This window comes from Saccharopolyspora indica, assembly GCF_027853965.1.
Classification (GTDB): domain Bacteria; phylum Actinomycetota; class Actinomycetes; order Mycobacteriales; family Pseudonocardiaceae; genus Saccharopolyspora; species Saccharopolyspora indica.
In genome coordinates this window covers 115,344-171,398 of the sequence record NZ_JAQGLB010000003.1, presented here as the reverse complement: position 1 = coordinate 171,398, position 56,055 = coordinate 115,344, and the positions used below count along the sequence as shown (strand labels likewise).

General features: G+C 71.4%; 54 protein-coding genes (2 of these 54 running past the window's edge). 27 read left to right on the top strand and 27 right to left on the bottom strand.

Annotation, left to right across the window (positions count from 1 at the left end; genetic code table 11):
* Positions 1-250, top strand: the end of a protein-coding gene (locus OU416_RS08175) for an NmrA family NAD(P)-binding protein (RefSeq protein WP_270926239.1). The gene continues 617 nt to the left of window position 1, outside the view; 250 of the gene's 867 nt are visible here — the last part of the coding sequence; its start codon lies beyond the left edge, outside the window; the stop codon is at positions 248-250.
* Here OU416_RS08175 and OU416_RS08170 read toward each other — a convergent pair.
* Both OU416_RS08170 and OU416_RS08165 read right to left on the bottom strand, forming a co-directional pair.
* Positions 236-1,150, bottom strand: coding sequence for an alpha/beta fold hydrolase (locus tag OU416_RS08170; protein WP_270926238.1), 915 nt, complete (start codon positions 1,148-1,150; stop codon positions 236-238). The two genes, OU416_RS08175 and OU416_RS08170, sit on opposite strands and share 15 nt — an antisense overlap.
* A gap of 162 nt (positions 1,151-1,312) precedes the next feature.
* A complete protein-coding gene (locus tag OU416_RS08165; RefSeq protein WP_270926237.1) occupies positions 1,313-1,894 on the bottom strand; it encodes a TetR/AcrR family transcriptional regulator in 582 nt (193 codons plus the stop codon).
* A gap of 231 nt (positions 1,895-2,125) precedes the next feature.
* Here OU416_RS08165 and OU416_RS08160 point away from each other — a divergent pair, with 231 nt between their 5' ends.
* From OU416_RS08160 to OU416_RS08125, 8 genes are all read left to right on the top strand, one after another.
* Positions 2,126-2,617 carry a VOC family protein gene (locus OU416_RS08160; protein ID WP_270926236.1) on the top strand — a complete coding sequence of 164 codons (492 nt, stop codon included), beginning with the start codon at positions 2,126-2,128 and terminating at the stop codon, positions 2,615-2,617.
* A 45-nt stretch (positions 2,618-2,662) separates the two neighbouring features.
* On the top strand, positions 2,663-3,463 hold the full coding sequence (locus tag OU416_RS08155) for a mycofactocin-coupled SDR family oxidoreductase (RefSeq protein WP_270926235.1): 801 nt from the start codon (positions 2,663-2,665) through the stop codon (positions 3,461-3,463).
* A gap of 24 nt (positions 3,464-3,487) precedes the next feature.
* Positions 3,488-4,717: a DegT/DnrJ/EryC1/StrS family aminotransferase gene (locus OU416_RS08150; protein ID WP_270926234.1), complete on the top strand. Its 1,230-nt coding sequence runs from the start codon at positions 3,488-3,490 to the stop codon at positions 4,715-4,717.
* A gap of 6 nt (positions 4,718-4,723) precedes the next feature.
* Positions 4,724-5,689: a TIGR03621 family F420-dependent LLM class oxidoreductase gene (locus OU416_RS08145; RefSeq protein WP_270926233.1), complete on the top strand. Its 966-nt coding sequence runs from the start codon at positions 4,724-4,726 to the stop codon at positions 5,687-5,689.
* A gap of 287 nt (positions 5,690-5,976) precedes the next feature.
* The gene (locus tag OU416_RS08140; RefSeq protein ID WP_270926232.1) at positions 5,977-7,305 is read left to right on the top strand and encodes an MFS transporter; all 1,329 of its coding nucleotides are present in this window, start codon (positions 5,977-5,979) and stop codon (positions 7,303-7,305) included.
* 139 nt (positions 7,306-7,444) lie between these two features.
* Positions 7,445-8,383, top strand: a complete 939-nt coding sequence (locus tag OU416_RS08135; protein WP_270926231.1) for an alpha/beta hydrolase — start codon at positions 7,445-7,447, stop codon at positions 8,381-8,383.
* Complete coding sequence (locus OU416_RS08130; RefSeq protein WP_270926230.1) at positions 8,380-9,990, top strand: flavin-containing monooxygenase; 1,611 nt, start codon at positions 8,380-8,382, stop codon at positions 9,988-9,990. The genes OU416_RS08135 and OU416_RS08130 overlap by 4 nt, the downstream gene beginning before the upstream one ends.
* A gap of 58 nt (positions 9,991-10,048) precedes the next feature.
* Positions 10,049-10,861 (top strand): 2-keto-4-pentenoate hydratase, encoded by an 813-nt coding sequence (locus OU416_RS08125; protein ID WP_270926229.1) that lies wholly within the window; start codon positions 10,049-10,051, stop codon positions 10,859-10,861.
* 21 nt (positions 10,862-10,882) lie between these two features.
* On the opposite strand, the gene OU416_RS08120 is transcribed toward OU416_RS08125, so the two are convergent.
* From OU416_RS08120 to OU416_RS08110, 3 genes are all read right to left on the bottom strand, one after another.
* The gene (locus tag OU416_RS08120; RefSeq protein ID WP_270926228.1) at positions 10,883-11,449 is read right to left on the bottom strand and encodes a TetR/AcrR family transcriptional regulator; all 567 of its coding nucleotides are present in this window, start codon (positions 11,447-11,449) and stop codon (positions 10,883-10,885) included.
* 253 nt (positions 11,450-11,702) lie between these two features.
* Positions 11,703-12,569, bottom strand: a complete 867-nt coding sequence (locus OU416_RS08115; RefSeq protein WP_270926227.1) for an alpha/beta fold hydrolase — start codon at positions 12,567-12,569, stop codon at positions 11,703-11,705.
* Between the two features lie 99 nt (positions 12,570-12,668).
* Complete coding sequence (locus OU416_RS08110; protein ID WP_270926226.1) at positions 12,669-13,535, bottom strand: IclR family transcriptional regulator; 867 nt, start codon at positions 13,533-13,535, stop codon at positions 12,669-12,671.
* A gap of 324 nt (positions 13,536-13,859) precedes the next feature.
* Between OU416_RS08110 and OU416_RS08105 the strand changes: the two genes are divergently transcribed.
* The 10 genes from OU416_RS08105 to OU416_RS08060 all read left to right on the top strand — a co-directional run bounded on the left by OU416_RS08105 (position 13,860) and on the right by OU416_RS08060 (position 24,015).
* Complete coding sequence (locus tag OU416_RS08105) at positions 13,860-14,708, top strand: SDR family NAD(P)-dependent oxidoreductase (RefSeq protein WP_270926225.1); 849 nt, start codon at positions 13,860-13,862, stop codon at positions 14,706-14,708.
* 99 nt (positions 14,709-14,807) lie between these two features.
* Positions 14,808-16,502 carry a 3-ketosteroid-delta-1-dehydrogenase gene (locus OU416_RS08100; protein WP_270926224.1) on the top strand — a complete coding sequence of 565 codons (1,695 nt, stop codon included), beginning with the start codon at positions 14,808-14,810 and terminating at the stop codon, positions 16,500-16,502.
* Positions 16,503-16,576: 74 nt separating this feature from the next.
* Positions 16,577-18,109, top strand: coding sequence for an FAD-binding protein (locus OU416_RS08095; protein WP_270926223.1), 1,533 nt, complete (start codon positions 16,577-16,579; stop codon positions 18,107-18,109).
* Between the two features lie 14 nt (positions 18,110-18,123).
* On the top strand, positions 18,124-18,897 hold the full coding sequence (locus OU416_RS08090) for an SDR family NAD(P)-dependent oxidoreductase (RefSeq protein ID WP_270926222.1): 774 nt from the start codon (positions 18,124-18,126) through the stop codon (positions 18,895-18,897).
* Between the two features lie 180 nt (positions 18,898-19,077).
* Positions 19,078-20,244: a Rieske 2Fe-2S domain-containing protein gene (locus OU416_RS08085; RefSeq protein ID WP_270926221.1), complete on the top strand. Its 1,167-nt coding sequence runs from the start codon at positions 19,078-19,080 to the stop codon at positions 20,242-20,244.
* A gap of 13 nt (positions 20,245-20,257) precedes the next feature.
* Positions 20,258-20,476, top strand: coding sequence for a hypothetical protein (locus OU416_RS08080; RefSeq protein WP_270926220.1), 219 nt, complete (start codon positions 20,258-20,260; stop codon positions 20,474-20,476).
* Between the two features lie 14 nt (positions 20,477-20,490).
* Positions 20,491-20,865, top strand: a complete 375-nt coding sequence (locus OU416_RS08075; protein ID WP_270926219.1) for an SgcJ/EcaC family oxidoreductase — start codon at positions 20,491-20,493, stop codon at positions 20,863-20,865.
* A 189-nt stretch (positions 20,866-21,054) separates the two neighbouring features.
* Positions 21,055-22,239, top strand: coding sequence for an acyl-CoA dehydrogenase family protein (locus OU416_RS08070; RefSeq protein ID WP_270926218.1), 1,185 nt, complete (start codon positions 21,055-21,057; stop codon positions 22,237-22,239).
* A gap of 29 nt (positions 22,240-22,268) precedes the next feature.
* Positions 22,269-23,159: a VOC family protein gene (locus OU416_RS08065; RefSeq protein ID WP_270926217.1), complete on the top strand. Its 891-nt coding sequence runs from the start codon at positions 22,269-22,271 to the stop codon at positions 23,157-23,159.
* Positions 23,160-23,229: 70 nt separating this feature from the next.
* Entirely contained in the window at positions 23,230-24,015 is a 786-nt protein-coding gene (locus tag OU416_RS08060; RefSeq protein WP_270926216.1) for an SDR family NAD(P)-dependent oxidoreductase, read from the top strand.
* 55 nt (positions 24,016-24,070) lie between these two features.
* Here the strand turns inward: OU416_RS08060 and OU416_RS08055 are convergent, their stop codons facing one another.
* The 7 genes from OU416_RS08055 to OU416_RS08025 form a co-directional block, all read right to left on the bottom strand.
* Positions 24,071-24,880 carry a right-handed parallel beta-helix repeat-containing protein gene (locus tag OU416_RS08055; protein WP_270926215.1) on the bottom strand — a complete coding sequence of 270 codons (810 nt, stop codon included), beginning with the start codon at positions 24,878-24,880 and terminating at the stop codon, positions 24,071-24,073.
* Positions 24,881-24,951: 71 nt separating this feature from the next.
* The gene (locus OU416_RS08050; protein ID WP_270926214.1) at positions 24,952-25,668 is read right to left on the bottom strand and encodes a Mut7-C RNAse domain-containing protein; all 717 of its coding nucleotides are present in this window, start codon (positions 25,666-25,668) and stop codon (positions 24,952-24,954) included.
* A gap of 32 nt (positions 25,669-25,700) precedes the next feature.
* A complete protein-coding gene (gene helR, locus OU416_RS08045; RefSeq protein WP_270926213.1) occupies positions 25,701-27,878 on the bottom strand; it encodes an RNA polymerase recycling motor ATPase HelR in 2,178 nt (725 codons plus the stop codon).
* Between the two features lie 153 nt (positions 27,879-28,031).
* A complete protein-coding gene (locus OU416_RS08040; RefSeq protein ID WP_270926212.1) occupies positions 28,032-29,483 on the bottom strand; it encodes an amino acid permease in 1,452 nt (483 codons plus the stop codon).
* Positions 29,484-29,741: 258 nt separating this feature from the next.
* On the bottom strand, positions 29,742-30,890 hold the full coding sequence (locus OU416_RS08035; protein WP_270926211.1) for a cation:proton antiporter: 1,149 nt from the start codon (positions 30,888-30,890) through the stop codon (positions 29,742-29,744).
* Positions 30,891-30,896: 6 nt separating this feature from the next.
* The gene (locus OU416_RS08030; protein WP_270926210.1) at positions 30,897-31,376 is read right to left on the bottom strand and encodes a cation:proton antiporter regulatory subunit; all 480 of its coding nucleotides are present in this window, start codon (positions 31,374-31,376) and stop codon (positions 30,897-30,899) included.
* 49 nt (positions 31,377-31,425) lie between these two features.
* Entirely contained in the window at positions 31,426-32,016 is a 591-nt protein-coding gene (locus OU416_RS08025) for a TetR/AcrR family transcriptional regulator (RefSeq protein ID WP_270926209.1), read from the bottom strand.
* An 81-nt stretch (positions 32,017-32,097) separates the two neighbouring features.
* Here OU416_RS08025 and OU416_RS08020 point away from each other — a divergent pair, with 81 nt between their 5' ends.
* Together OU416_RS08020 and OU416_RS08015 are read left to right on the top strand one after the other, a co-directional pair.
* On the top strand, positions 32,098-32,508 hold the full coding sequence (locus OU416_RS08020; RefSeq protein ID WP_270926208.1) for a VOC family protein: 411 nt from the start codon (positions 32,098-32,100) through the stop codon (positions 32,506-32,508).
* A 109-nt stretch (positions 32,509-32,617) separates the two neighbouring features.
* Positions 32,618-33,868, top strand: coding sequence for an RNA polymerase sigma factor (locus tag OU416_RS08015; protein WP_270926709.1), 1,251 nt, complete (start codon positions 32,618-32,620; stop codon positions 33,866-33,868).
* Here the strand turns inward: OU416_RS08015 and OU416_RS08010 are convergent.
* The gene (locus OU416_RS08010; RefSeq protein ID WP_270926207.1) at positions 33,865-35,478 is read right to left on the bottom strand and encodes an MFS transporter; all 1,614 of its coding nucleotides are present in this window, start codon (positions 35,476-35,478) and stop codon (positions 33,865-33,867) included. The two genes, OU416_RS08015 and OU416_RS08010, sit on opposite strands and share 4 nt — an antisense overlap.
* 224 nt (positions 35,479-35,702) lie before the next feature.
* Here OU416_RS08010 and OU416_RS08005 point away from each other — a divergent pair, with 224 nt between their 5' ends.
* The 3 genes from OU416_RS08005 to OU416_RS07995 all read left to right on the top strand — a co-directional run bounded on the left by OU416_RS08005 (position 35,703) and on the right by OU416_RS07995 (position 38,036).
* Positions 35,703-36,080, top strand: coding sequence for a VOC family protein (locus OU416_RS08005; RefSeq protein WP_270926206.1), 378 nt, complete (start codon positions 35,703-35,705; stop codon positions 36,078-36,080).
* Positions 36,081-36,099: 19 nt separating this feature from the next.
* Positions 36,100-36,495 carry a YciI family protein gene (locus OU416_RS08000; RefSeq protein ID WP_270926205.1) on the top strand — a complete coding sequence of 132 codons (396 nt, stop codon included), beginning with the start codon at positions 36,100-36,102 and terminating at the stop codon, positions 36,493-36,495.
* A gap of 452 nt (positions 36,496-36,947) precedes the next feature.
* Complete coding sequence (locus tag OU416_RS07995) at positions 36,948-38,036, top strand: J domain-containing protein (RefSeq protein ID WP_270926204.1); 1,089 nt, start codon at positions 36,948-36,950, stop codon at positions 38,034-38,036.
* 6 nt (positions 38,037-38,042) lie between these two features.
* On the opposite strand, the gene OU416_RS07990 is transcribed toward OU416_RS07995, so the two are convergent.
* Genes OU416_RS07990 through OU416_RS07980 form a run of 3 tightly spaced genes read right to left on the bottom strand, consistent with a single transcriptional unit; the run spans position 38,043 to position 41,012 of the window.
* On the bottom strand, positions 38,043-38,672 hold the full coding sequence (locus OU416_RS07990; protein WP_270926203.1) for a response regulator: 630 nt from the start codon (positions 38,670-38,672) through the stop codon (positions 38,043-38,045).
* On the bottom strand, positions 38,669-39,865 hold the full coding sequence (locus OU416_RS07985) for a sensor histidine kinase (RefSeq protein WP_270926202.1): 1,197 nt from the start codon (positions 39,863-39,865) through the stop codon (positions 38,669-38,671). Before OU416_RS07985 ends, OU416_RS07990 begins: the two co-directional genes overlap by 4 nt.
* A gap of 13 nt (positions 39,866-39,878) precedes the next feature.
* Positions 39,879-41,012: a DUF418 domain-containing protein gene (locus tag OU416_RS07980; RefSeq protein ID WP_270926201.1), complete on the bottom strand. Its 1,134-nt coding sequence runs from the start codon at positions 41,010-41,012 to the stop codon at positions 39,879-39,881.
* A gap of 220 nt (positions 41,013-41,232) precedes the next feature.
* Here OU416_RS07980 and OU416_RS07975 point away from each other — a divergent pair, with 220 nt between their 5' ends.
* Positions 41,233-41,919: a dienelactone hydrolase family protein gene (locus OU416_RS07975; protein WP_270926200.1), complete on the top strand. Its 687-nt coding sequence runs from the start codon at positions 41,233-41,235 to the stop codon at positions 41,917-41,919.
* A gap of 83 nt (positions 41,920-42,002) precedes the next feature.
* On the opposite strand, the gene OU416_RS07970 is transcribed toward OU416_RS07975, so the two are convergent.
* From OU416_RS07970 to OU416_RS07950, 5 genes are all read right to left on the bottom strand, one after another.
* Positions 42,003-42,872, bottom strand: coding sequence for an aminoglycoside phosphotransferase family protein (locus OU416_RS07970; protein ID WP_270926199.1), 870 nt, complete (start codon positions 42,870-42,872; stop codon positions 42,003-42,005).
* A gap of 129 nt (positions 42,873-43,001) precedes the next feature.
* The gene (locus tag OU416_RS07965) at positions 43,002-44,159 is read right to left on the bottom strand and encodes an NAD(P)/FAD-dependent oxidoreductase (RefSeq protein WP_270926198.1); all 1,158 of its coding nucleotides are present in this window, start codon (positions 44,157-44,159) and stop codon (positions 43,002-43,004) included.
* Positions 44,156-45,595, bottom strand: a complete 1,440-nt coding sequence (locus OU416_RS07960) for a sodium:solute symporter family protein (protein ID WP_270926197.1) — start codon at positions 45,593-45,595, stop codon at positions 44,156-44,158. The genes OU416_RS07965 and OU416_RS07960 overlap by 4 nt, the downstream gene beginning before the upstream one ends.
* Before the next feature lie 16 nt (positions 45,596-45,611).
* Entirely contained in the window at positions 45,612-46,748 is a 1,137-nt protein-coding gene (gene solA / locus OU416_RS07955; protein WP_270926196.1) for an N-methyl-L-tryptophan oxidase, read from the bottom strand.
* Between the two features lie 97 nt (positions 46,749-46,845).
* Complete coding sequence (locus OU416_RS07950; RefSeq protein WP_270926195.1) at positions 46,846-47,568, bottom strand: GntR family transcriptional regulator; 723 nt, start codon at positions 47,566-47,568, stop codon at positions 46,846-46,848.
* Positions 47,569-47,746: 178 nt separating this feature from the next.
* On the opposite strand from OU416_RS07950, the gene OU416_RS07945 reads away from it, so the two are divergent.
* Entirely contained in the window at positions 47,747-48,898 is a 1,152-nt protein-coding gene (locus OU416_RS07945; protein ID WP_270926194.1) for a CaiB/BaiF CoA transferase family protein, read from the top strand.
* Position 48,899: 1 nt separating this feature from the next.
* Here OU416_RS07945 and OU416_RS07940 read toward each other — a convergent pair whose 3' ends face one another.
* Entirely contained in the window at positions 48,900-49,442 is a 543-nt protein-coding gene (locus OU416_RS07940) for a MarR family winged helix-turn-helix transcriptional regulator (protein ID WP_270926193.1), read from the bottom strand.
* Between the two features lie 100 nt (positions 49,443-49,542).
* On the opposite strand from OU416_RS07940, the gene OU416_RS07935 reads away from it, so the two are divergent.
* The gene (locus OU416_RS07935) at positions 49,543-50,982 is read left to right on the top strand and encodes an MFS transporter (RefSeq protein ID WP_270926192.1); all 1,440 of its coding nucleotides are present in this window, start codon (positions 49,543-49,545) and stop codon (positions 50,980-50,982) included.
* Positions 50,983-51,027: 45 nt separating this feature from the next.
* Here OU416_RS07935 and fabG read toward each other — a convergent pair whose 3' ends face one another.
* The 5 genes from fabG to OU416_RS07910 all read right to left on the bottom strand — a co-directional run.
* Positions 51,028-51,756, bottom strand: coding sequence for a 3-oxoacyl-ACP reductase FabG (gene fabG, locus OU416_RS07930; RefSeq protein ID WP_270926191.1), 729 nt, complete (start codon positions 51,754-51,756; stop codon positions 51,028-51,030).
* 17 nt (positions 51,757-51,773) lie between these two features.
* On the bottom strand, positions 51,774-52,922 hold the full coding sequence (locus OU416_RS07925; RefSeq protein ID WP_270926190.1) for a thiolase: 1,149 nt from the start codon (positions 52,920-52,922) through the stop codon (positions 51,774-51,776).
* A 136-nt stretch (positions 52,923-53,058) separates the two neighbouring features.
* On the bottom strand, positions 53,059-53,421 hold the full coding sequence (locus OU416_RS07920) for a Zn-ribbon domain-containing OB-fold protein (RefSeq protein ID WP_270926189.1): 363 nt from the start codon (positions 53,419-53,421) through the stop codon (positions 53,059-53,061).
* Complete coding sequence (locus OU416_RS07915) at positions 53,418-55,553, bottom strand: acetate--CoA ligase family protein (protein ID WP_270926188.1); 2,136 nt, start codon at positions 55,551-55,553, stop codon at positions 53,418-53,420. Before OU416_RS07915 ends, OU416_RS07920 begins: the two co-directional genes overlap by 4 nt.
* Before the next feature lie 11 nt (positions 55,554-55,564).
* On the bottom strand, positions 55,565-56,055 hold the 3' end of the coding sequence (locus OU416_RS07910) for an acyl-CoA dehydrogenase family protein (protein WP_270926187.1). It continues 649 nt past the right edge of the window; only the last 491 of its 1,140 coding nucleotides appear in the window; the start codon falls outside the window, past its right edge; the stop codon is at positions 55,565-55,567.

The window sequence follows — 56,055 nt, the reverse complement described above, 5'->3', positions numbered from 1 at the left end:
CGCCCGCGCAGCGGCTGCGAGATCGCGGCCGGTGTCGGTGCGTCAGATCTCCGTCGACGAGTGGAAAGCGCGGCACGGCGCGGCGATGCCGGATGACGCCGTCGCGCGTTTGGCGGCGATGTTCGACTTCTACGACAAGCACGGATTCCTCGCGAGCAGCGCACATCTGGAACACCTGCTGGGCCGCTCACCCGCGTCGGTCGACGACCTCTGCCGCGCGGCAGCAACTCGATCGTCAGGCGGGCCATGAAGACGTGTCGCGGATTGCCCGGATCACGGCGTCCGGGCGGAGCCAGGCGATGCCCGAGTGGCCGACGTCGTCCAGGCGGCGGAGCTCCGCGCGGGGGAGTGCCGCGGCCAGGTCGGTGTAGAGCCGGTGCTTGGCCTGGTTGGACTCGGCCGCCGATTCGCGGGCTTCGGGCGGCACCAGCTCGTCGGCGAAGGTGTCGGTGCCCATGGCGGAGACGATGATCAGCGGTAGGTCGGGGTCGGGACCGGCGTCGCGGACTTCGGCGAACAGGTGCGGCAGGTTCATCGGCTCCCGCAGGGACTGCCGGTAGCCGGTGCTGCTGAACCCCTGGTCGAGCAGTGGTTCGCGGATCTCGGCGGGGAAGTCGGCGAGGGCCCGCGCGAACGTCGTCCGGTACGCGGTCCGCATCGCCTCCACCTGCTCGGCCGGGAACAGGTCGTCGGGGCTCAGGTTCCTCAGCCGCTGCGCGGCCTCCTCCGGGAGGTAGTCGACGACGTCCTCGTGAGTCGGGTCGAGCAGGACCAGACCGGCCACCTCGCCGGGGAACCGCTTCGCGTACAGCCGTGCGTACAGGCCACCCAGCGAGTGCCCGACCAGCAAGTACGGGCCGGGGACAGCCGCGACGCGGAGCAGCTCGTGCAGGTCGTCGGTCACCTGCGCGCCACTGCGCGGGAGCTCCACCACATCGCTCCAGCCCGTGCCGAGCCGGTCGTAGATGACGCTCGTGCTGAACTCCGCGACCAGTTCGTGCAAGTTCCAGTAGTACAGCCCGAACATCCCGCCACCGGCCAGGAACACCACCGTCGGCCCACCGGACCCGGCCTGGTGCAGCAACATCGCTCCACCCGAAACCCGGTACCGCACCCCCAGCGGCGCTGCGTTCGCGATGTCCTCCACCATGCCTGGCTCTCCTCCCGCCGGAAACCTGCTCAGCACACCGGAAACCGCGAGCCTACCGAGCGAACGTCGGGCTGAGCTCGGACGGTTGCTGTTTGCTCAGGTCAACGGCCCGCGTGAGGATGGGGTCGGTGCGAGCGCGCTCCGCGGAGGGAGGAACCCCGGTCAGGTGGCGAAGCCGTCGAGGAAGATCTTCAGGCAGTCCCTGGTGAGGTCTTCGGCGGTGTAGGCGTCTTCCGGGTGGCGCCACTTGATGGAGAGCCAGACCGCGTCCCGGATGAAGCGGTGGAAGACCTTGGTGGGGACGTCCTCGCGGAAGATCCCGGCCCGCTTGCCGTCGTCGATCGTCTCCAGCCAGACCTGCTGCGCCTCGTCGGCCAGCCGCTTGGCGTCCCGGTAGTCGGGATCATCGCGGAGGTTGGGCAGTTCGTTCTGGTAGACGATGGTGGCGTGCGGGTTCTCCTCCGCGGTGCGCAGCGACACCTCCACGATGGCGCGCAGTCGCGCGCGCGGGTCGAGCCCGCGGGGCGCGGCCTCGTCGTAGCGGGCCTTCAGCTGCTCCAGGTAGTTGGTGACGACCTCGCGCACGATGGCGTTCTTCGACGGGAAGTAGTGGTACAGCGCGCCGGACTGCATCCCGACCCGGGCGGCGATCTGGCGCACGGTGGTCGATGCGACGCCCTTGTCCGCGAACAGCTCGGCGGAGGCGTGCAGGATGTCGGTCCGGCGGAGCTCGACAGCAGTCATCCGCTTCCTCCGGGCGTTGAGCGCTTGCTCAATCGAGCCTAGGGTGCCGATCGCGCCGCGGTCAATCGGGCCGCCGCGGTTGAGTCCAAAGTGACTGGGGAGTAACCCTTTTTGCTTCTGAATCAAGGCGTGCGCGACGAGGAACCAATGTATTGACCAAGCGCTCGTTAGGGAGTAATACTGCCTCCCGTCGGTCCGTCGGAGGGCCGGGACGGAAGGCCGGTGGTGTCGGTGACGGGCCGGAGCGAATCCCCGGACCAGCGCTTGTCGCTGGCCGATCTGCACCACGTCGGAGTCGTCGTGCCCGACCTCGAGCGGGCCGCTGCCGAGGTGGAGCGGATCTACGGCACGCCGGTGGTGCTCTTCGACGAAACCCGGTTCACCTGCCGGATTCGAGGAGTCGAGCAGACCGTGGTGCAGCGCATCGGGCTCACCGCGGGTCCGCCGCACCTCGAGCTGCTCCGAGCGGTGCGCGGGTCGGAGATCTGGGCACCTGTTCCGGGAATCCACCACCTGGGATTCGTGGTCGACGACCTGGCGGGCGCGGCGAGCGAGTGGGAGCAGGCGGGTGCGCCGGTGTGGATGGCCGGAGTGCGGCGCGGGATCTGCCCGGCCGGTGCCACCTACCACCGCGATCCGCTGGGGCAGGTGTTCGAACTGCTCGACCGCGCGCTCGCCGACTCGATGGCCAGCAGGCTCGACCACAGTGGACCGATCGGCTGAAGGTGCCGCAACAGGGCGGAATCCGTGCGAAAGGGAGGCAACAGGGTGAAACTCGCGGGCAAGGTCGCGTTCATCACGGGAGCTGCGCAGGGGCAGGGCCGGAGCCACGCCGTGCAGCTGGCCGCCGATGGTGCCGACATCATCGCGCTCGACATCTGCGAACAGCTCGACTGCGTCGCCTACGGGATGGGCGACGAGGCCGGGCTCGCGGAGACGGTCCGGCAGGTCGAAGCCCAGGGGCGGCGGATCCACGCGGCGAAGGCCGACGTTCGCGACCGGGAGGTCGTGGAAGCCGTGGTCGCCGAAGGCGTGCGGAAGTTCGGGCGGCTGGACGTCGTCGCCGCCAACGCCTCGATCTGCACGGTGCAACCGCACGAGGAGCTGACCGGCGAGGTCTGGCGGACGACGCTCGACGTCAACCTCACCGGTGTGTGGCACACCTGCGCCGCGGCCATCCCGCACCTGGTCGCCGCCGGTGGCGGCAGCATCGTCATCACCGGATCCACCGGCAGCGTCGTCGGCCTGCCGTTCTACCTGCCCTACGTGGCCACCAAGCACGCGCTGATCGGCGTGTGCCGGTCGCTCGCGCTGGAGCTGGCCGACCGCAACGTCCGGGTGAACGTCGTCCTGCCGACCGGGGTGGACACCGCGCAGGGGCACTCCGAGGTCCTGCCCGAGCTGCTGGCCGGACGGCCGGACCTCGGGCCGGTGTTCATGAACAGCCTGCCGGTCACCCGCATCGAGTCCGCCGACGTCAGCCACGTCCTGTCGTTCCTCGCCTCGGACGAGGCCCGTTACATCACCGGCATCGCGATGCCCGTCGACGCCGGCTCCACCATCCGCTGAAGCGCGAGCAGAGGAGAAGAGCTCATGAGCCCCCGTGTTGTCTACGCCCGCAGCGTGCACGACGACGCCGAGATCGACGCTTGCGTCGAGGTCCTGCGCGGCGGCCCGTTCGGGCTGAAGATCGGCAAGAACGTCGCCGAGATGGAGCGCACCGTCGCCGAGCTGTACGGCAAGCGGCTCGGCGTGATGTGCAATTCCGGATCGTCGGCGATCTACCTGGCGCTGGAGCTGCTCGACCTGCCCAGGGGCGCGGAGGTGATCACCTCGCCGCTGACCTTCTCCACCGACGTCGCGCCCATCGTGCGCGGCGGCTGGATCCCGGTGTTCGCCGACGTGGAGCCGGACACCTACAACGTGGACGCGGTCAAGCTCGAAGAGCTGGTCACCGATCGGACGAAGGCGATCCTGATCCCCAACCTGGCGGGCAACGCGCCGGACTGGGACGTCATCCGGGACATCGCCGACCGCCACGGCCTGAAGGTGATCGAGGACTCCTGCGACTGCATCGGCACGACGTTGCGCGGCACTGCGACCGGCAGCCGGTCGGACATCACGGTCACCAGCTTCGCGATGGCGCACATCGTGACCTGCGCGGGCAACGGCGGCATGGTGTGCCTGGACGACGAGCAACTGCGGGACAAGGCGCTGATGCTGCGGCGGTGGGGACGGCGCTCGGAGCCGCACCTGTTCGGCTCGGCCGACACCGGGCGGGTGTTCCGCGAGGACCTCGACGGGGTGGCCTACGACAACGACTTCATCTTCGACGTGCTGCCGTGGAACTTCGAGCCGTCCGAGCTCGGGGCGGCGTTCGGCCTGCAGCAGCTGAAGAAGCTCGATGCGAACTTCGCCCGCCGCGCGGAGATCTTCACCGCCTTCAACGAGGCCTTCGGCAGCTATCCCGCGTTGTTCTCGCTGCCCCGCCAGCTGCCGGACTGGCGCACCGCCTGGTTGTGCTACCCGGTGATGGTCCGCCCCGATGCCGGGTTCGCGCGCAGCGACCTGCAGGAATCGCTCGAAGCGGCAGGCATCGACACCCGCACGGTGTGGAGCGGCAACATCACCCGGCACCCGATGATGCGGGGCGTCGAGCACCGGGTTCCCGATGGCGGGCTGCCCCACGCCGACGCCGTGTTCGAGCGCGGCATGTCGCTGGGCATGAGCCACGGCACCACGGCCGAGGAACTCGACCACGTGGTGGCCAGCATCCACGCCTTCGCATCGCGCTTCGCACCCGCGGTCGGCCCGCTGAGCTGACCGACGATGCCGAGGAAGCCGATCAAGACCGCGCTCTACGCCCCGGCGCCGGGGCGTGATGTGGCGGCGTGGCGGGAAGAGCTGCGCCGCCTGGACGACAGCGGGCTGTCCGCGGTGTCGGTGTCCGACCACTTCATGGTCGGGCGGGTGGACCCGGTCGCCGCGCTGACCGCCATCGCGATGAGCACCCGGCGGCTGCGGGTCATGGCGCTGGTGCTGTGCAACGACTACCGGCATCCGGTGATCACCCACCACGCCGCGGCCAGCGTCGACGTGCTCTCCGGCGGGCGGCTGGACCTCGGCCTGGGCGCCGGCTACCTGGCGGCCGAGTACGCCGCGGCCGGTCTGCCCTACGACCCTCCGGGGCGGCGCGTCGACCGGCTGGCGGAGTCGGTCGAGGTCATCAAGGCGCTGTTCACCGGCGATCCGGTGCACCACGAGGGCGCGGCCTACTCGGTGGCCGGGCTGACCGGGACCCCGGCTCCGGTGCAGACCCCGCACCCGCCGCTGCTGATCGGTGGCGGCGGGAAGCGGATGCTCGGACTGGCCGGAAAGCACGCGCAGATCGCCGGGATCCACTCGAACCTGCGCCACGGATCCGCCTACGACGCGGCCGTCATCGAGGACATGCTGCCGGACCGGATGGCGCGCAAGATCGCCTGGGTCCGGGAGGCCGCGGAGCGCGCCGGTCGCGACCCCGACCAGCTGGACTACCTGTCGATCACCTGGACCTGCCGGGTGGTGGACAGCCCGCGGCGGACCGACGCCGCGCTCGCCGAGGTGTGCCGGACCTACGCGGTCGATCCGGCAGTGGGGCGGCGGTCCGCGGGCCTGCTGGTCGGGACCGTCGAGCAGTGCGTCGAACAGCTCCTGCAGCGGCAGGACGAACTGGGGCTGAACTACGTCGACTTCGGGGCGGCGAACGCCGCAGAGGTCGCACCGCTGGTCGCAGCACTGTCCGCTTTGGACTGAGGTTTTTTCCAATCTCGTTTTGCGTGGCGGTGCGGGTGGCGGAACCTCAGAGGTCGCCTGGCTGCGGGATCCCGTTCTTATGTATGTCCGATACACGGCGAACGGGCTGTCCTCGCCAGGCGACCTCTGAGAACCCGCGGCGGTGCGGGTTGCGAGGGTGGGTTATGCGCCTGGCGGCGCATGCGGCACCCCGCCGACATGCGGCTTCCAGCCTCGCGGCTGCGGAACCACCGAGATGAAACACGCTCACTGAAACATTCCACTGCCCTGTGACAACGGAGCCGAAGATGCCCGAACCCGTCGTGCGACGATCTCCCGACCCGGCCGTGCTGCGCAAGGTCGCGCTGTCCGGCCTGCTCGGCACCGTCATCGAGTACTACGACTTCCTGCTGTACGGAACGCTGGCCGCCATCGTGTTCGGCCAGCTGTTCTTCCCGGGATCCGACCCGGTGGTCGGCACCATCGCCTCGTTCGGGACGCTGGCCGTCGGCTACGTCGCCCGGCCCGTCGGCGGGATCGTCTTCGGGCACTTCGGCGACCGGATGGGCCGCAAGTCGATGCTCGTGCTCACCATGGTCATGATGGGCCTGGCGAGCGTGCTGATCGGCCTGCTGCCGACCTACGACGTGATCGGCGTGTGGGCGCCGGTCCTGCTGGTGCTGTGCCGGATCGTGCAGGGCGTGGCCATCGGCGGCGAGTGGGCCGGTGCGACGCTGATGGTCGTCGAGCACGCCGACGCCGAGCGCCGGGGACTGTGGAACGGTCTGCTGCAGATGGGTTCGCCGCTGGGCTCGGTGCTCTCGACGATCGCGGTCGCGCTGGTGACCAGGCTGCCCGAGGAGCAGCTGATGTCCTGGGGTTGGCGGGTGCCATTCCTGTTCAGCGCGGTGCTGCTCGGCATCGGGCTGTACGTGCGGATCAGCATCACCGAGAGCCCGCTGTTCGAGCAGTCGCGCACCGCCGCGGACAAGCCGAAGGTTCCGCTGGTGGAGGTGCTGCGCAACCCCGGCACCTTCGTCCTCGCCAGCGCCGTCGGCATCGGCCCGTTCGCGCTGACCGCGCTGATCAGCACCTTCATGATCACCTACGGCAGGTCCATCGGGTACGACACCGCCGACGTGGTGACCGGCGTGCTGATCACCGCCGTGCTGGGGCTGGTGGCCATCCCGCTGTTCTCCGTGCTGTCGGACCACCTCGGCCGCCGGACCGTGGTGGTGGGCGGCGCGGCGGGGATCGTGCTGCTGGCCTTCCCGATGTACGCCCTGGTCAACACGAAGGTGGTGGCCCTGCTGTTCGCCGGCATGGCGCTGGGGCAGTTGATCCAGAACGCGATGTACGCGCCGCTCGGCCCGCTGCTGTCGGAGATGTTCGGCACCGGCGTCCGCTACACCGGAGTCTCGCTCGGCTACCAGATGGGGGCGCTCATCGGCGGAGGCTTCACACCGCTGCTCGCCAGCAGCGTGTTCACCGTCTCGGGCGCACCGTCGAGCACTCCGCTGGCGGTGCTGGCCGGTGCTTGCGGCCTCGTGACGCTGCTGGCCATCTGGCGCACCGGTGAGACCCGCGGGCGCGATCTGGCGCGCGAGGCCGAGACGCGCACCGGTGCCTCGACCTGAGGAGCCCGGGCCCACTGACCGGGAGCGGATCTCGCTCCGCCGGTCCGCCGGTGTGTACGGTCCACCGCACCAAGCGCTTGTAAGTCGTTGCGCGGTATGGAATTTCGCAGCTTGGGCGGGGCTGTCGAGGAGGGCGATCGTGTTCGACGAAGAGGTCGCGGCGGTCATCCGGTCGCTCGACGCGGGTTTTCCGCGGGTCGAGGAGATGACCGGACCCGAAGCGCGCGCCGCGATCGCGGCGCGGCGGCAACCGGTGACCGACCTGGACGCCGTGGCGAAGACCGAGGACCGCAGGATCCCCGGGCCCGGCGGTGAGATTCCGGTCCGCCTGTACTTCCCGCACCACGCGGACGAACCGCTACCGGTGGTCGTCTTCTGCCACGGCGGCGGCTTCGTGTTCTGCGACGTCGAGTCGCACGACGGCTTCTGCCGCGAGCTGTCGGCGCGGACGGAATCGGTGGTGATCTCGGTGGACTACCGGCTGGCGCCCGAGCACAAGGCACCCGCCGCGGCCCACGACGCCTACGCCGCGCTGACCTGGGCCGCCGAGAACGCCCGCGACCTCGGGGGAGACCCGGACCGGCTGCTGATCGCCGGTGACAGCGCCGGCGGCAACCTCGCGGCCAGCGCCTGCCTGATGGCCAGGGACGCCGGAGGGCCCGGAGTGGCGGCTCAAGTGCTGATCTACCCCGCCCTCGACCCCTCTTGCGACACCGAGAGCTACCGCGAGCGCGGCACCGGTTACGGCAACACCAAGGCCGCCATGGAGTGGTACTGGCGCCAGTACCTGCCCGCCGACGGTGCGGTCGAGCCCCGCTACCAGGTCGAACCGCTGACCGCGGACACCCTCCGCGGTCTGCCGCCGGCCATCGTCGTGACCGCCGGTCTGGACCCGCTGTCCGATGACGGCCGGGCCTACGCGGCGGCTCTGGCGCGGGACGGGGTGGCGGTGACGCATCGGCACTACCCGGGCCTGTTCCACGGATTCCTGACCATCATGCCGCTGCGTGCCGGGCGATCGGCCCGCGACCTGCTGTGGCACGACCTGCGCAAAGCCGCGAAGCGAGGAGCACCATGACCACCGGAGCTCACAGGGTGCGCGATGTCCTGGTAGTCGGGGCCGGATTCGCCGGTCTCTACGCCGTGCACGCCTTCCGCGAAGCCGGACTCGACGTCGGCTGCCTCGAAGCCGGTGCGGCCATCGGGGGCACCTGGTTCTTCAACCGGTACCCGGGCGCCCGTTGCGACGTGGAGAGCATCGACTACTCGTACTCGTTCGACGACGACCTGCAGAACGACTGGGTGTGGAGCGAGCGCTACGCGACCCAGCCGGAGATCCTCGCCTACATCGACCACGTGGCCGACCGCTTCGGCCTGCGCCAGCACGTCCAGCTGGAGAAGCGGGTCACGGCGGCGCACTTCGACGAGCGGACGTCGCGCTGGACCGCGCGCACCGAGGACGGCGACGAGCACATCGCGCGCTACCTCGTGTTCGCCACCGGATCCCTGTCGGCGCCGAACAAGCCGGACATCCCCGGTGCCGACTCCTTCGCCGGCGAAACGCTGTTCACCGCGCGCTGGCCGGAACCGGGCCCATCGCTGGAGGGCAAGCGCGTCGGCATCATCGGCACCGGTTCGTCGGCGATCCAGTCGGTGCCGATCCTGGCCGAGCAGGCCCGCTCGCTCACCGTCTTCCAGCGCACGCCGAACTACAGCGTGCCCGCGCTGAACCGGAAGCTCACCGACGAGGAGCAGCGCCGGATCCGCGCGGAGTACCCGGAGCGGCGGCGGAAATCGCGGCTGAGCGGCGGTGGTTCGACGCACGAGCCGTACCCGAAGCCCGCGCAGGAGTGCACCCCGGAGGAGCGCGAGGCCGCGCTGGAGTCGGGCTGGCGCAGCGGTGGTGTGCTGTTCGGCAAGACCTTCCCCGACCAGTTCACCGACCTCGCGTCCAACGACTTCGCGCGCGAGTTCGCCGCGCGCAAGATCCGGGAGATCGTCCAGGACCCGCGGACCGCCGAGGACCTGATCCCCACCGATCACCCCATCGGCACCAAGCGGATCTGCACCGATTCCGGCTACTTCGAGACGTTCAACCGGGACGAGGTCTCGCTGGTCAACCTGCGCCGGGACCCGATCGTGCGGATCACCGCCGCGGGCGTCGAGACCAGCGCCGGGTGCCACGAGCTGGACGTGCTGGTCTACGCCACCGGGTTCGACGCGATGACCGGCGCGCTGACGCGGGTCGACATCACCGGGCCGCTCGGCGACCGGATCCGGGACGCGTGGGCGGAGGGGCCGGTGACCTACCTCGGCGTGCAGATCCCGGGATTCCCGAACCTCTTCACCGTCAACGGCCCCGGTTCGCCGTCGGTGCTGGCCAACATGGTGCTGACCGCGGAGCAGCAGGTCGACTGGCTCGCCGGGCTGATCCGGCACGCCGACGACACCGGGGCCGCCCAGGTGGAGGTGCGCCGCGACGCGGCGATCAAGTGGACCGAGCACGTCCAGCAGGCCGCGGACGCCACGCTGTTCCCCCGCGCGAACTCGTGGTACCTGGGCGCGAACATCGAGGGCAAGCCGCGCCGGTTCATGCCCTACGTGGCCGGGCTGGGCGCCTACCGCAGGCGCTGCGACGCGATCCGGGACGACGGCTACGAGGGGTTCGTGTTCACCTCCCGCTGAGTCCTGAACAGCGGGACTCGCGCTGGGGTCGCCGGGAGAAGCGTGCGAACGTGGTGGCGTGCTTGCATCGACAGCCGGTTCCGGGAATTCCGAAGACCTCTCGATCGCGGACGCGGTCGCCCGCCTCAGCGGAGCCGAACGGACGGCAACGCCCGCGGCACCGGTGCGGGACGTGCTCGGCGACACCGACATCGCCCTCGCCTACGCCGTGCAGCAGGAGCTCGCGCGGCGGCGGGAGAGCGGGGGAGCGGTGCCGGTGGGCCGCAAGATCGGGCTGACCTCGCCCGCCGTCCAGCGGCAGATGGGCGTCGACCAGCCCGATTTCGGGGTGCTCTTCGCCGACATGGACGTCTCCGGCCGGGCCGAGATCCCGTCCGGCCGCCTGCTTCAGCCGCGGGTCGAAGCCGAGATCGCCTTCGTGCTGGCCGAAGACCTCGCCGACGGTGAGCTGGACGTGGCGCGCGTGCGCACCGCGGTGGACCACGCGGTGCCCGCGCTGGAGATCGTCGACAGCCGGATCGCCGGGTGGGACATCGCGATCACCGACACCATCGCCGACAACGCCTCCAGCGGGCTGTTCGTGCTGGCCGACCGGCGGTTCTCGCTCGACGAGTTCGAGCCGCGGGAGGCCACCATGCGGCTCTACGCCGACGGAGAACTGGTCTCGGAGGGCGACGGGACCGCGTGCTTGGGCGATCCGCTCGCCGCGCTCGCCTGGCTGGCCCGCACCGCGCGGTCCTTCGGCGACCCGCTGCGAGCCGGGCAGATCGTGCTCTCCGGGGCGCTGGGCCCGTTGGTCCCGGCGAGCCCGGGGATGAGCTTCCGCGCTGAGATCGACCCGCTCGGCGAGGTCACCGCCACGTTCTCCTGATCCGCGCTCGACCGGCGTCCGTCAGAGGGACAGCAACGGCCCGACCAACCGCTGCGCAGCCAGCCGGATGTCGGCTTCGGCCTGCCCGGCGGTGGTCTTGCCGCTGAGCCGGGAGATGAGCACGCCCCACCAGCTGAACACCAGCAGGCGGACGGTGCTCTCGACCTCTCCGCCGGGCGCGGACCGGGTGAGGGTGTCCAGGATCGCGTGGAAGAGCGCCGAATCGCGTTCCGCGGACCCGAACGGGCCCGAGGTGTAGTTGGTGGCGGCGCTCTGCACCATCGCCGCGCACAGCCGGGGGCGCCGGAGCAGCTCCTGGCTCAGCGATACGAGGACCTCGCCGATGTCGCTGACGAGGTCCTCGCTCTCGGTCGGCCACAACCGTCCGAGGAACGCGCCGAGCTGGGCCTCGAACACCGCGGCGAACAGGTGCGTCTTGGACGGGAAGTAGCGGTAGAGCGTCCCGATCGCGACCCCGGCGTCCTTGGCCACGTCGTTCATCTGCACGTGGTCGAGGTCGGCCCGGGCGCCGAGCTCGGTGGCGGCGTCGAGGATGCGGTCCCGGCGCGCGGCCTGCTCCTCGGACATCGGAGATGCGGGCGGCCGCGCCTCGGCGATTCTGGCCACTGTTCCCCCGTTCCGGTCGCGCCTGGTCCGAGCCCCAGGATAGAGGCGGGAGCGGATCGCACCTCGTATCGGTTTCGGTCTTCTCTTCGGTCCTTGTCTGTGAAACGCCGGAGGCGTTTAGCCCACCCTCGCAGCTGGCACCGCCGCGGGTTCTCAGACGGCGTCTGAGGTTCCGCTACCTGCACCGCTACGCAAATCGGGTAACAACAGTTCTTCAGCCGGTGGGTTGGCCGTCCGGTCGGGTGAGGAAGGCCAGGACAGCGCTCTCCCAGGCCGCCTTCTGCTCGATCATCGCCCAGTGCCCGCAGTCGGGGAGCACGTGCACTTCGGCGCGGGGGATGGTCCGCATCGGCAGCAGCGCCATGTCGACCGGGCTGACCCGGTCGTCGCGCCCCCAGGTGATCAGCGTCGGTGCCGTGATCTTGTGCAGCATCGCCCAGTACGGCGCCTGGTCGGAGGCGGCAGCGGCGGCCGCCATCGCTTCGCGGCTGTACATGCGGCGCGCGGATTCGAGGGTCTTCGGATCGGTGGCCTGCTGCCAGCGCTCCTCGATCATCTCCTCGGTCACCACCGCCGGGTCGAAGACCATCGAGTGCAGCCAGCGGACCAGCTTCTCCCGGGTCGGGTCCTCGGTGAAGTCCACGAGCAGCTTGATGCCCTCGCCGGGTGAGGGGCTGAAGATGTTGCGGCCGACCCCGCCGATGGTCACGATGCGCCGGAACAGGCCGGGCCGGGCGATCGCGAGGTTGGCCGCCACGATGCCGCCCATCGAGTTGCCGATGACGTCCACCTGGTCGAGGCCCAGCCCGCGCAGGAACCGCAGCACCGCGCCCGGCGCGGCGACCATCGGGTGCTCGTCGGTCGGGTCGCTGACGCCGAACCCCGGGAACTCCAGCACGAGGCAGCGGAAGTGCTCGGCGAACACCGCGAGGTTGCCGCGGTAGTTGCGCCAGCCGGTCACGCCGGGGCCCGAACCGTGCAGCATCAGCAGCGGCGGTCCCTGCCCGGCTTCGTGGTAGCGCAGCACGCCTTCGTCGGTGCGCAGCTCCCGCGAGGTGCTCTCGTACGTCGTTTCGATCATGGTGTGCAGGACCCTCCGGTCAGGACGCTGTTGGCGATTCCGGACCGTAGGAGCAGGCGGGCTCGCGCGGGCGGGCCCATCTCGCACAGCGGGACCTGGTCACAACCAGTCACCACCGACGGCCAGCAGCTGGGCCACCGGCTCGTTCGGCCACGACTGCTGGGTGATCGCGAAGTCCGGTCGCGGCTGCTTCGGCACGCCCGCGACGTCGGCGAGTTCGGTCGAGACGGCGTGGGCGGCCTTGATGAGCAGCGGAGCGACCCGCTCCAGGGGCGACTGCGCGTCGCCCACCAGCGAGATCGCGGCCACCGGGCCGTCCCGGCCGCGCAGCGCGATGCCGACGCAGCCGACCTTCGGGAAGCACTCACCACGTTCGAAGGCCAACCCGCGGCGGCGCCGGATCCGGTCCAGTTCCTGGTGCAGGACACCGGGATCGGCGATGCTGCGCGCGGTGCGGCGCGCCGCGTTGCCGTACTCGGCCTCGACCCGTTCCGGCGGCAGCCAGGCGAGCATCGCCTTGCCGAGCGCCGTGCAGTGCGCCGGGGCGCGGCCGCCGACGCGCGAGGGCACTTCGACGGCGGAGCGGCCGCCCACCTTGTCCAGGTAGTACACCTCGGTGTCGACGAGGACCGCCAGGTGCACGACCAGTTCGGTGCGGATCGCCAGGTCGTGGAGCACCGGCGCCGCCGCGCTGCGCAGGGCGTTCTGCCCGATCTCGCGGCCGCCGAGCCCGAGCGCGCGCTTGCCCAGCCGGTACCCGGCCGTCGTGTGGTCGAGCCACCGCAGGCGGACGAGCTGGTCCAGGATCCGGTGGGCCGTGGAGCGGGGGAGGCGGGTCCGCCGGGTCACGTCCTCCAACGTCTGGTGGGTGTGCGGGCGTTCGAACAGGTCCAGGATCAGCGTCAGCCGCTCCACCATGGACGGCGGGACGCGCTGCTCGGCACTCGTCCTCAACGTTGAGGTCATGCCACACCTCTCGATCGGCTCGATCGGCGGAATGAAATTGATTCTAACGGCATGCTAGCAGCGGCGAGCGCGGCCGGAAAGCGTCCGAGCGGTGAAATCCGTTGTGCGGAAGCAGGAAACCGGACGTTGGTGATGCGGGTGATCAATGCTCGGTCGCGTCCCGCACAGCGGGAGTGCCCGTTGAACCGCCGCCTCCGGTCGTCTTCGCTCCTGCCGGGCGAGGATCTGCGGGCGGGTGGATCCCGTGGCAGGCTGATCCGGGCCCACTGTGGACCGACCGGGTTCCGGTGGTTCCCTCTGGAACGGTTCCGTTGGAGGAATTCCATGTCCGCAGCACGAGAGGTCTTCGGCGGCGGTCTCGCCGTGGTGACCGGGGCCGGGGCCGGTATCGGTGCCGGGCTGACCAGGCACCTCGCCGGTGATCTCGGCATGACCGTGATCGCCGCCGACGTCGACGCGCGAGCCGCGCACCGCATCGCCGACGAGCTGGGGGAGCGCGTGGTGCCGCGCGTCGTCGACGTCCGGGACCCCGATGCGGTGGACCGGCTGGCCCGCCAGGTGGCGGCGGAGTTCGGCCCGGTCCGGCTGCTGATCAACAACGCCGGCGTCGAGCAGTTCGGCTACCTGTGGGACGTCTCGCCGGCGAACTGGCGACGCGTCGTGGACGTCAACATCAGCGGGGTCTTCCACGGCATCAGGGCCTTCCTGCCCGGCATGATCGCCGCTGGTCGGCGCGGTCACGTGCTCGCGCTCGCCTCGCTCGGCGCGGTCACCTCGCTGCCCCTGCAGGCGCCGTACATCATGAGCAAGCACGCGGTGCTGGCCTTGACCGAGTGCCTGCACCAGGAGATCGCCGAGATCGGCGCCGACATCGTCGTCTCGGCGGTGCTGCCGGGACTGGTGGAGTCCGACATCTTCCGTTCCGCGGGCGGCGTCGAGTCCGGCGACGTCGCGGCCGCCGAGGAGCACCGCAAGACCATGCTGGCCATCGGCGAGCAGGCCATCAGCGCCGACGAAGCGGCGGAGACCATCGTGGCGCAGGCGGCGCGCGGCGAGTTCTACATCGTCACCCACCCCGAGCTCGTGCACGCGGCCATGGCGGCGCGCGCCGACCAGCTGGTGAACCGCCGTGCACCGGTGCCGCACCGGAGCCGGTTCGCCGCGGCGGAGTAGCCAACGGGCCAGTCCCGTTGAGCGGGAGGAACACTTCACCGCAGGTCGCGGCGGTGGTGCGATGCCGCGCAGCACCAGCACCACGGCGAGGAGACGTCGATGCCCACGAGCACACCGCCCGCTCCCACTCCCGCGCGTGATACGACGGTCGACCTCGTCGTGATCGGTTCCGGCACCGGGATGGCCGCCGCGCTCGCCGCGCACGAGCGGGGCCTCGACGTCCTGATCGTCGAGAAGACCGACTACGTCGGCGGCTCGACGGCGTTGTCCGGTGGCGCGTTCTGGATCCCGGCGAGCTCGCTGCTGGCGGAGGAGGGCGCGGTCGACTCGCCCGAGCGCGCCGAGGAGTACTTGCGCTCCGTCGTCCGCGGCACCTCGCCGGACGAGCGGTGGGAGAGCTTCCTGCGCCACGGCGACGAGACGATCCGGATGCTGCGGCGGACCACGTCGATGCGCTTCATGTGGAGCAAGGGCTACTCCGACTACCACCCGGAGCTGCCCGGCGGTGTCGCGGCCGGCCGCAGCTGCGAGTGCAGGCCCTTCGACGTCGCGACGCTGGGTGCCGAACGCGCCCGGCTGCGCTCGTCGGCGCTGAAGTCGCCGGTGCCGATGCCGATCACCGGCTACGACTACAAGTGGATGAACCTCATGGCCCGGGTGCCGGGCCGCGGCGTGCCGCGGGTGGCGCTGCGGATGGCGCAGGGCATCGGCGGGAAGCTGCTCGGCCGCGAGTACGTCGCGGGCGGCCAGGCGCTCGCCGCGGGCCTGTACGGGGGCGTGCTCCGGGCCGGGATCCCGGTGTGGACGCGAACCTCCTTGCAGCGGCTGACCACCGACGGCGGCCGGGTGACGGGCGTTGTGCTCGAGCAGGGCGAACGTGAGGTGGCGGTGCGGTCCCGGCGCGGCGTCGTGCTCGCGGCCGGTGGCTTCGACCACGACATCGCGTGGCGCAAGGAGTTCCAGTCGGAGGCGCTCGAACCCGGCTGGAGCCTCGGGAACAAGGGCAACACCGGCGATGCCATCAGGATCGGCCAGGAGGCCGGGGCCGACATCGCTCTGATGGACCAGGCGTGGTGGTTCCCGGCCGTGGCTCCGCTGCCCGGCGGGGCACCGTCGGTGCTGCTCGCGGAACGGTCGCTGCCGGGATCGTTCATCGTCGACCGGCACGGGCGCCGGTTCGTCAACGAGTCCACCGACTACATGAGCTTCGGCCAGCGAGTGCTGGAGCGGGAGCGCTCCGGCGACGCCGTCGGAGCGATGTGGATGGTGTTCGACCAGCGCTACCGCAACAGCTACGTCTACGCGGGCGGGCTGTTCCCGCGGATGGCGCTGCCGGAGCGCTGGTACGAAGCAGGCATCGCGCACCGGTCGCCCGACCCGGCGGACCTGGCGCACCGAGCGGGGCTGCCGGCAGACGCGTTCGTCGCATCCCTGCGCCGGTTCAACGAGCTGGCCGCAGCGGGCGTGGACGACGACTTCCACCGCGGAGCCAGCGCGTACGACCGCTACTACGGCGACCCGACCGTCGTGCCGAACCCGAACCTGCGCCCCCTCGACGGCCCGCTGCACGCGGTGCGGATCGTCCTCGGCGACCTCGGCACCTGCGGTGGCCTGCGCGCGGACGGTCACGGGCGCGTGCTGCGGCCGGACGAGTCCCCGATCGACGGGCTCTACGCGATCGGGAACACCGCGGCGAACGCCTTCGGCGCCACCTACCCGGGTGCTGGAGCCACCATCGGCCAGGGCCTCGTCTACGGCACCGCGGTGGCCGAGCACGCCGCGAGCCGAGGCTGACGACGGCGGGAAGCCCCTCCCGGTCAGTGGGACCGGTCCGCCGCGGCGGGGCGCCCGACGAGCATCGTGCTCCCATGGCGATCTGGGACGATGAGTGCGACGTGCTGGTGGTCGGTTCCGGCGGCGGCGCGCTGACCGGGGCGTACACCGCGTCCCGCGAGGGGCTTTCGGTGCTGGTGGTCGAGGCGACCGACAAGTTCGGCGGCACCACGGCGTATTCCGGCGGCGGGCTGTGGTTCCCGGGCAACGCGGTGCTCGCGCGGGCCGGCGACCAGGACACCCCGGAGGAGGCGAAGACCTACTTCCGCGCGGTGGTGGGCGACCGCACGCCCCGCGAGCTGCAGGACGCGTTCCTGGACAACGGCGCCCGGCTGGTCGACTACCTGGAGGGCGACGACGACTTCGAGTTCATCGTCTACCCCTGGCCCGACTACTTCGGGTCGGCGCCGGGGGCCAGCGCGACCGGACGGCACATCATGCCGATGCCGATGCCGCCGGAGCGGATCGGCTCGCTGCGGGAGCAGCTCCGGCCACCGGTGGACGTCGAGCGCGCGGGTGCACCGCTGCCGAACCTGCTCATCGGTGGTCAGGCGCTGATCGGCAGGCTGCTGCTCGCACTGTCCAAGAAGGACTCCGTCGGGCTGCGGCGCGAATCGGTGTGCGACGAGCTGGTGATCTCGGACGGCGAGGTGATCGGCGCGGTGGTCGCCGAACGCGGCGAGCGGCGGCGGATCCGCGCGCGGCGCGGCGTGCTGATCGCCTCCGGCGGGTTCGAGCGGAACCAGGAGATGCGGAGCGAGCACGGCGTGCCGGGCGCGGCGCGCGACACGATGGGACCGGCGGAGAACCTGGGCAAGGCGATCCGGGCCGGGATCGACGTCGGCGCGGGCACCGACCTGATGTCGGAGGCCTGGTGGTCGCCGGGCATCACCCACCCGGACGGCACGTCGACGTTCTCGCTGTGGTTCACCGGCGGCATCTTCGTCGACGGCCGGGGCGAGCGCTTCGTCAACGAGTCCTGGCCGTACGACCGGATCGGCCGCGTCGTCCTCGACCGCCTCGGCGAGGACCGGATGGCGCTGCCGTTCTGGATGATCTACGACGACCGCGAGGGCGAGCGGCCGCCGGTGCGCTCGACGAGCGTCCCGATGGGGGAGACCGGCGACTACGTCGACGCCGGGCTGTGGTTCAGCGCGGGCACGCTGGCCGAGCTCGCGGAGAAGATCGGCGTTCCCGCCGAGAACCTGGAGCGGACCGTGACGCGGTTCAACGGCTTCGCGGCCGCCGGGGCGGACGAGGACTTCCACCGGGGCGACGAGCCGTACGACCGGTCGTTCGCGGACGGGGGATCCCCGCTGGTGCCGATCGAGCACGGCCCGTTCCACGCCGCCGCCTTCGGCGTCTCCGACCTCGGCACCAAGGGCGGCCTGCGCACCGATGCGAGCGCCCGGGTGCTCACCACCTCGGGCGAGGTGATCCCCGGTCTGTACGCCGCGGGCAACTCGATGGCCGCGGTCAGCGGGACCACTTACCCGGGCGGGGGCAACCCGATCGGGGCCTGCATGGTGTTCAGCCACCTCGCCGCACTGGACATGCTCACCCGCTGACCACGAGGAGCACGATGTCTTCGCCGAACACACCGGTGCTGATCACCGGCGCCGCCTCCGGGATCGGTGCCGCCTGCGCTCGCGCGCTGGCCGCCGCCGGGCGGCCGACGGTCCTGTGGGACCGCGACGAACGCGGTGTGGCCGCCGTCGCGGCGCGGATCGAGCAGGACGACGGCGTGCCGGCCGTCGCGACCGGGATCGACGTCGCCGACGTGTCCCGGTACGACGACGCGCTCGCGGCGGCCCGGCGGATCGTCGGCAGGATGGGCGGTTTCGTGCACTGCGCCGGGATCGTCGACTCGACGCCGATGACGGAGGTCCCGCTGGAGGCGTGGCAGCGCGTGTTCGACGTCAACCTCACCGCCTTCGCCTACGGGACCGCCGCGCTCGCCGACGACCTGACCGCGCTGCCGGGCTCGGCCGTGGTGGCGATCTCGTCCATCAACGCGACGCTCGGGCAGGCGAACATCCCGTCCTACAGCGCCTCCAAGGCCGGAGTCCTCGGGCTGACGCGATCGCTGGCCGCGCAGCTCGGCCGCGCAGGGGTCCGGGTGAACGCGGTCTGCCCGGGCTACATCGAGACTCCGATGCTCCGCCGCAGCCTCGCCGACGCCCGGCGCGGGCCCCGGATGCGCGGCGACGCGATGCTGGGCCGGGTCGGGCAGCCGGACGAGGTCGGTTCCGTCGTCCGCTTCCTGCTCAGCGACGAAGCCAGTTTCGTCACGGGCAGCACGGTCTTCGTCGACGGCGGAGTCACGGCCAGCGATCGCCTCGGCTCGCTCGACTGATCCGACGTCCACCCGCTCGTCGACCTCGCTCCCCGCGGGGTACCTGATCAAACTTCCATTGAAATCGCGGGATCCGGACGCCGAAAGCCGGTCTCGTTGAGCGGGAGGAGGTCTGTTGCCGGTGGCCCGGAGTTCCCACCATGGGGGCGGATCCACGAGACGGAGTCGGAGGAGTTCCTCATGGCATCACCGCGGACGGCCGATGAGCACGAGGTGCGGGTGATCGAGGCGGAGGCTCCGCCGACCCGCTACGCGCGAGGCTGGCACTGCCTCGGCCTCGCCGAGGACTACCGGGACGGCAAGCCCCACGCGATCGAGGCCTTCGGCACCAAGCTGGTGGTGTTCGCCGACAGCGGCGGGACGCTGAACGTGCTCAACGCCTACTGCCCGCACATGGGCGGTGACCTGAGCCGGGGCGAGGTCAAGGGCGACGAGGTCGCCTGCCCGTTCCACGACTGGCGCTGGTCGGGCAGCGGGCGCTGCGCGAGCATCCCGTACGCGCGGCGGGTGCCGCCGCGGGCGCGCACGAAGGCGTGGACCGCGCTGGAGCGCAACGGGCAGCTGTTCGTGTGGAACGACCCGCAGGGCGAGCAGCCGCCGCCGGAGGTGACCATCCCGGAGATCCCCGGCGTCGGTTCGGACGAGTGGACCTCGTGGACGTGGAACTCGCTGCGGATCGACGGCTCGAACTGCCGCGAGATCGTGGACAACGTGGTGGACATGGCCCACTTCTTCTACATCCACTACTCGTTCCCGACCTACTTCAAGAACGTCTTCGAAGGCCACATCGCCACCCAGACGATGCACAGCAAGGCCCGGCCGGACGTGAAGATCGGCACGAACTACAGCGACGACAGCACGCTGCGCTCGAGCGCCTCCTACTACGGGCCCTCCTACATGATCGACTACCTGTGGAGCGACACCGGCGAGACGACGATCGAGACGGTGCTGATCAACTGCCACTACCCGGTGTCCCCCAACAGCTTCGTGCTGCAGTGGGGCGCGATGGTCAAGAAGCCCGCGGGGATGTCCGACGAGGACGCCGAGCAGATGGCGCAGGGCTTCGCCGCAGGTGTCGAGAAGGGCTTCCTGCAGGACGTCGAGATCTGGCAGAACAAGACCCGCATCGACAACCCGCTGCTGTGCGAGGAGGACGGGCCGGTCTACCAGCTGCGGCGCTGGTACGAGCAGTTCTACGTCGACGTCGAGGACGTGACCCCGGAGATGAACCGGCGGTTCGAGTTCGAGATCGACACCGAGCGCGCGATCGAGTTCTGGCAGGCCGAGGTCGACGACAACCTGGCCAACGGCCGCGTGATCGTGGACGACAGCGCTCCCACCGCCTGATCGGAGGCAGCAGGTGCAGCCCTTGTCCTGCCGCAGCTGCGGCACGTGCGTGCTGGTCAAGAAGAACAGCCCGGCCCACACGCAAGTGCAGTGGACGACCGACACCGACCGCTGCGCGGAGCTCGCGCAGCGCCCGACCGCCGACCGCGCGACGGTCCTGACGTGCCTGCGGCTGCGCGACAGCATCGAAAAGGCGGTGCGGCGCGGGGAGCTCCGGATGGACACGTCGTGACACGAGGAGGAGCCATGCCGGAGCAGTCCGTGATCCGCGACGTCGTCGCGAGCTACCTGAAAGCCGTCGCGACCGGAAGCGCGGCGGAGGTCGCGGCCCTCTACGCCGAGGACGCCGCGCTCGAGGACCCGGTGGGCAGCCAACCGGTCCGCGGCCGGGCCGCGATCACCGAGTTCTACTCCGCCCTGGAGAACATGCGCCAGGACGTCGAACTGCTCGCGGTCCGCGTCGCCGGTGACAGCGCCGCGTTCCACTTCCGCGTCCGCACCGAGCTGCCGGACGGTGCCGCCGAGATCGAGCCGATCGACGTCATGACCTTCGACGAAGCGGGCCGGATCACGAGCATGCGGGCGTTCTGGTCCCCCGAGGACGTCCGCCTCACCCGGTGATCCGCTGGGAGGGGTGCCCGGACGTCGGGGATTGCGCTTCCTGCATCGCGAGATCAGCGCCGGGTTCGCGGCCGCGGGTCCCGGTCAGCGGGAGCAGGGGTGGGCCCGTCGGCACGCCGGACCTAGCTTCATCGAACCGCCGCGGACCGGTGGCGGAATCAGTCGTCCGAGCAGTCCGGAGGTGCGTGCATGGCGCACGAGGTGGTTCGCCGAGTGGAAGAGGTCGCCGGCCGGCTCGCGGCGACCGCGCAGGACAGCGAGCGGTTGGGCAGGCTGGCGGACGAGAGCGTCAAGCTGGTGCGCGAAGCCGGGGTCATGCGGCTGCTGCAGCCGACCGACTTCGGCGGGTACGCGGCCCACCCGCGCGATTTCGCCGAAGCCGTGATGGCCGTCGCGAAGGCCTGCGGGTCGACCGGCTGGGTGTGCGGGGTGGGCGGGGTCCACCCGTGGGAGATGGCGCTCATGGACCGGCGGCTCCAGCAGGAGGTCTGGGGCGAGAACCCGGACACCTGGATCGCCTCGCCGTACATGCCCAGCGGCATCGCCACCCCTGCCGAGGGCGGATACGTCCTCAAGGGACGGTGGCAGTTCTCCTCCGGCACCGACCACTGCGACTGGATCTTCCTCGGCGCGCTGGTCGGCGACGCCGACGGCAAGCCCGCCCAACCGTCCAAGGTGCTGCACGTGGTCCTGCCGCGGCGGGACTACGCGATCGTCGACGACTCCTGGGACGTCATCGGCCTGTGCGGCACCGGGAGCAAGGACGTCGTCGTCGACGGCGCGTTCATCCCGGCCTACCGGACGATCGACTCCGAGGAGGTCGCCAGCGGAGAGCGCGCCGCCGAGCGCGCCGGCCGGACCGAAACGGTGTACCGGCTGCCGTTCTGGACGATGTTCCCGCTGGGCATCACCTCGGCGGTCGTCGGCATCGCGGAGGGCGCCCTGGCCTGCCACCTCGACTACCAGCGGGACCGGGTCATGGCGGCGGGCACGCGGGTCCGCGACGATCCGCACACGCTGTACGCGATCTCCGAGGCGGCAGCGGAGATCGCGGCTTCCCGCACGCAGCTGCTCGACGGCATCAGCCGCCTCCACGACCGGGCGGAAGCCGGTGAGCCGATCACCTTCGAGGACCGCTCGACGGTGCGCCGCAACCAGGTCCGCTGCGCGTGGCGCGCGGTGTCGGCGGTCGACGAGATCTTCGCCCGCTCCGGCGGGAACGCGGTGCGCCGCAGCAACGCGGTGCAGCGGTTCTGGCGCGACGCGCACGTCGGCCTCCAGCACGCCATCCACATCCCCGGCTCGATCTACCACTCGAACGCCCTGACCTCGATGGGGATCGAACCCGCCGAGCAGCTCCGGGCCCTGATCTGAAACCGCGATCCACGACTGGAGAGGAAGTCATGACCGACATCAGCTCGCTGGGCTACGTCCGAGTCCGCGCCACGGATCTCGACGCCTGGCGCGAGTTCGCCAACGACACCATCGGTTTCGCCGAGGGCAGCGGTCCGGAGACCGACGCGCTGTACCTGCGCCTGGACGAGCGGATCGGCCGGATCGTGGTGCTCCCGGGCGACGAGGACAAGGTGGAGGCCGTGGGCTGGGAGGTCCGCGACCACCTGGCCCTGCAGCGGGTCCAGGCCGCGGTGGAAGCGGCCGGGCTCGCCCCGAAGCCGCTGACGCTGGAGGAGGCCGACACCCGCAGGGTGGAAGCGGGCATCACCTTCGAGGCCCCGGGCGGCACCCCGCTGGAGATCTTCCACGGCCCCGCGCTGGACCACAGCCCGGTGGCGACGAAGTTCGACAACCGCTTCGTCACCGGTCGGCTGGGCCTGGGCCACGTCGTGGTCCCGGTCAGCGACCTCGGCGAGGCGTACCGGTTCTACGCCGAAACGCTCGGCTTCCTGCCCCGCGGCGCGTACCGGCTGCCCGCACCGCCGGAGCACGGCCCGGTGCGGCTGCGGTTCATGGGCGTGAACGCGCGGCACCACAGCCTCGCGCTGCTGCCCTCGCCCGACCTCAAGGCGCCCGCCCTGGTGCACATCATGGTGGAGCTGGAAGACCTCGACCAGGTCGGCCGCGCGCTGGACCGGGTGGTGGACGCCGGTTTCCACGTCTCGTCCACGCTGGGCCGCCACACCAACGACAAGATGGTCTCCTTCTACGTCCGGACCCCGGGCGGCTGGGACCTCGAGGTCGGCTGCGACGGAATGCTGGTCGACCAGGACTCCTACACGGCGGAGGAGATCACCGCGGACAGCTACTGGGGTCACAAGTGGGACTTCAGCTCCTGACCCACCCGATGGCGCGGCGCGGAGGACTTCCTCCGCGCCGTCCGGTCACGACGAAGACGTGGAGCGGGACATGAAGCGCTACGAAGGCCGACGCGCGCTCATCACCGGGGCCGGCTCGGGCATCGGTCAGGCGACCGTGCTCCGCGTGCTGGCCGAAGGCGGCAGCGTCGCGGCGGCGGACATCAGCGAACTGGGCCTGGCCGACACGGGACGGAAGGCCGGTGCGGACGCCGACCGGCTCACCGCGCTCGTGCTCGACGTCTCCGACGAGGAGTCGGTCAAGACCGTCGTCGCGGAGGCCGTCACCGCGCTCGGCGGCCTGGACGTCCTGGTCAACGCGGCCGGGATCCTGCGGTCCGCGCACAGCCACGAGATGCCTCTCGCGGACTTCACCGAGATCCTCTCGGTGAACCTGGTGGGCACCTTCCTGGTGATCCGCGAAGCCATCCCGGCGCTGCTGGCGGGCAACGGCTCCGCGGTGGTCAACTTCAGCTCCACCTCGGCGGCCTTCGCGCACCCGTACATGGCGGCCTACGCGGCGAGCAAGGGCGGCATCCAGTCCATGACGCACGCCCTCGCCGCCGAGTACGCCAAGCGCGGCATCCGCTTCACCGCGGTGCAACCCGGCTCCATCTCCTCGGGCATGACCGACGGCAGCGGCGCCAGCAGGTCGAGCGTCGGCCCGGGCCTGCCCGAGGACGCCGACATGTCCCTGTTCGCGAAGCTGAGCCCGGCCATCGGCGACGGCTTCGCCGCTCCGGAGACCGTCGCATCGGTCGTGGCCATGCTCGCTTCCGAGGACGGAAAGTTCATCACCGGCACCGAGATCCGCATCGACGGCGGAACCCACTTCTGACGTCGCCTGGGACGCTCGAAATCGCTGAGCTGTCCCACCGCGAGGCGATCTGCCGTCAGCTCACCCGGCTGGGCGTGGGGACCTGGCTCTGCCCCTGCCACTGGAACTCCCGCAGAACTCCAGGTGCGGCCGTGTTCTCCACCAGGTACGGGCCGATGACGCCGCTGGACTGATCGCCCCAGACGATGCCGATGCCGTCCATGTCGTGCACCCAGCACTCGTGGAGCGTGATCTGCGCGGAGCGGACTTCGATCCCGGTTCCCGTGCAACGCGTGACCTCGCACTGCTCGACGGCCACGTTGTAGGCGCCGTCGAGGTGGATTCCGCGGCCACCCGCGTGCTCGACGGTGCAGAGGCGGAACAGCGCGCTCGCGCCGTGGCGCACCGTGATGGCATCTTCGGCGACGTGGCGGACGGAGCAGCCCTCCACCGTCACTCCAGGACGCCTCCGCACGAACTTGTCGCCGGTGATCAGGATCCCGTTGCGCGAGTCCGCGATGTCGGTGTCGCGGATGGTCGCGTCGGCGTCGTTGCGGACCACCACGCCGGTTCCGGTTCCCGCCGATGCCGAACAGCTGAAGATCCTCGCCTCTCCGCCGGAGATCTCGATGGCCGGCTTCCGCGCCGAGCGAACCACCAGCCCTGCGAGCTCCACTGTGGAATCTTCCACCGATATCCCGGCGGTCTCGACGGTGCCGGGTTCGACCGCGGTGAGGGTGATCTCCTTGCGCCGGATGCTGAGGGGCTCCGGGTAGTCGCCGGGAGCGATGGAGATGACCGCACTGCGCCCGGCGGTTTCCAGCGCTTCGCGGATCGTCGTGAACGCGCTGCGCTGGCCAGGTGCTACGCGGAGTTTCCGGGGCATGAATCCTCGCTGCGCGGTAAGCCGGTCTCGTCGGCACAAGCTACCAGCGCACGGCGCACCGCGAAGTGGTTTCAGGCGGTCCCCGGGTGGGCGAGGCGTGCCGCCCGGATGATCGCGGCGATCCGCCGGGCGTGCGCGCCTCGCCAGTACACGCGGCCGCAGTCGCCGCAGCGCGCGTATTCGTCGTAGTGGCGGCGCGTTCCAGGTTCGATCTCCGCCAGGACGTCCTGCTTCGGCACCGCGATCAGCGGGCCGTTGCACGCGGTGCAGCGCGTCCACGGCGCCAGCGGTGGTGCGAACCGCTCGACGACGTCCACCAGCTGCCGGGCCGGGTCGGATCCGCGCACGTAGGCGCCGGCCCACAGCGCTCGCCGTTGCAGCAGGCCCCGGTCCTGGGTGAGCAGGACCCGGTGCTCGCGTTCGGCCTCCGCGATCAGCTCGTCGTCGGCGGCATCGTTGCGGTACGCCGCGTCCACGCCCACCAGCCGCAGACGCCGGGCGAGCTTGCCCAGGTGCACGTCGAGCAGGAACCGCGGCGGGAGGTCCTGCGGCCGCTCGACCGGGCGGATCTCCAGCGTCGACCCGGCACGCGGCTGGTGGGCGGGGGAGCGCGGCACGCCGTCGACGAGCAGCGCGCCGACCTCGGTCAACGGCACGCCCAGCGACTCGGCGACGTGCCCGGTGGTCGCCGTCCCGTCGCAGGGCACCTCGGCCGTCCCGCCCCGGTGCCGCGGAGCTGCGAAGAACCGCAGCTCCGCGGCGATGCGCACGTGAAGCGTGGCTGCCATGCGCACATGGTCGGCCGGTGCGGCCGCTCCCGCTACACGCGCTCGGCCTCGGCGAGGCCGGCCAGGGACTGCGGCAGCGGGCCCTGGTGGAGCACGCCGAGGCGCTGCGTGGCGCGGGTCAGGGAGACGTAGAGCTCCGCCGCTCCGCGCGGGCCGTCGGCGAGGATGCGCTCGGGCTCCACGACCAGGACGGCGTCGTACTCCAGGCCCTTGGTCTCCGACGCGGGCACGGTGCCCGGCACGTCCGGCGGGCCGATCACCACGCAGGTGCCCTCGTGGTCGGCTTCCTCGCGGGTGAACTCCTCGATCGCGGCGGGCAGCTCGTCGGCGGTGACGAGCCTGGACCACGGGCGGACGCCGCACGCGCGGACCGAGTCCGGCGGCGCGACCTCCGGCGCGAACTCGGCGAGCACCGCCCCGGCCACCGCCATGATCTCGGCGGGCGTCCGGTAGTTCACCGTCAGCGACCGGTAGACCCAGCGGCCCGGCACGTACGGCTCCAGCATCGCGCCCCAGGACCTCGCCCCGGCCTCCGACCGGCGCTGGGCGAGGTCGCCGACCACCGTGAACGACCGGTTCGGGCAGCGCCGCATCAGCACTCGCCAGTCCATTTCGGACAGTTCCTGGGCCTCGTCGACCACGACGTGCCGGTAGGTCCAGTCGCGGTCCGCGGCGGCGCGCTCGGCGAGGTCGCGGGTGTCGCGCTGGCCGAAGCGGTCGGCCAGGTCCGCGGCGCCGATCAGGTCCTGGGCGAGCAGGTGGTCCTCGTCGTCCATCATGTCGTGGCGCTCGAAGCTGAGGATCTCCATGACGCCCTCGGCGTACTCGGCCTCCCGGGCGCGCTCCCGGTCGGCCTGCCGGTCGGCGGACTTGTCGCGGCCCAGCAGGTCGACCAGCTCGTCGAGCAGCGGCACGTCCGAGACCGTCCAGGCATCGCCGTCGGCGCGCAGCAGCGCCTGATCGGCCCCGGCGGCGCGCAACCGCTCGGGGGAGCTGTACAGCGACGCCAGCAGCGATTCGGGCGTCAGCACGGGCCAGAGCTCGTCGAGCGCGGTGGTGAACGCCTCGTCCTCCGCCAGCTCCTTGAGCAGATCGCCCCGCAGCTGCTCCCAGGCCTCCTTGTCCGCCCTGGTCAGCCAGCCCCTGCCGATCCGGGCGATGGCCCGCTCGGTGAGCACGTAGGTCACGATCTCGGTGAACACCGCGCGGGCCTCGTTGTGCGGCAGGCCGCTGTCGCGCGCCTCCTGCCTGGCCCACTCCGCGGTCTCGGCGTCGATCCGCACCGCGACGTCCTGCAGCTCGATCGGCACCGGCTGCTCCGGCAGCCGCTGCCGGTCGGCGATGGCCGCCGCGAGCACGTCCAGGATCTTCAGCGAGCCCTTGATCCGCGCGACCTCCGGCGGGTCCTCCGCGGTGACGTGCTTGCCGGGCACGAGATCACCGGTGGTCATGAACACCACGTCGGACTCGCCCAGCGACGGCAGCACGCGGCCGATGTGGTTCAGGAACGCCGGATTCGGCCCGACCACGAGCACGCCGTGGCGCTCCATGCGCTCCCGCTGGGTGTAGAGCAGGTAGGCGACGCGGTGCAGGGCGACCACGGTCTTCCCGGTGCCCGGACCGCCTTCGATGACCAGCACCCCGGGGTGGTCGAGCCGGATGATCTCGTCCTGCTCGGCCTGGATCGTCGCCACGATGTCGCGCATTCCCTCGCCGCGCGGCGCGTTGACCGCCGCGAGCAGCGCCGCATCGCCCTGCGCGTCACCGCCGGGACGGCCGAGCACCTCGTCGGTGAAGCCGGTGAGCTCGCGCCCGCGCGCGTGGAACTGCCTGCGCCGCCGCATGTTCTCCGGGTTCGCGCCGGTGGCGGTGTAGAACGGCCGGGCGGCGGGCGCTCGCCAGTCGAGCAGCATCGGCTCGTAGCCGTCGTCCTCGTCGAAGATGCCGATCCGGCCGATGTGCGACCGCTCACCGGAGATGCTGTCCAGCCGGCCGAAGCACAGCCCGTTGTCCGCCACGGCCAGCCGCTTCGCCTCCCGGGCGAGAGCGCGCACTTCGACGTCCCGCTCCACGGCGGTCCCGCCGTGATCCCGCAGTGCGGTGCGGTACTCGCCGTTCACCCGCGCGCGTTCGGCGTCGAGCCGCGCGTAGAGCAGAGCCACGTATTCGCGCTCGGACCGAAGTTCTTCTTCGTACCCCTGATTTGACACTTGCCCCTCACAGCGGCTATCCTGACACCAGGTTCGGCGGAGTCCCCATTGGATGGTGGTGGACACGCCGACTTTCTATTTTCCCACTGATTCGGGGTTTTTCCAAACTCGGCCCGCCCGGCGACCGCGGGTGCCGCGGTCGCCGGGGATCTGCTACGCGCGAGGTTCGCCGGTGGCCAGGGTGCTGTGCTTGATGCTGTAGGTGAAGTACAGGGTGAGGGCCAGCGCCAGCCAGATCGCGAACATCAGGTAGGTGCTCCACGGGAGCTGGGAGATCAGGTAGAGGCAGGCCGCGATGCTCAGCGCTGGGACCACCGGGCCGCCCGGGGCGCGGAACCCGCGGTCGAGGTCCGGGCGGGTGCGGCGGAGGATCACCACGCCCGCGGAGACGACGGTGAACGCCACCAGGGTGCCCATGCTGGTCAGGTTCGCCAGCGTGTTCAGCGGCACCACCGCCGCCAGCAGGCCGACGAACAGCGAGACGATCAGCGTGTTGTGCACCGGGGTGCGGCGGCGCGGGTGCACGGTGTGGAAGACCTTCGGGACCATGCCGTCGCGGCCCATCGAGAACAGGATCCGGGTCTGGCCGTAGATCGTGGTCAGCGTGACGCCGAAGATCGACACGACACCACCGGCGGCGAGCACGATCGCCGGCCAGCCGGAACCGGTCAGGTCGCCCAGGATCGCCGCCAGGCCCGCCTGCTGGCCCTCGAACTGCTGCCAGGGCTGCGCGCCGATGCCCGCGACGGCCACCAGCAGGTAGATGGAGGTGACGATCACGACGCACCAGAACAGCGCCAGCGGCAGCGTCCGGCGCGGGTTGCGCACCTCCTCGCCCGCGGTGGAGACGGTGTCCATGCCGATGTAGGAGAAGAACACCATGGAGGCGGCGGCGCCGACCCCGGCCGCGCCGAACGGGGCGAAGGGCTGGGCGTTCTCGGCGTTGAACGCGGTGAAGGCCACGGCGACGAACAGCAGCAGCACGGCGAGCTTGATGCACACCGTGATCGCGTTGATCGTCGCGGACTCCTTCGCGCCGCGCACCAGCAGCAGGCAGCAGGCGGTGACCAGCACGGCGGCGGGCACGTTCAGGATCCCGCCCTCGCCGGGCGGGGCGCTGAACTCGGCGGGGAGCTGCCACCCGGTGACGTCGCCGAGCAGTGCGTTGAGGTACTCGCCCCAGCCGACGGCCACCGCTGAGGCCGCCACCCCGTACTCCAGCAGCAGGCACGCCCCGACGATGAAGGCGATCAGCTCGCCCAGCGTGGCGTAGGCGTAGGTGTAGGACGCGCCGGACACCGGGATGGTGGAGGCGAGCTCGGCGTAGCAGAGCGCGGTGAGGGCCGCGGTGATGGCGGCCAGCACGAACGACACGACCACCGCGGGCCCGGCCTTGGGCACCGCCTCGTTGAGCACGATGAAGATCCCGGTGCCGACCGTGGAGCCCACGCCGATCATGGTCAGCCGGAACACGCCCAGCGATCGCCGCAGCTCGCTGCCGCCGCTGTCGGCGCCGCTCTCGGCGTTGAGCTGGCCGACCGGTTTGCGCCGCATCACCCGGCCCCAGCCGGAGGCGGGCGCGGTGGTGGGCGCGGAACCGGACATGCGTGCTCCCCTGAGGACTTCCGACGATCGTTGTTCGCAGCGGGAAAGATGGTGAAGCACCGGTTTCCGCGGCGCGGAACCGGGGCCGTCGAATTGCCGTTCGCGTTGCGGCCGAACTCTATTGACGGCAAATATCGTCGTCAACGAGCCCGAGCACGGCAAATTCTTCGTCTGTCGTAAAGTGCCGACCGCTCATTTCCGGATCGCCCGAATGTGTGCCAGCGCACGGCCCGAATGGCCTCGTTCGCGCTGCGGTGCTCAGCGTGCTCGCCTGGTGGCAGGCGGGCTGACCCACCAGGCGACCAGTGGACCCGCGATGGCCAGGATGAGGACGTAGCCGGTGACCAGCGGCCCGATCAGCCCGCCCTGGAACGCCACCAGACCGACGATGACGATCGAGAACTCCCCGCGGACGATCAGCACGCTGCCCGCCCGCAGCCGGCCGCGCCTGCCCGCTCCGCTGCGGGCCGCCGCGAACCAGCCGGTGGCGATCTTGGTCAGCGCCGTCACCACGGCCAGCGCGAATGTCACCGGCAGCAGCGGCAGCAGCGACGACGGTGCTACCGACATGCCGATCGCGAGGAAGAACGCCGCCGCGAACAGGTCGCGCAGCGGGGCGACCAGGATCCGCACCCGATCGGCCAGCGGACCGGTCAATGCCAGGCCGACCAGGAAGGCGCCGACAGCCGCCGAGGTGCCCGCGAGCTCGGCGAACGCCGCCACGACCAGCGCCAGGCCCACGATCCGGAGCAGAAGCTGCTCGGTGTCGCGGTCGTCCACCAGATGCCCGACCCGGTGTCCCCAGCGGTGCGACGCCGCCAGCGCGACCAGCAGCACGCCCACCGCGACCGCGACGCTGGCCACGAGGTGCAGGACCGTGCCGCCGACGGCCAGCACCGCCAGGACCGGCAGGTACACCGCCATCGCGAAGTCCTCCAGCAGCAGGACCGACAGCACCCCCGGGGTTTCGCGGTTGCCGAGGCGGTGCAGGTCGTCCAGCAACCGGGACACGATCGTCGACGACGACACCCACGTCACCCCGGCCAGCGCCACGATCCCGGTGGCGTCCAGCCCGAGCAGCCATCCCGCCAGCGCTCCGGGTGCGGCGTTGAACACCAGGTCCACCGCACCGGAGGGCACGTGCTTGGGCAGCGTCGCGGTGAACTCCTCGATGGAGAACTCCAGGCCCAGTGACAACAGCAGCAGCACCATCCCGATCGAGGCCCCCAGCTCCACGAAGTCCCCGGCGGCGGGCAGCGGGGCGATGCCGCCTTCGCCCACCGCCAGTCCCACCAGCAGGTAGAGCGGGATCGGCGACACACCGAAGCGCCGCGTCACCGTGCCCGCTGCGCCGAGCACGATCAGCACGAGCCCCAGCTCCAGCAGCAGAGCGACCGACGTGTGCACGGCGGTTCACCCCGCGAGGATGTGTTCCACCCCGGTGATGCCCTGCTGGGTGCCGATCACCACGAGGATGTCGCCTGCCCGCAGCGACTGGCTCGGCAGCGGCGAAGCGATGACGTCCTCGCCGCGGACCACCGCCACGATCGACGCGCCGGTTCGCGTCCTGGCCCGGGTCTCGCCGAGGGTGCGCCCGTCGAACGGCGAGCCGGCGGTGACCTCGACCTGACCGGAACTGAGCCCCGGGACTTCGCGGGTCAGGTCGGCGAACCGCTCGGCGATGCGCGGGGCGCCGAGGATCTCGATGACCGCCTCGGCCTCTTCAGCGGTGAGCCGGAACAGCACCCGGACCTCGTCGGGGTCGGCGTCGGGATAGGCGACGAACTCGAAGTCGCCGAGCCGTCGCGCGACCACGCCTATCCACTGGCCGTCGGCGGTGGTGAACTCGTAGCGCAGTCCGACACCGGGAAGCAGTACTTCGGTGACGTCCATGCGCCCATCCTCGCTCCGCCATCGCCCACCTGCTGGCCCAATGCCGGGCTCATGGGGCGCGCAGCGATTCCAGCATCCGCGCCAGGGCTGCCCAGGTGTCGTCCAGATCGCCGGGGTGGCCGGACACCGCGAGCCACAGCGCCGCCTCGTTCATGGCGCCGGAGAGCAGGTGGGCCAGCGGCGCCACCGGCTGGTGCGTGATCACGCCCGCCTCGATCAGCGCGGTCAGCGCCTCGGTGAGGTGGTGGGCCGACGAGGCCTCGTCCAGCGCGCGCCACTCGGTCCAGCCCAGCACGGCGGGGCCGTCGACGAGCATGATCCGCTGCACGTCGGCGCCGGTGCTCGCGGTCAGGAACGCCCGGCAGCCCGCGGTGAGCTGGGCCCACGGGTCGGTTTCGGCGTCGGCGGTGGCCGCCACCTGCTCCGCGACTTCGTGCTGGACCTGTTCCAGCACCGCGCGGAAGAGCTCGGCCTTGCTGTCGAAGTGGTGGTACAGCGCGCCTTTGGTGACTCCTGCGGTGCGCACGATCTCCGAGAGGCCCACCGCGCCGTAACCCTTGGTCGCGAACAGCTTCCTGCTCTCCCGCAGCAGCGTTCGCCGGGTCTGCTCGCGCTGCTGCGCCCTGATGCCGTCGGCCATCGTGCTCCTCACCCCGTGTTGACATACCGATGGTACGCCAAATATGTTTCGCCTACCAACGGTATGCCAACGGAGATCAACATGATGCTGACCAGCTTCTACCCGGTCCTCTGCACGGCGCGGCTGCAGGAGTCCCGCGACTTCTACACCGGGCTGCTGGGGTTCGAGACGACGTTCGAGGCCGACTGGTACGTGAGCCTGCGGCGGCCCGGACCGCCGTCTCACGAGCTCGCGCTGCTCGACGGCACGCACCCCACGCTGCCCGCCGCATACCGCGAGAACGCGCAGGGCGTGCTGCTCAACTTCGAGGTGGCCGACGTCGACGCGGAGTGGGACCGGCTGGTCGTCCGCGGCGGGCTCTCGGCCGAGCTCGAACTGCGCAGCGAGGACTTCGGGCAGCGGCACTTCATCGTGTCCGACCCGAACGGCGTCCTGATCGACGTCATCACGCCCATCGCGCCGACGGAGGAGTTCGCCGGCCAGTACGCCTGATCGGGATCCAGGGCGGACGGCGGCCTCGGGGCGGCACCGCGTGGTCAAATGTGGGAGTCCCGTCCCGGCGGCCGCCGGGACCCGGCACGCGACCCGAGCAGGAGATGTGATCACGGACGCCGGTGTTGCCGACCTCCTGCGCCGCTCGGCGCCGAAGGTGCTCGTCGCGCTCGTGCGGCACCACGGGCACGTCGACATCGCCGAGGACGCGGTGCAGGAAGCGCTGCTCGCTGCCGCCACGCAGTGGCCGGAGCAGGGCGTTCCGGCGAACCCGCTCAACTGGTTGATCACCGTCGCGTCCCGGCGGATGGTCGACCAGCTCCGCAGCGAGCAGGCCCGCAAGCGGCGCGAGACCAGCGCCGCGTCGATGGCCCTGCCCGACGAGCACCTCGCCCCGCCCGCCGACGCCGATGCGCACAGCGACGACGACACGCTCACCCTGCTCTTCCTGTGCTGCCACCCCGAGTTGTCCCCGGCATCGCAGGTGGCGTTGACGCTGCGCGCGGTCGGCGGTCTGAGCACCGCGCAGATCGCGCGGGCGTTCCTGGTCCCGGAACCGACGATGGGGCAGCGCATCAGCCGGGCCAAGCAGCGGATCAAGGCCACCGGCGCCCGGTTCGGCCTGCCGCCCGGCGACGAGCGGGAAGAGCGGCTGCGCGCCGTCCTGCACGTGCTGTACTTGATCTTCAACGAGGGCTACACGACGACGTCCGGGCCCGACCTGCAGCGCGCCGAGCTGACCGGGGAGGCCATCCGGCTGGCGCGCCTCGTGCACGGCCTGCTGCCCCAGGACGGCGAGGTCTGCGGCCTGCTCTCGCTCATGCTGCTGTGCGAGTCGCGCCGCCACGCCCGCACCGGACCCGACGACGAGCTCATCCCGCTGGCCGAGCAGGACCGCGGCGAGTGGGACCAGGCGCTCATCGCCGAGGGCGTCGAGCTGATCACCGGCACCTTGACCCGTGCGCCGCTCGGTCCGTACCAGATCCAGGCGGCGATCGCCGCCGTGCACGCCGAAGCGGCCCGCGCCGAGGACACCGACTGGCAGCAGGTCCTGGCGCTCTACGAGCTCCTGGAGAAGCTCGCCCCGAACCCGGTGGCCACCCTCAGCCGTGCGGTCGCCGCCGCGATGGTGCACGGCCCGGACGCCGGGCTGGCGCTGCTGGAACCGCTGAGCGCCGACGGGAGGCTCGCCGAGCACCACCGGCTGCACGCGGTGCGGGCGCACCTGCTGGAGATGGCCGGTGACCTCGCAGCTGCCCGGGCCTCCTACCTGCTGGCCGCCCGCCTGACCACGAGCCTGCCCGAGCAGCGCTACCTCCGGAGGCGGGCCGCGCAGCTGCCCGAGGACCAGCGGTCCTAGCGCAACTGCGGAGGTTCACCGGTCGACGTCGGCTCGACGGGCATTTCTGCCGCAGCACCAACGGTTTCCGGCTCGGATTCGTTCGCCGCGGGGATGCCGCGCAGCGTCGCGACGCAGAACACCGCGAGGCAGGCGAACAGCACCCCGGAGACGGCCGAGACCGTGTTCAGCCCGGCCGTGAAGCAGTCCCGGACCGTCCGCAGCAGCTCGTCCCCGAGCGGCCCCGGCAGCCGTTGCGCTGCCGGAACCGCGGCCGTGATGCTGTCGGTGGCCGCCGCCGAGGCGTCGGCGGGCAGGCCGGCGGGCACAGCCCCGGTCAGCTCGTCGCGATACACCTGGGTGGCGAGGCTGCCGAGCACCGCCACGCCCATCGCCATGCCGAACTCACCACCCGCCTCCGAGATGGACGAGGCCGATCCGACGCGCTCCGGCGGGGCGGCTCCGAGCACCAGCGCGGTGCCCAGACCGGAGGGCATGCCCACGCCCAGCACCATGATCGAGTAGCCGGCCCACAGCTGGTCCAGCTGCCCGGGCCCGTCGATCCGGGCGATGATGGCGTACCCGATCGCGCCGACCACCAGGCCGGCCGCGATCACGTACGCCGGGCGGATCCGGCGCGAGATCATCGGTGCCAGCAGGACCGAGCCGACCATGATCAGCGTCGACGGCACCAGCCACAGCCCGGCGGTCATCGGTGGCAGACCCTCGACGTTCTGCAGGTGCTGGACGACCAGGAAGTACGTCCCGCCCTGCAGCGCGGGCACCAGCAGGCCGATGAGCAGCGCGGCGCTGAAGGTGCGGTGGCGGAACAGGCTCAGGTCCACCAGCGGCGTGGTCAGCGCGCGCTGCCGGAGCAGGAAGAGCGTCGCGAATACCAGGCCGACCACCGCGGCGATGCCCGGCAGCAGCGCGATCCCGCTCTTGGCCACCTCCTTGAGGAAGTGGACGGCGGGCAGGACGGCCAGCAGGGACAGCACCACGCTGACCAGGTCCAAGCGTCCCGCGCCGGGATCGCGGTGCTCGGGCAGCACACCGGGGCCGACCACCAGCAGCAGGAGCATCACCGGGACGCCCAGCAGGAACACCGAGCCCCACCAGAAGCTGTTCAGCAGCACCCCTCCGATGGCGGGGCCGATCGCCATGCCGCCCATGAAGCAGGCCATCCAGGCGGCGATGGCGAACCCGGCCTGCCTCGGGTCCTGGAACATGGTGCTGATCAGCGCGAGCGTCGAGGGCATCAGCGTCGCTCCGGCGACGCCCATCGCGGCCCGCGCCACGATCAGCATCTCCGCGGAGGCCGAGAAGGCGGCGAAGACCGAGGCCAGGCCGAACAGGGCGGCGCCGATCAGCAGGAGCTTGCGCCTCCCGATGCGGTCGCCCAGGGTGCCCATCGCGATCAGGAAACCGGCCACCATGAACCCGTAGCTGTCGGCGATCCAGAGCTGCTGCGTGCTGGTCGCCCCGAGCTCGCTGCTCAGGTGCGGGATCGCCAGGTAGATCACGCTGAAGTCGAGCGACAGCAGCAGCGTGGGCAGGGCCAGCACGACCAGACCGATCCACTCCCGCCGCCCGGCTTCGCGGCCGGGCGCGGGCGCTTCCGTCGTATCCATGAGCGGTACCTTCCGAAGGTCGTGGGGGACGGGCGGTAGCGCGGCCGTCCCGGTCGGCGTCTCGGAACAGAGGTCGGAGCGGGGCGGGGCATCTCGACGTGCCGGGTGAACCGAATTCGCCCGCGCGTCGACGTCGAAGTCCGCCCGGCGGCTCCGACCTATGGTCGAGAGGCGCCGGACGAGCGCCCGGTCAGCGCCGGTCCGCGGCGCGGAGAGGAACGGTCATGGGAAGTCCCGTGGTGCACTTCGAGATCATCGGGAAGAACCCGGAGAAGCTCCACGACTACTACGGCGAGCTGTTCGGCTGGCAGTTCCACGTGGGCGACGCGCTCAGCGAGGAGGTGTCCGCGCCGGGCCGGTACGGGTTCGTCGACGGCAGCACCACCGGCGGGATCAACGGCGGCGTCGGCGGCGGGGCGGGCCGCGAGAACGCGGTTCTCGTCTACATCGGCGTGCCGAAGGTCGAGGAAGCGCTGGCGAAGGCGGAGAGCCTGGGCGGCAAGCGCGTGCTGGGGCCGGTCACGGCGCCCGGCGGCGACTTCGTGGTCGCGCAGTTCACCGACCCGGAGGGCAACCTGATCGGCCTGGCGGGCAGCGAATGACCGGAGTGAGGAGCCGAACGTGAAGTACCTGCTGCTGATCTACAGCAACCCGGAGAACTGGGAGCACCCGATGTTCCTGCGGAACCCGGACTTCCTCGCGCTGCCGGCGGAGGAGCGCGCCGAGCTGGCCCGGCAGGCCGAGGCGATGCACGAGGAGATCGTCGAATCGGGCGAGTTCGTCGGCGGCGAGGCGCTGGCCGACCCGCTCACCGCCAGGACGGTCCGGGTCCGCGACGGTGCGCTCGCGGCGACCGACGGCCCGTACATCGAGACCAAGGAACAGCTGGCCGGTTACCTCGTGGTCGACTGCGACAGCATGGAGCGGGCGAGCGAGATCGCCGCGCGGATCCCCGACGCGCGGTTCGCCGCGGTGGAAGTGCGCCCGATGATGGAGGCTTCCGGCCAGGACGTGTGACCGCGGCGCGAGCTGTTGGTCACGTCCGCCCCGTGCGGGGTGCGGCATCCGCTAAGGTGGAGTTCGGCACCGGTGGGCGTTTCCGCCCGCCGACGACGGACTTGGCGGTGCCGGGCGAGTCGGCCGGAGTGATCTCCCTGCTCCGGTCCGCGGACCCCGGCGTTGCACCGCTCAGCTAGCCGAGCCGGTTCGAGGCGCCACCGAGAACCGCGCCCGGCTGTTCCGGGTGGTCAAAAGGGAGGGACGGCCCAGCCGTCTCGGCCGCCCGCGTGGAAGAGCCCGCTGACCCGAAGGTCAGCGGGTTTTTTCGCGTTCGGGGTGCGGTCGGTGCCCGCTGCGGGCACCGTGATCGGCGGGCGCGCGCGAAGCCGACGAAACAGACCACCGCGGTTGATCTTGTCCGCGACGCAAGCCCTATCATGACCGCGCAGCAGTGGGAGGCGGGGAGGACCGTGCGCGGGGTCGACTATTACGAGCTGCTCGGCGTGCATCGCGATGCGACCGCCTCCGAGATCAAGTCCGCGTACCGGACGCTGGCCCGCACCATGCACCCCGACGTCGGCGGCACCGCGGGAACGTTCCGGTTGTTGCAGGAGGCTTACGAAACCCTCAACGACCCGGTGCGCCGCGCCCACTACGACGGCGGTGGCGAGCAGGAGCAGCAGCCGAGCCGCCCGCAGCCGGCCGCGCGCCGCCGACGCCGGAACTTCGGCGACGACCCGAACTACGTGCCGCGGTTGCCCCGGCTGCGCCTGGACGACATCGCGTGGTGGGACGGCATCGACCCGGACGCGCGCATCCGCTACCTGCCGATGACCGGGCCGGAGCGCGCCCCCACCCTCGCGTTGGTCGGCGGCTGGTCGTTGCTGCTGCTGGCCGGGCTGGCCGTCGAGCTGACCGCGGCGCTGCTGGCCGGTTGGCTGGCGCTGCTGGTGGCCTCCGGCGCAGTGATCCTCGTGCTGCTGCGCAGGCACATTCGCGCGCACCGCGCCGACCGGTCCTTCGCGGCGGAGTACGACAGCAGCCGGATCTTCGGGCTGCGCGGCAGCACCGATCCGGAGGAGCGCGCGCAGCAGCTGACCGCCGAACTGTGCGCCAAGTACCTCACCCGGCTGCCCGGGGTGCGGGTGTTCCACGGACTGGCCTGGCCCGACTCGGTTTTCGAGGACGTCGACCACGCGGTGCTGTGCGGGCGGCGGCTGGTGCTGGTGGAGTCCAAGGCCTGGCTGCCCGGCCACTACACGGCCGACGAGGAAGGCACGCTGTGGCGCAACGGCCACCCCTTCCGCGGCGGTGCGACCCGCCTGGTGGAAGGCGTCGAGGCCTTCGAGGACGTGCTGCCCGGTGTCGAGGTGCGCGGCGCGGTGCTGATCTACCCCAGCCGCTCCGGTGAGGTGACCACCGTGGAGCAGGACGGGCAGGTCTCGCCGATGACCCCGGCGCAGTTCGTCCGCGAGATCGGCAGCTGGCTGGCGCAGGATCCGGCCACCGTGGACCGCGAGGCCTTCACCACCCTGCTCGACCAGGTCATCGCCGACTGACGGCGGTCACAGCAGGCCCCGCTCGTAGGCGGCGGCCACCGCGGCGGCGCGGTCCGGCACGCCGAGCTTGGCGTAGACGTGCAGCAGGTGCGTCTTCACCGTCGCCACGCTGATGTGCAGGTCGGCGGCCAGCTCCCGGTTGGTCCGGCCGCGCGCGAGGAGCCCGACGATCTCGCGCTCGCGGGCGCTCAGCGCGGTGTTCGCGGGTGCCGCCGGGCGGACGTTGCTGAGCAGCCTGGCGGCGACCGGCGGCGAGAGGACCGACTCGTCGCGCACCGCGGCTCGCACCGCCCGGAACAGCTCTTCGCGCGGGGTGTCCTTGAGCAGGTAGCCGATGGCGCCTGCCGCGATCGCGGGCAGCACGTCGGAATCGGTGTCGTGCGTGGTCAGCACCAGCACCCGCGCGGTCGCGGCCCGCTCCCGCAGCAGCCGGATCAGCTCGGCGCCGCTGGGATCGGGCATCCGCAGATCGGTCAGCACCACGTCGGGGTTCGCCGCGGCCACCACCGCCAGCGCTTCGGCACCGCTGGCCGCTTCGCCGACCACCTCGAAATCCGGTTGCGTGCCGAGCATCGCGCGCAGCCCGTCGCGCACCACCGGGTGATCGTCGACGACCACCAGCTTCCACCGGTTCATCCGGCCACCTCTCCCACCGGGATCGCGATGCTGAGCGCGGTGCCCGCGCCCGGCGCCGACTCGATCTCCACGGAACCGGCCAGCCTGCCCACCCGCTCGCGCAAGGCGGTCAGCCCGAACCCGGAAACCGCCCCGACGTCGAACCCGGTCCCGTCGTCGCGCACGTCCAGCACCACCAGACCGTCCATGTAGGACAGCGTGACGTCGACCCGCTCGGCCCGCGCGTGCCTGCCGATGTTGGACAGCGCCTCCTGCGCCGCGCGCAGCACCGCCACCTCGGCCTCCGGCGGTGCCGGGTGCGGCGTGCCGGTCACGGTGAACTCCGTTGGCACACCGTGCTGTTCGCGCCACGACGCCGCGGTGTCCGCGATCGCTTCGACGAGCCGGGCGTTCTCCAGCGGGCCCGGGCGCAGGGCTTCGATCGAGCGGCGGACCTCGACCAGGCTGGTGCGCGCGAGCTGCCGGGCCTTGCCGAGCCGCTCGCGGACCGGATCGGCGGGGGAGAGCTCCTCGGCGGCTTCGAGCTGGGTGACGATGCCGGTCAGCCCCTGCGCCACGGTGTCGTGGATCTCGCGGGCCATCCGAGCGCGTTCCTCGGCCATCCCGGTGGCTTTGGCCCGCTCGACCAGCACCTGGTGCAGCCGGGCGTTCTCGGCCGCCACCGCGACCAGCCGGCTGTTGACCTCGCGCCGCCGGATCGCTTCGCGCTCCATCGCCCGGATCGACCAGCCGATCAGCGCGGCCAGCGGGGTGGCGGTCGCCAGGTTGCCCAGCGTCACCGGCACGTCCGTCCCGGGCGCCAGCAGCCAGATCCCGCTGGTGGCCACCACGCCGAGGTAGGCCGACCAGCCGGGCAGCGTGACGAACGCGAGCACGTAGCAGGCGGGCACGAAGAGCTGGAAACCGCTGCTGCGATCCACCAGGACCACGGTGGTCGCCAGCAGCCCGGCGAAGTACAGGGCCATCAGCCAGGTCCGGCGCTCCCACCACTGCGGGTGCGCCACCACGAACCACCAGTGCCACACCGCGAGCCCGGCCGCGAGGACCAGCGTGATCAGCCGGTGCTGCCAGCCCGCCGCGTCGGACAGCGACACGGCGGTGGCCAGCCCGAGCAGCCCGAACGGCGCGAGCGCCCACACCCTGTTCCAGCTCTGCTCCCGCTGGATGCCCCGCTGCTCCTCCACCGACGTCACGCCGCTCAGTCTGTCAGGACCGGTGAACCAGACGGCGCAGCAATGCCTCCGCCGGGCCGGGTTTGCCCGCGCGCCGCAGGATTTCGGCCAGCAGCACCGAGACCAGCCAGGTGCCCAGCGCCAGCAGCGCGACCTCGGTGGAGCTCAACGTCGCGCCCAGGCCCAGCGTGAAGGGCAGCAGCAGCGCCACGAACACCGAGGACTGGAACAGGTAGCAGCTCAGCGAACGCTGCCCGCAGGCGCTGATCGCCCGGATCACCGGGCCACGCCGGGCATCCAGCCGCAGCGCCAGCAGCCCGATCAGCGCTGCGAACCCGAGGCCACCGGCGACGCCGGTGACCGCGTGCACCGCCGATGCCGCCCACACCGCAGCGGTGCTCCCCGGCACCCAGAACCCGCCGACGGCCAGCCCCATCGGCAACCCGCCCAGCACCGCGATGCCGAGCCCGCCGAAGCCGACCCGGACCAGCTCGCGGTGGTACCGCGCCGGATTCGTCAGCAAGCCGCGCCGCCCGATGCAGATGCCGACGAGCGCCGCGCTCACCACGCCGAGCATCCCGAACGGCGTCATCAGCCATTCCAGCGGGCGGAGCGCGACCGCCTCCAGCGGTGACTCGACCGCGAAGGACCAGAAGAAGGACCGCTGCTCACCGACCGGCGCCGTCGCGTAGACGGCGCCCTGGACCACGGCCACGACCACCAGCCAGCACCCGGCGGCGATCAGCAGGGTGCGCTCCCGGATCCGGGTCGACGCGGCGATCGCGAAGCCCACCACCGCGTAGAGGCCCAGGACATCGCCGGGGAACAGCAGCACCGCGTGGACCAGCCCGAACGCCAGCATCCACCAGCACCTCCGGCGCAGGACCCGGGGCCCGGAGCGCTGCAACACCTGCACCGCACCGGCGGCGAACAGGGCGGCGAACATCGGGTAGGCGCGCCCGTCGGCGAGAACCGTCAGCAGCGCGCTGGTGATGCGGTCCAGCAGCCCGTGCTCGACGATGTGCTGCTTCAGGCCGTACGGGCGGTCGTAGAGGTAGATCGCGGAGTTGACCAGTGCGATCAGCGCGAGCATCGCGCCGCGGGCGAGGTCCGGGGCGAGCGCTCGTTCCTGGTGGACCGGGCTCGTGCCGGTCAGGGGAGAAGACATGGCTCCGACGATGCTCGCAGGCGGGATCGCCCGGAATCGGCGGACCGGTCGGTTCCGGGAGCTCCACCGCCGCATCCACCGCATCCACCGGTTGGTCGATGCGCGGGCTGTTCCGGCCCGGCTACGGTGTTGATCTTGACCTGGGGGACGCACGTGCGATCAGGCCGGTCCGGCGCGACCATGTGCCGGTCGGCAGAGGTCCGGTCAGAGGAGTGCCACGGTGACCAATCCGCACCAGAACGTCAGCTTCCCCAGCAACGGGCGCACCGCGCACGGCTACCTGGCGACGCCGTCCGGCAGCGGCCCCGGCGTGGTGGTGATCCAGGAGTGGTGGGGGCTGACCGATCACGTCGCGGACGTGGTGGACCGGCTGGCGGCGGAGGGATTCGTCGCGCTGGCCCCGGACCTCTACGGCGGGCGCACCACGCACGACGGGAAGGAAGCCGCGCGGCTGATGCAGGAGCTGCCGGTGGAGCGTGCGGCCCGCGACCTCGCCGGTGCGGTCGACTTCCTGCTGGGGCACGAGCAGGTGAGCGGTTCGTCGGTCGGCGCGGTCGGGTTCTGCATGGGCGGGAAGTTCGCGATCGTGCTGGGCGCGCAGCAGGGCGAGCGGGTCGGCGCGGTGGTGCCGTTCTACGGCCTGCCGTCGGTGGTCGAGACCGACTTCTCCGGCCTCACCGCGCCGATGCTGTGCCACTTCGGCGAGTACGACCGCACGATCAGCGTGGACGCGGTCGGCGAGCTGCGCGACAAGGTCCAGCAGCAGTCCCCGGTCCGCCCGCAGATCTACTTCTACCCGGCGGGCCACGCCTTCTTCAACGACCAGAACCCGGCCGCGTACCACGAGGAATCGGCCCGCACGGCCTGGCCGCGAACCCTCGACTTCCTCCGCCGCCACCTCACCTGACCGAGCCCACTCCTCGCACCGTCCGCACAGGTCGGCGTCAATTTCGTACGAAATTGACGCAGCGCCCGCCGGGGCGGCCTGGTTCAGCCGTGGAGGGCTTGGGTGATCTGGCGGGTGGTCTGGGTTGCGACTCGGGGGTTGGTCGTGGCATAGGAGGTGTAGGCGTTCAGGCCGGTGGCCAGGGCCCAGCCGCGGCCGCGGGTCCAGGTGGCGTCGTCCACGCCGAGCGCGGTGCGGAAGGTGGCTCGCGTTTCGGCCGACAGGAGGGTGAAGGCGATGAGCAGGTCGCAAGCCGGGTCGCCGACGCCGAGCTCGCCGAAGTCGATGACCGCGCTGAGGCGGCCGCCGGTCGTCAGCAGGTTGCCGGTGTGGAAGTCGCCGTGGAACCAGACCGGTGGGCGGTCCCATTCCGGGGCGGCGAGGGCGGTGTCCCACAGCTCGGTCATCGCCGCGGCGTCGAAAGCGCCGCCGACCTCCGCGATGGCGGATCGCGTCTCCGCGTCCCGCGCGGCCAGGGGCTCACCGGTGAGGCCCTCGGCGCTCCCGGTGTCGATCCGGTGGAGCGCGGTCAGGAACTCGGCCAGCGCGACAGCGGCTTCGTGCGAGTCGGACAGGGCGTCGGCGGTTGCGACCTCGCCGTCCAGCCAGCGCGACACCGCCCACGACCACGGGTAGCCGAAGCCCGGTTCGCCGACCTCCACCACCGCGGGGACGGTCAGCGGCAGGTGCGGGGCGAGCCGGGGCAGCCACTCGGCTTCCTTCCGCGCCTGCTCGATCGCGTCGGCGTGGCGGGGGAGCCGAACGGACAGCTCCTCGCCCAGCCGGTAGATCACGTGATCCGACCCGGCCGGTTCGAGCAGGTGCAGCGGCAATCCGGCCCACTGCGGGAACTGCGCATCGACCAGACGTCTCGCCAGTGCGGCGTCGATCGGCGGGGTCGTCTCGGCGGTCAAGAACAGCTCCTGTCGGTGAGCCCGGGAAATCGGATGGCACGCTGCCGGCAGCCCGTGGCTGACGGCAGCGTGTCATGGCCTCGCAGCCCGAACAACCGGTTTATCCGGCTCGCCCGGGCGGATGCCGGGTCACTGCTGGCCTGCGAAGCGGGCCGGTTTCAGGGGTGGCAGGCCGGACCGGCCGATCAGGCGCTGGGGACGGAAGTCGGTCAGGGCTTCCGCGAGGTTTCCGGTGAGGACCTCCTGCGCTGCGAGGCGGCCCAGGAGCGGGCCGAGGGTGATGCCGCTGTGGGTGGCGAGGGTGTAGATCTTGCCGCTGCCGCCCAGGAATCCGGCGACGGTGAGGCCGTCGGCGGGCATCGCGCGCTGACCGACCCGGAGCGATTCCAGGCTCGCGCCCTCGGTACCGGCGAGCAGGTCGTTGAGGCGGCCGCACAGGGTCCGGGCGTGGTCGCCGCCGGGAGACGGCGGGTTCGCCGGATCCGCGTGCGCGTCGAGGTCCAGGCCTTGCACGATGAGGCGGCCCGCGCCGTCCGGGCGGACGTTGAGGTCCGGCGTGGTCAGGACCCGGTCCAGGCGGGTGGCCAGCGGGCGGGTGTAGCCGAGCAGGCCCACCGTCGCCGAGCCCGCCGCGTCCGGGTCGGCCATCGGGACGCGGTACCCGGCCGCCGCGGTCAGGGTTTCGGTCCAGCGGCCCGTCGCCACCACCACGGCGTCGAAATCGGCTGTGCCGTCGGCGAGCTCCGCACGTGCTCGGCCATCCGCTTCGGACACGTCGAGCACTTCGGCCGGGCAGCGCAGCTCCGCGCCGTGCTCGCGCGCCTCGCCCCACAGCCGGGCCACCAGCAGCGCCGGGAAGACGTGCCCTTCGGTGGGGTAGTAGGCGATGTCGCGCACCTCGCCGGGAATCCGCAGGTCGGGCACGAGTTCGCGGGCCCGGTCCGGGCTGATCCACTCCACCGGGTAGTCGCGCCCGGTCAGCTCCGCGACCGACGCGGCCAGCCGCTCAGCGCCCGCCGCGTCCTGCGCCCACTCCAGATTCCCGTTGCGCACCAACCAGTCCGAGCCGGACTTCGCCAGCTCGGCGTGCTCGGCCATGCCCGCGACGTTGAGGTCGTGGTAGGAGCGCGGGTTCTTGCTGTGCGAGTTGGTCCAGGCGAACGACGTGCCCGAGGTCCCGGCCAGCGGCGCGGTCCGTTCGAAGGCGGTCACCTCGGCGCCGGCGAGCGCCAGCGCGCGGGCGGCACCGGCCCCCAGCACGCCGAGACCGATCACGGCGATCTTCATGCTTCCCTCACTAGTTCGCTGCGGACATCTGCACTCGGCTTCCCCGGCGTGGCGAACGCGACCGCCAGCAGCACCACGGTCGACGCGCCGATGCCGTACACCGCGTACGGAACGGTGGTGTCGAGCACCTGCGCCACGGCGCACCCGATGATGCCGGTGAGCATGCTGGCGATCGCGGCGAGCGGGGTGAGCCGGCGGCGCTTGTGCAGCGCGTAGCCGAGGAAGATGGGCGCGGCCAGCGCGGCCGCCGAGTAGGCGTAGGTGGCGACCAGCCAGGTCAGCGCCTTGGGGAACAGGATCGCCAGCACCGCGGCCAGGACCGACACGCCGACCGTGATCAGCCGGGACAGCGACACGGCCTGCCGCTCGCTCTGCTCCTTGCCGACGATGTTCTGGTACACGTCGCGGGTCAGGTTGGCCACCACGGACTGCAGCGCGGCGCCGGTGGTGGACACGATCGTCGAGACCAGGAACGCGCCGAAGACGACCACCAACCAGGTCGGCAGCTGGGTCAGCAGCCAGCCCGCCGCGTCCTCCTCGTTGGCCAGGCCCGGGTTCATCGAGTGCACCGCCAGCCCGATGCACCCGGCGTAGATGCCGCCGATGAGCATGGTCATGCCGGACAGGCCGAGCCCGCGGCGCGCGTCGGAGACCTTCTTGGTGGCGAAGACCCGCTGGTAGTAGAGCTGGTTGGTGAGCGTACCGGGCAGGATCGCCGCGACCCACAGCCAGATCTGCTCCCAGCCGACGGCGGTGAAGCCCTCCCAGCCCCACAGCCGCTGCGGCACCGTCGCGGTGATGTGCCCCCAGCCGCCCGCCAGGTGCACCGCGTAGGCCGCCACGCCGAGCGACATCGCGATCATGAAGATGCCGAACACGAAGTCGGTCCAGGCCACCGAGGTCAGCCCGCCCGGCAGCACGAACAGCAGCGACGCCACCATGATCAGCAGGATCAGCGCGGTCGGCGAAACCCCGGTGAGCTGGCCGAAGAGCTGGGCGAAGGCGACGAACTGGGTGGCCAGCCAGCCGAAGGGCACCACCAGGGCGGCCAGCGCGGCGATCGCGGTGACCAGCTTGTGCTGCCCGAACAGCCTGGTGATGATGTCCGGCACGGTGGTGAAGCGCTGCTGCCGCAGCCACTTCGCGATCAGCATCAGCACGAGGAAGCCGACCAGCACGCAGCCCTCGTAGATGAACACCGACCAGCCGGAGCGGTAGCCGATGCCGACGTGCGCGATCAGCACGCCGCCGCCGGTGGCGGTGGCGAACTGGGTGATGATGACGACGATCAGCGGCAGCGATTCGCCCGCTGAGAGCCAGTCCTGCGAGTTCTTCGCCTTCCGTCCGAAGTAGACGGACATGGCGATGCCGAAGCCGATCACCAGCAGGCTGGCGACGACGATCCCGATGATCTGTCCGGTGGATCCTGTGGGCATGGTCGACCTCCGGTGGTCACGCGCGCGCGAAGCGGTCGGGGTCCAGCTGGGTGATGTCGTGCTCGGTGCTCCCGCGCAGCGCGAGGTCCGCGCCGATCTCGCCGAACACCGGGGCGAGCTTGAAGCCGTGACCGGAGAAGCCGGTCATGACCGTGGCGTTGCGGTGCCCGGGCAGCGGGCCCAGCAGGGCGTGCTCGTCCGGGGTGAAGCCCTCGGCGAAGGTGCCGATGCGCACCGGGTGCGGTGTCACGCCGGGCAGCAGCCGTGCCGCGGCGGCGGCCGCCGCGCGGGCGAACTCGGGTTCGGCGCTGCGCGGCAGGTCGTCCGGGCTGTCCAGGGCGGGCCAGCCCAGGTGGTGCGGCACGATCTTGACCGAAACGCCGTCCAGCAGCGGGAAGCAGGAGAACCCGGCATCCCGGTGGCGGCGGATCGCGATCGGCAGCCGGTCCGGCCGGTGCGCGGCGGTGTCGCGCGCGGCGAACCAGCAGGCGGTGATCCGCCGGATCTCGATCGGCAGCGAGCGCAGCGGTTCCAGGTCGCGCGCCCACGGGCCGGGCGCGAACACGACGTGGTCGACGTCGAAGTCGGTGCCGCCGCTGGTGATCCGCCACCCGTGCGCGGTCTCGGCGACCTCGGATATCCGGTGGTGCGGGAGGACTTTCGCGCCCGCATCGGCCGCGATGCGCAACGCGGCCTGCACCGCGGGCTCGGGGCGCAGCACGCCCGCGGCCGGGTCGAGCACCATGACTTCGCCGTCGTCGATCCGGTGCTGGGGGAATCGCTCGCGGGCGAGTTCGGTGTCGAGCACCTCGTGGTCGAGGCCGTGCTCCTCCGCGCACCGCCGCACCGCCTGGACGTCGGGGTGGTCGGCGGGGCCGATGGTCAGGCCGCCGCACATCGTCAGCAGCTCGGCGCTCGCGCTCCGCTCCAGCTCGCGCCACGACCGGCCGGCGCGCTGCAGCAGCGGGACGTAGTTCGAGCCCTCCTTGTAAGCGGTGCGGAAGATGCGCGACTCCCCGGCGGAGGCACCGCGGTCGTGGCCGGGGGAGTAGGTGTCGAAGGCGAGCACGTCGGCTCCTCGCCGGACGAGCTGCCAGGTCGTCATGGCGCCGATCACACCGGTGCCGATCACTGCGACGCGAGGTTGGCTCATGGTCGCTCCAGAAGTGCGGAGAAGCGCGGAAGAGGGCGCAGTCGTGGGAGGACTGGCGCTGGGAAGAGCTGCACCGCGGAAACGCGGTACCGGAGAATCAGGAGTCCGGTGTGGACAGAACGGTCTGCTCGATGAAGAACTCGACCAGGTCCGGCCGGATGATGTGCCACATGGCTTCCGCGAGCTTGCCGTCGGTGAGCCAGGTCAGCCTGCGGAGCCGGATCACCGCACCGCCCGCGGACATCCGCAACCGGGTCGCGGTCGCCTGGTCGAGCAGGACCGGGTCGATGTAGACCCGGGACTTGGCCGCCGGCACGCCGGTGCGGGCGAAGTAGTCGTGCACGGTCAGGTGTGCCAGGTCCTCGTCCAGCATTCGTGGTGCCAGCGAGAACGGAACGGCGGAGAGCTCGACGGCGATCGGGTTGTCGTCCACGTCGAACTTCAGCCGCCGCAGCTGGTTGACCGGCGTGTCGCCGGGCACGCCGGGGAGTTCGACGTCGGCATCGCGCGCCGGGATCACCGCCGCGGAGTCCACCGCGTGCCTGCCCGGGATCTCCGGGCCCTGCAACGCCGGGTTCACCACGCGCAGCAGGTTCTCCTGCCGCGCGCCTTCGGCGACGAAGGTGCCGCGCCGCCGGTGGCGCTCCACCAGCCCGGCCTGCGCCAGCTCGGTCAGCGCTCGTTGCGCGGTCGCGCGGCTGACCGAGTGCTGCTGCTGCAGCTCGGCCTCGGTGGGCAGCCGGCTGCCGGGCGGCAGCGCACCGGAGCGGATCCGCTGCTCCAGTTCGGTGCGGATGCGCAGGTACGCCGGGGTTGCCACGAGGTGGAATCTAGCTTGCCGTCATTTGACCGGTCAATAGCCTTTTCGAACGGTCAAATGAACGCCGGATATGTACGGCCATAGTCGATTCCGCTGCTGCGGAGCAGCATTGACATCTCAGGGGCAGCTGACGTTCGATTGGCCGTACAAATCCCTCGGCGGGAAGGAGAGCGGGTCGATGCTTCCGCTGGAAGGCGTGACCGTGGTTTCCCTGGAGCAGGCCGTCGCCGCCCCGTTCGCCACCCGGCAGCTGGCCGATCTCGGGGCGCGGGTGATCAAGGTGGAGCGCCCGGCGGGCGACTTCGCCCGCGGCTACGACACGTCGGTGCAGGGGCTGTCCAGCCACTTCGTCTGGCTCAACCGCAACAAGGAGAGCATCGTCCTCGACCTCAAGTCGGCGGCCGACCGGGTGGTGATGGACCAGCTGCTGGACCGCGCGGACGTGTTCGTGCAGAACCTCGCCCCGGGCGCGGCAGGACGCCTCGGCCTGGGTGCGGCCGAGCTGCGGGCGAAGGACCCGCGGTTGATCGTGTGCGACCTCTCCGGGTACGGCAGCTCCGGGCCCTACCGCGACAAGAAGGCCTACGACCTGCTCATCCAGTGCGAGACCGGACTGGTCTCCATCACCGGGAGCCCGGAGGAACCGGCCAAGACCGGCATCTCCACCGCCGACATCGCCGGCGGCATGTACGCCTACACCGGAGTGCTCACCGCGCTGTACGAGCGCGAGCGCACCGGGCGCGGCACGGCGTTCGAGGTGTCGCTGTTCGACGCGCTGGGCGAGTGGATGGGTTTTCCGTACTACTACTCCTACAGCGGGACCGAGCCGCCGCGGGCCGGAGCGCGGCACGCCGCCATCGCGCCCTACGGGCCGTTCGCCGCGGGCGACGGGGGGCAGGTGTTCCTCGGCGTGCAGAACGAGCGGGAGTGGGTGAAGTTCTGCGAGCAGGTGCTCGACCAGCCCGGCCTGGCCGGTGATCCGCGGTTCGACGCCAACCCGAGGCGGGTGGCCAACGTCTTCGAGCTCAAGGTCGCGATCGAGGCGGTGTTCGCGTCGATGAGCAGCGAGCAGATCGAGCAGCGGCTGGAGCAGGTCGGCATCGCCAACGCCCGGATGCGCACGGTGTCGGAGTTCGCCGCGCACCCGCAGCTGGCGGCCCGCGACCGCTGGCGCGAGGTCGACTCGCCCGCCGGACCGCTGCGCACCCTGCTGCCCCCGGTCACGGTGGCCGGGCGCGAACCGCGCATGGACCCGATCCCGGAGGTCGGCGAGCACACCCAGGCCATCCTCGCCGAACTCGGCGGCCACGCCGAACCACCCTGCGACTGAGTCACCCCGCCGGGTCGGTGCCCCCGGTGACGATGTCGCGCAGTGCCTTCGGCCGGGTCCCCGGCGCTTCCCCGGTTTCGAGGGCCTCGCCGTGGCCGGTGATCAACCGCGCGGTGATGCGCGACAGCGCCGCAGCGTCGTCGCCTCCGAGGTGGCGGGAGAAGTTCTCGCGGACTGCGCGCAGGAACACCGGGCCGTACGTGCTCAGGGCCTGCTCGCCCTGATCGGTCAGCGCGGCGTAGGTGGTGCGGAGGTCGTCGGGGTCGCTCTGGCGCTCGACCAGCCCCTGCTTGGACAGCTGGGTGACGAGCTGGCTGATGCCGCTCTTGCTGACGAAGCACCGCCGGGCCAGCTCGTGCATCTGGAGGCGCCCGTCGGGGGCCGCGGCGAGGCGGCTGAGCACCTCGCACGCCGGAACCGACGGCGCTCCGGCTGATCGCAGCGCGCGCTCCACCTCGCGGATGACGAGGGTGTGCGCCTTCCACACGCCCAGCCAGGCGTCGAAGCCTCCGTCGTCGAGCTCCGCCACGGTGCTGCCGGTCAACTGCACTCCCTTCATCGAGCGGAAACAGTTCACAGCTTAACCTAACCACCTGCTACGGTTCAGCTCTAAACTGTTCAACGCTGAACCTTGGAGGTGGCTGTTGCCAGTCCGCGAAGACGAGCGGAGGTCCGGGCGCGACCTGCGCCGCGGCGCCGCGTTGGTGGTCATGCTCGCGGCGATGGCCATGGACCTGCTCGACGTGGCCATCGTCAACCTCGCGCTCCCGTCGATCAGGGAAGACCTCGACACCTCGACCACCGCTACGACCTGGATCGTCGCCGGTTACCCGCTCGCCTTCGGGGCGCTGCTGGTGACCGGCGGGAGGCTGGGCGACGCGTTCGGGCGGAAGCGGATGTTCGTCGTCGGCGTCGCAGGCTTCGCGCTCACCTCGGCCCTCTGCGGCGCGGCGCCTTCCGGAGCGGTGCTGATCGTCGGCCGGGTCCTGCAAGGCGTGTTCGCCGCGCTCATGACCCCGCAGATCCTCTCGGTCATCCAGGTCGAATTCACACCCTCCGAGCGTCCCAAGGCCTACGCGGCGTTCGGCGCGGTGCAAGGTGTCTCGACGATCGGCGGGCCGATCCTCGGCGGCCTGCTGGTCGACCTGGACCTGTGGGACCTGGGCTGGCGGCTGATCTTCCTGATCAACCTGCCCATCGGTGCGATCACGGTGATCGCCTCGGTGCTGCTGCTGCGCGAATCGCGCGCCGACGGCGAGCAGAGCTTCGACGCGCTCGGAGTGGTCCTGCTGGCGGCGCCCCTCGTGTGCCTGCTCCTGCCGCTGACGCAGGCGGGCGAGCACGGGTGGAGCGCGGGCACGATCGCGATCCTGGTCGCGTCGCTGCCGCTGTTCGCCCTGTTCGCCCGGCAGCAGAGCCGCCGCGACCGCGAGGGCGGGATGCCGCTGCTTCCGCCCCGCCTGTTCCGCCAGCGGGGCTTCGCCGGTGGATTCCTGGCCGGAACGGTCTTCTTCGCCGGCGTCGTCGGCTTCCTGATGGTCTTCGCGATGGTCATGCAGGACGGGTACGGCTACGCGCCCCGCGAGGCGGGCCTGCTGCTGATCCCGTACTCGCTCGGCATCGCGGTCAGCTCGGCGCTGTCCTTCCCGCTGGTACCGCGCCTCGGCCGGGGCCTGATCCGCCTGGGCGCCCTCGTCAAGGCCGCGGGGATGGCGGCCCTGCTCGTCGCCTTCGTGCTCGCCGGAGACGGGTTGTCCTGGTGGCACCCGCTCCCGGGGCTGCTGATCTGCGGCATCGGGATGGGACTCGTGGCGCCGACCGTCGCCGACGTCGCCCTCGCCCGGGTCCGGCCCTCGGACGCCGGGGCGGCATCGGGCGGGCTCATCACCGCCGGGCAGATCGGTGGCGCGACGGGTGTTGCCGCCGTGGGAGCCATCTTCTTCGGCCTCGTGGGCGCGCACGCCGATCACCTGGAGGCGTTCACCGGCGCACTGGTCTTCGAGATCGTCGTGATGCTCCTCGCGGCGGCTCTCGCCGGGGTCATCCCGAAACCATCGGCGCAAGACCGGGAAGCCGCTTCCTGACGGCAGCGCGGAGGCGCCGTCGGACGGACGGCGCCTCCTGCCGGGTCAGAGGTGGCGGCCGCCGGTGATCTCCAGGACGCAGCCGGTCATGTACGAGGACATCCCGGAGGCCAGGAACAGCACCACGTCGGCCACCTCGGAGGGCTCACCGGCGCGCTGCATCGGGATCTCCTGGAGCTTCGCGTTCCAGACGTCCTCGCGCAGGGCCGCGGTCATGTCGGTGCGGATCAGGCCGGGCTGCACCGCGTTGACCCGCACGCCCTTGTGCGCGACCTCCTTGGCCGCCGCCTTGGTCAGGCCGACGATGCCCGCTTTGGCGGCGCTGTAGTTGGTCTGGCCGATCATGCCGACCTTGCCGGAGATCGACGAGATGTTCACGATCGATCCGCTGCCCTGATCGCGCATCACCGCCGCCGCGGCGCGAGTGCCCAGCCAGGCGCCCTTGACGTGCACGTCCAGGACGGCTTCGAAGTCCTCCAGCGTCATCTTGCGCATCGTGGCGTCGCGGGTGATGCCCGCGTTGTTCACCATCACGTCCAGCGAACCGAACTCGCCGGTGGCCGCTTCGATCGCCGCCTGCACCGCGTCCGGGTCGGTCACGTCGCAGGTCACGCCGAGCGCGCTGCCGCCGAGCTCCGCCGCGGCCTTCTGCGCTTGAGCGCCGTCGATGTCGGCGAGCACCACCTTCGCGCCGTGGGCCGCGAAGTTCTCCGCGATCGCGAACCCGATGCCCTTGCCGCCGCCGGTGATCACCGCGACCTTGTCCTGCAGCATCAACATCCTCCTCGAAGTCACAGTGCCCGTCCGGTGCCGAAGATCGCGGTGACCTGGCTGGACAGCACGCCGCCGTTGCCGTGCGCGAGCGCCACACCGGCGTCGGCGATCTGGCGGTCACCGCACTCGCCGCGCAGCTGGCGCACCGCCTCGATGATGGTGAAGATCCCGTACATGCCGGGGTGGCAGTAGGACAGCCCGCCGCCGTTGGTGTTCACCGGCAGCTCGCCGCCCGGCGCGATGCGGCCATCGGCGACGAACGCGCCGCCCTCGCCCTTCGCGCAGAACCCGAGGTCCTCCAGGAACAGCACCGGGTTGATGGTGAAGGCGTCGTAGAGCTCCACCACGTCGACGTCCCGCGGCTTCAGCCCGGCCATCGCGAACGCCCGCCTGCCGGACTCGGCCGCCGCGGTGACCGTCAGATCGGGCATCGCCGAGATGCTGCGGTGCGAGACCGCCTCACCGCCGCCGAGCAGGAACACCGGCTCTCCGGGCCGGTCGCGGGCGCGATCCGCGCTGGTCAGCACCACCGCGCCGCCGCCGTCGGTGACCAGGCAGCAGTCCAGCTTGGTCAGCGGATCGCTGATCATCCGCGCGGCCAGCACGTCCTCGCGGGTCAGCGGGTCGCGCGCGAACGCCGCCGGGTTGAGCTGCGCCCACTGCCGCGCGGCGACCGCCACGTCGGCCAGCTGCTCGCGGGTGGTGCCGTACTCGTGCATGTGCCGCGCGGCCGCCATCGCGTACATGCTGACCGGGTGGCGGGCCCGGTAGGGCGCTTCGTACGGGTTGGGCTTGGACGGCGAGACGAGCCTGCCGCCGTCGGAGCGCTGGGTGCTGCCGTAGACGATCAGGGCCGTGCGGATCAGCCCGGCGTCGATCGCCGCGGCGGCGTGCAGCAGGTGCGAGACGAACGAGCTGCCGCCGATCGTCGAGCCGTCCACGTACGACGGCCGGATGCCCAGGTACTCGGCGGTGTCCATGCCCGACATGGGGTAGTAGGAGGAGGCGGTGAACAGTCCGTCCACATCGGACTTTTCGAGCCCGGCGTCGGCCAGGGCGCGCACCGTGGCCTGCCCGGCCAGGTCCAGCGGGGTCAGTCCCGGCGCGACCTGCCCGAGATCGGACTCGGCCACGCCGACGACAGCCGTGGTACCGCGCAAGGTCATGAGCAGTCCCGCCTCTCCGCGTTTTTCAGTGGTGGTTGCGTCCGGATTGATCTCGCGTTCTGCGGTTTCTTGTGGCTGGGTTGCATCATGGTCCCCTGAGGTGCGGTTGGGCAGGAATCCGGTTGGCCAAGGGGCGTTATGACATCGCTTCCCGGAACACCGCGACCGGTTGCCCGTCCTGCTCGACCACGGCCAGCCGCACCCGCATCCCGATGATCACCCGGTCGACGCCCTCGACCCGCGACATCATGCGGAAGCCCTCGTCCAGGTCGACCAGCGCGACGTTGTGCGCGCCTTCGCGGGTGCGCACCGCCGTCGTGGAGTAGACGGATCCGAGTCCGCTGCTGCGCTGCCAGGACAGGTCGTCGCTGCCGCACGCCGGGCACAGCACGCGCGGCTGGAACACCGCCGCCGAGCACTTCCGGCAGCGCTGGAACCGCAGTTCACCGGCGGCGAGCCCGTCCCGGAACACCACCTCCGGCGCCGTCATCTCACTCATCCCTGCGCACCTTCCGTCGAATCCTCCGCGAGCACGGCCAGGCAGTCCACCGCGACGACGCCCTTGCCCGCCTCGTCGAGCAGCAGCGGGTTGACGTCGAGCTCGGCGATGTCGTCGGCCAGGTCGTGGGCCAGCCAGGACAAGCGCGCCACCGCTTCGGCCGCCGCCCCGAGGTCGCGCGCGGGCTTGCCGCGCACTTCGCCGAACAGGCGGCTGCCGCGCAGCGACAGCAGCAGCCGTTCGGCCGCACCGACGTCCAGCGGTGCGACGCCGACCCGGCTGTCGGCCAGCACGTCCACCAGCACGCCGCCGAACCCGGCCACCACGACCGGGCCGAACGCCGGGTCGCGCTTGATGCCCACGATGAGCTCGGTGCCCGCGGCCATCCGCTGCACCAGCAGCCGGGCCTGGGGATCACCGGCTTCGCAGGCGATGGTCAGCAATTCCTCCGCAGCTACAAGGATTTCCGCGTCCTCGGTCAGACCGAGCCGCACTCCGCCGACGTCCGACTTGTGACCGATGCTCCGGGACAGCAGCTTGACCGCCACCGGACCGCCGAGCTCGTGCGCGGCGACGACCGCCGCATCCGGTGTCGCGGCGGGGAAAGCGCCCGCGCACGGAATGCCGTAGGCGGCGATCAAGCGGCTCGACTCGTGCTCGTCGAGCTGGGTGCGGTTCTCGTCCCGCAGGTCCTGGACGATCGCGCGGACCACCTGCTCGTCGACGTCGTCCGGGCGCTCGGGGGCGGGCAGCGGCGGGCGCAGGCTGAAGTCGGCGAGCTTGCCCAGCGCCGCGGCGGCCCGGCCGGGATCGGTGAAGCACGGGATCCCCAGCTCCTGCAGCCGCCTGCGGGGACGGCCGCTGCCACCGGTCCACACCACCACCAGCGGCCGGTCGGTGGCGCGGTGGGCCTGCTCGATCGCGTCGATCAGCTGCGCGGAGGCGTTGTCGGCGTTGCCCAGCAGCACCGCGATCATGTCCGTGCCGGGGTGCCGCACCGCGACGTCGAGGCCGCGCCGCAGCAGATCCGGTTCGCTGATCAGCGTGGCGGTCAGGTCGATCGGGTTGCGCGGCGAACCGTACGCCGGGATGACCTCGGCCATCTGCTGCTGCCACGCCTCCTCCCACGGCTGCACCAGCAGGCCGTTGTCGCTGGCGACGTCGGCCATGAGCACACCGGCGCCACCGGACAGCGACAGCGTGCTCAACCGGCGACCGCGCGTCCGCCGCCCGCCGGCGAAGACCTGCGCGGTGTCGAGCAGCTGCTCCTGCCCGGCGAGCCGGACGATGCCGTGCTGCCGGGCCGCGCCGTCGAACACGGCGTCCTCCCCGGCCAGCGAAGCGGTGTGCGACTGGGCGGCGCGGGCCCCGGCCTCGGAGCTGCCGACCTTGACCACCAGGATCGGTTTGTCCAGCTCGTGCGCCCGGCGTGCCACCGCCAGCAGCTCCTGGCCCCGGTGCACGCCTTCGAGGTAGGCCATCAGCACCTCGACGCCGTCGGTCTCCACCAGCCCGCCCAGCACCTCGGCCACCGACAGGTCGGCCTCGTTGCCGGTGTTGAGGAAGTGCGAGATGCCCAGCCCGGCCTGCTGCGCCGCGCTGAAGATGAACGTGCCGAAGGCGCCGCTCTGGCTGACGAAGGCCACCGGCCCGTCGACCAGCGCGGAGCTGTCGTCCATCGCCGAGGTGAAGGTGGGCATCGCGCGATCGCGCAGGCTGAACATGCCCAGGCAGTTGGGCCCCAGCACGCGGATGCCGGTCTCGGCGATCACCGCCTCCAGCTGCCGCTGCAGGTGCTCGCCGCGGGCACCGAGCTCGGCGAAGCCGGAGGCCCCGACGATCGCCGCCGGGATGCCGCGCGCGGCGCAGTCGCGCAGCCCGTCGGCGACCTTGTCGGCGGGCAGCATCACCATGGCCAGGTCGATCTCGCCGTCGATCTCGTCCAGGTCGCGGTAGGCGGGCAGGCCCTGGACCTCCGCGCGCCGGGCGTTGACCGGCAGCAGCCTGCCGGTGTAGCCGAACCGCTTCATCAGCTCGATCGGCCGCCCGGACAGCTTGACCGGGTTGTCCGAGGCGCCCAGCACGGCGATCGACCGGGGGTGCAGCAGGCGCTGGATCGCGGAGTTGGCCACGGTGATCCTCCTCAGGTGAACTGGCGCAGGAGCTGCTTGGCGATGATCAGCTTCTGGATCTCGCTGGTGCCCTCGTAGATGCGGAACACCCGGGAATCGCGGTAGAAGCGCTCCACCGCAACGCCGCGCATGTACCCGGACCCGCCGTGCACCTGCACCGCCCGGTCGGCCACCCGGGAGACCATCTCGCTGCAGAACAACTTCGCGCAGGAGGGCGCCAGCCTGGTGTCGGTGCCGGAGTCGTACTCGCGCGCCGCCTCCAGCACCATCGACCGGCCCGCGTAGTACTCCGCCTGCGATTCGGCCAGCAGCGCCTGCACCAGCTGGAACCGGCCGATCGGCTTGCCGCCCTGCTCGGCCTCGGCGGCGAAGCGCACCGACTCCTCGACGATCCGCCCGGCCAGCCCCACGCAGATGGCCGCGATGTGCAGCCGCCCGCGGGTCAGCGAGGACATCGCGGCGGTGAAGCCGGTTCCCTCCTGCCCGCCGACCAGCGCCGCCG

Excerpts from the sequence above, each read along its gene's own strand:
- OU416_RS08150 (WP_270926234.1), top strand. The coding sequence starts at position 3,488 with ATGAGCCCCCGTGTTGTCTACGCCCGCAGCGTGCACGACGACGCCGAG.
- OU416_RS08095 (WP_270926223.1), top strand. The coding sequence starts at position 16,577 with ATGGCGATCTGGGACGATGAGTGCGACGTGCTGGTGGTCGGTTCCGGC.
- OU416_RS08090 (WP_270926222.1), top strand. The coding sequence starts at position 18,124 with ATGTCTTCGCCGAACACACCGGTGCTGATCACCGGCGCCGCCTCCGGG.
- OU416_RS08145 (WP_270926233.1), top strand. The coding sequence starts at position 4,724 with ATGCCGAGGAAGCCGATCAAGACCGCGCTCTACGCCCCGGCGCCGGGG.
- OU416_RS08105 (WP_270926225.1), top strand. The coding sequence starts at position 13,860 with ATGTCCGCAGCACGAGAGGTCTTCGGCGGCGGTCTCGCCGTGGTGACC.
- OU416_RS07960 (WP_270926197.1), bottom strand. The coding sequence starts at position 45,595 with ATGCCCACAGGATCCACCGGACAGATCATCGGGATCGTCGTCGCCAGC.
- OU416_RS07980 (WP_270926201.1), bottom strand. The coding sequence starts at position 41,012 with ATGTCTTCTCCCCTGACCGGCACGAGCCCGGTCCACCAGGAACGAGCG.
- OU416_RS08085 (WP_270926221.1), top strand. The coding sequence starts at position 19,078 with ATGGCATCACCGCGGACGGCCGATGAGCACGAGGTGCGGGTGATCGAG.
- OU416_RS08010 (WP_270926207.1), bottom strand. The coding sequence starts at position 35,478 with ATGGATACGACGGAAGCGCCCGCGCCCGGCCGCGAAGCCGGGCGGCGG.
- OU416_RS07920 (WP_270926189.1), bottom strand. The coding sequence starts at position 53,421 with ATGAGTGAGATGACGGCGCCGGAGGTGGTGTTCCGGGACGGGCTCGCC.
- OU416_RS08115 (WP_270926227.1), bottom strand. The coding sequence starts at position 12,569 with ATGATCGAAACGACGTACGAGAGCACCTCGCGGGAGCTGCGCACCGAC.
- OU416_RS08025 (WP_270926209.1), bottom strand. The coding sequence starts at position 32,016 with ATGGCCGACGGCATCAGGGCGCAGCAGCGCGAGCAGACCCGGCGAACG.
- OU416_RS07965 (WP_270926198.1), bottom strand. The coding sequence starts at position 44,159 with ATGAAGATCGCCGTGATCGGTCTCGGCGTGCTGGGGGCCGGTGCCGCC.
- OU416_RS07945 (WP_270926194.1), top strand. The coding sequence starts at position 47,747 with ATGCTTCCGCTGGAAGGCGTGACCGTGGTTTCCCTGGAGCAGGCCGTC.
- fabG (WP_270926191.1), bottom strand. The coding sequence starts at position 51,756 with ATGCTGCAGGACAAGGTCGCGGTGATCACCGGCGGCGGCAAGGGCATC.
- OU416_RS07990 (WP_270926203.1), bottom strand. The coding sequence starts at position 38,672 with ATGAACCGGTGGAAGCTGGTGGTCGTCGACGATCACCCGGTGGTGCGC.
- OU416_RS08170 (WP_270926238.1), bottom strand. The coding sequence starts at position 1,150 with ATGGTGGAGGACATCGCGAACGCAGCGCCGCTGGGGGTGCGGTACCGG.
- OU416_RS08075 (WP_270926219.1), top strand. The coding sequence starts at position 20,491 with ATGCCGGAGCAGTCCGTGATCCGCGACGTCGTCGCGAGCTACCTGAAA.
- solA (WP_270926196.1), bottom strand. The coding sequence starts at position 46,748 with ATGAGCCAACCTCGCGTCGCAGTGATCGGCACCGGTGTGATCGGCGCC.
- OU416_RS08060 (WP_270926216.1), top strand. The coding sequence starts at position 23,230 with ATGAAGCGCTACGAAGGCCGACGCGCGCTCATCACCGGGGCCGGCTCG.
- OU416_RS08055 (WP_270926215.1), bottom strand. The coding sequence starts at position 24,880 with ATGCCCCGGAAACTCCGCGTAGCACCTGGCCAGCGCAGCGCGTTCACG.
- OU416_RS08165 (WP_270926237.1), bottom strand. The coding sequence starts at position 1,894 with ATGACTGCTGTCGAGCTCCGCCGGACCGACATCCTGCACGCCTCCGCC.
- OU416_RS08130 (WP_270926230.1), top strand. The coding sequence starts at position 8,380 with ATGACCACCGGAGCTCACAGGGTGCGCGATGTCCTGGTAGTCGGGGCC.
- OU416_RS07925 (WP_270926190.1), bottom strand. The coding sequence starts at position 52,922 with ATGACCTTGCGCGGTACCACGGCTGTCGTCGGCGTGGCCGAGTCCGAT.
- OU416_RS08100 (WP_270926224.1), top strand. The coding sequence starts at position 14,808 with ATGCCCACGAGCACACCGCCCGCTCCCACTCCCGCGCGTGATACGACG.
- OU416_RS08020 (WP_270926208.1), top strand. The coding sequence starts at position 32,098 with ATGATGCTGACCAGCTTCTACCCGGTCCTCTGCACGGCGCGGCTGCAG.
- OU416_RS08040 (WP_270926212.1), bottom strand. The coding sequence starts at position 29,483 with ATGTCCGGTTCCGCGCCCACCACCGCGCCCGCCTCCGGCTGGGGCCGG.
- OU416_RS08110 (WP_270926226.1), bottom strand. The coding sequence starts at position 13,535 with ATGACCTCAACGTTGAGGACGAGTGCCGAGCAGCGCGTCCCGCCGTCC.
- OU416_RS08065 (WP_270926217.1), top strand. The coding sequence starts at position 22,269 with ATGACCGACATCAGCTCGCTGGGCTACGTCCGAGTCCGCGCCACGGAT.
- OU416_RS08140 (WP_270926232.1), top strand. The coding sequence starts at position 5,977 with ATGCCCGAACCCGTCGTGCGACGATCTCCCGACCCGGCCGTGCTGCGC.
- OU416_RS08005 (WP_270926206.1), top strand. The coding sequence starts at position 35,703 with ATGGGAAGTCCCGTGGTGCACTTCGAGATCATCGGGAAGAACCCGGAG.
- OU416_RS08030 (WP_270926210.1), bottom strand. The coding sequence starts at position 31,376 with ATGGACGTCACCGAAGTACTGCTTCCCGGTGTCGGACTGCGCTACGAG.
- OU416_RS08070 (WP_270926218.1), top strand. The coding sequence starts at position 21,055 with ATGGCGCACGAGGTGGTTCGCCGAGTGGAAGAGGTCGCCGGCCGGCTC.
- OU416_RS08120 (WP_270926228.1), bottom strand. The coding sequence starts at position 11,449 with ATGTCCGAGGAGCAGGCCGCGCGCCGGGACCGCATCCTCGACGCCGCC.
- OU416_RS08050 (WP_270926214.1), bottom strand. The coding sequence starts at position 25,668 with ATGGCAGCCACGCTTCACGTGCGCATCGCCGCGGAGCTGCGGTTCTTC.